Source organism: Streptomyces sp. NPDC001980 (assembly GCF_040296885.1).
Classification (GTDB): Bacteria; Actinomycetota; Actinomycetes; order Streptomycetales; family Streptomycetaceae; genus Streptomyces.
Genome location: NZ_JBEOYD010000005.1, coordinates 114760 through 172430 on the forward strand (window position 1 = coordinate 114760; position 57671 = coordinate 172430).

Below are 57671 nucleotides of genomic sequence, written 5' to 3' on the forward strand. Positions count from 1 at the left end.
CTGCTCGGCCTGCCCGACCCCGTCGTGGTCCCCGCCCCGAACGGCACCCTCGACCCGGCCGCCCTGCACGCCGCCCTCACCCACCTGCCCCGGCCGCTGCTGGTCGCCGCCACCGCCGGCACCACCGACGCCGGGCTCATCGACCCGCTCCCCGAGATCGCCGGGCTCTGCGCCGCCCACGGCGCCCGGCTGCACGTCGACGCCGCCTACGGGGGCGGCCTCGCCTTCAGCGACCGGCACCGGGACAAGCTGGCCGGCCTGGAGCGCGCCCACAGCGTCACCCTCGACCTGCACAAACTCGGCTGGCAGCCGGTCGCCGCCGGCCTCCTCGCCGTCGCCCGCCCGGGCGAGCTCGGCGTCCTCCACCACCACGCCGACTACCTCAACGCCGACGACGACACCGAGGCCGGCTATCCCGACCTGCTCGGCCGCTCCCTGCGCACCACCCGGCGCCCCGACGTCCTCAAGATCGCGGTCACCCTCAAGACCCTGGGCCGCACCGGACTCGGCGCGCTGGTCGACCAGGTGTGCGCCCGCGCGCGGGAGTTCGCCGCCCTGGTCCGCGAGCACCCCGCCTTCGAGCTCTACGACCGGCCGAACATCAGCACGGTGCTGTTCCGCCCCACCGGAGCCACCGACGACGACGTCGCCGACGTACGGCGCAGGCTGCTGCACGACGGCCGGGCGGTACTCGGCCGGGCCCGGCTCGACGGCCGGCTCTGGCTCAAGGCCACCCTCCTCAACCCCCACACCCGGCCGGACGAACTGGCCCTCCTCCTGAAACTCGTGGAAGGAACCACGCCGCAATGAGCTCGACGCCCAACCCCCCACGCCACGAGCCCGAAGCACCCCGCGACCTGGTCGGCGTCGGCATCGGACCGTTCAACCTCTCCCTCGCCGCACTCGCCCACCCGCTCGCCGAACTCGACGCCGTCTTCTACGAGCAGCGTCCGGGCTTCGACTGGCACGCCGGGCTCCTGATCGACGGCGCCACCATCCAGGTCCCGTTCCTCGCCGACCTGGTGACCCTCGCCGACCCCGCGAACCCCTGGTCGTTCCTCAACTACCTCAAGGCCCGCGACCGGCTCTTCCCCTTCTACTTCGCCGAGCGCTTCCACATCCGGCGCGCCGAGTACGACGCCTACTGCCGCTGGGTCGCCGAGAGCCTGCCCGGACTCTGCTTCTCCCACCAGGTCGACGCCGTCCGCTGGAACTCCGAACGCGACCTGTTCGAGGTCGACTTCACCCGGCTCGACGCCGAGGGCGAGGCCGAGTCGCTCGGCCGTACGTACACGAGGAACGTCGTGCTCGGGGTCGGGACCGTCCCCCATGTGCCCGACCCGCTCAGGCCCCTCGTGGAGTCCCCGGGCGTCCCGGTCGTCCACGCGGCCGACTACCTCGACCACCGCGAGGCCTTCCTCGCCGCCGAGCACGTCACCGTCGTGGGCTCCGGGCAGTCCGGCGCCGAGGTCTTCCTCGACCTGCTGCGCAACCGGCCCGCCGGCCGCGAGAAGCTGCACTGGATCGGGCGCGGCGAGGCGTTCGCGCCCATGGAGTACTCCAAGCTCGGTCTGGAGCACTTCACCCCCGACTACACCCGCTACTTCCACGCCCTCGCGGAGCCCGTCCGGGACCGGCTCGTCGCCGCCCAGTGGCAGCTGCACAAGGGCATCGACGCGGACACCATCGCCGCCATCCACGACGAGCTGTACCGCCGTACGCTGCACGGCGGGTGGCCCGAGGCCGTCCTGACCCCCGGCGTCCAGGTCCGCACCGCCGGACGCGTCGCCACCACCAAGGTCGAGCTCCACCTCGAACACGTCCAGCAGGGCACCCGCTCCCGGCTCACCACCGACGCCGTCGTCCTGGCCACCGGCTACCGCGAGCGCCCCCTCGGCCGCCTGCTCGCCGGACTCGACCCCTACCTGCGCCGGGACAACAGCGAACGCCCGCGCGTGGACGAGCGGTTCCGGCTCGTCCTCGACCCGTCGGTGACCGGAACGGCGTACGTCCAGAACGCCGAACTCCACACCCACGGCGTCGGCGCCCCGGACCTCGGCCTGGCCGCCTGGCGCAGCGCCACCATCCTCAACACCCTGACGGGCAAGGACCCCTACCCGCTGCCCGCGCGCACGGCCTTCACCAGCTTCGGCCTGGAACAGCGTGCGACGTCCGTGCCGCAGGCCCGGCAGACCAAGGTCATCACCCCGCTTGTCGACAGACCATAACCTCCTGAAACTCTGGCATCGGCTATTACCGCCAGGGGCGCGTGCGAATAGTGAATCGCGGGAGGGGGAGCAAAAAAGGCGACCAGAATATGCCTTTCCCCTCCCTCGTGCCTCTGCGCGCTGCTACCTTCGCGGTATGTCGCTGCAACGGGGGCGTCTGGTCTGGGCAATATCTCTTTTCGGGGTTCTATTCCTCGTGATCTATTTCCAGGCCGGCGATCTGTTCTTTCGATTTGTGATCGATTTATTGGCTCTGGCGGCCGCCGGGTTCACCTTTCTGGGGATACGCACGGGGACGAGCGGAACGACCGTGGTTCCCGCACCGGCTCCGAATCCGAATCCGGCACCGACTCCGAATCCGGTGCCGTGGCCAGTCCCGACACCCACGCCCGCGCCTCGGCCCGAGCCGCTCGTGGTGGACGAGGAACCGTCACCCACCACATGCGTTCAGCGGAGTCCGGCCACCGGGCACGTGCCACGCTTCGGAGCGGGCTCGAAGGCACAGCGGCTGCCCTGGCTGCTGCCGACCCGGCCGGGCACGCCCGGCGTCGCGGCCGACGAGGCACACCTCGGCGACCTCGCCGTACGGGCTGCCTCGCTGGTCGGTCCGGGGCACCGCTGCGAAGAACCGGCGACGGCGCGTCAGGACGCCTACCGCATCGCACGGGACACCAGGGGCGACCACCTGCTGCTGGCCCTCGCCGACGGGGTCTCCAGCAGCGCCCACGCGGAACTCGGGGCGGCGGTGGCGGCCGGCACGGCCGTCAACCTCCTCAGGCGCAGACTCGACGAACCCGGCGGCGCGGCACGGCTGCGGGCCACCGAGCTCTTCGAGGAGACCGCGACGGCGATGCGGCACGAGGCGGGACGGCGTGGCCTGGCCCCCTCGGACGTCTGCGCGGTCCTGCTCACCGCGGTGATCCCCACCCGGCCGCTGACCGCGTCCGGCGAGCGCACCCTGTGGGCGGCCTGGCTCGGGGACGCCTCCCTGTGGCAGCTCGCCGGGGACCGCTGGCACTACACCGCGGGCGACCGCAAGGGCGATGCGGGCGGCTACGACTCCAACGCGGTCGCCCACACCCTGCCCGGCGACCCGCTCGCGGTGCGCGAGACCCGGCTCGCCGTACGCCCCGGCGACGTGGTCTCGCTGGTGTCCGACGGCGTCGGCGACGGCCTCGCCACCCTCGGGGAACTCAACTCCTACCTGGCGGACCGCTGGCGGCGGCCGCTGCCCGTCGCCTCGTATCTGAACGACATCGGCTTCGACGCCGAACGCTTCCTGGACGACCGTACGGCCATCACCGTCTGGGTCGATCCCGTGGCCCGCGCCCGGCCGTCCGGGGCCGGGGAGGGGCGGTCGTCGTGACGACGCGTCCGTGGGCGCGGGCGATTCCTCCGGTGACGCCGCTGACCGCGCTCGGCACACTCGGCGAACAGATCGCCACGGACAACGGCCAGAGTTCCGAGGTGACCCGCCTGACCGGAGCCGAGACCGGCCCGGACCTGCTGTTCAAGCGGTACAAGACACCGCTGGCCGACACGGACGCACACCGTCTGGACCGGCTCGTCGCCTTCGGCCGCTCGGACACCGGGGCCGGACGTCCCGCCCGGGAGGTGCTGCTCGCCCGCACCTCATGGCCCGTCGCCCGGGTCACCGGCCGTGCCGACGCGACCATCGGCTGCCTCATCCCGCTGGCGCCGGACGCCTTTCGCTCCCCGAGCGGAGGGTTCCGGGAGATCGACACCCTCGCCCTTCCCGACCTGCGGCTGGCCCGCAACGGCACCCCGCCCACAGCGGAGCAACGGCTCACCGCCTGCCGCTCGCTGGTCGGGATCGCCGCCGCGCTGGAGCAGCGTCGATTCGTCTACTCCGACTGGAACTACGCCAACGCCTTCTGGAGCCCGACCGACCACTCCGTCCACCTCATCGACATCGACGGGTGTGGGGAGGAGACCGCCCCCGACATCCACCAGCCGGGGTGGGAGGACCACCTGGCCCGGCCGGAGGCCGCCGCCGATCTGTGCACCGACCGCTACCGGGTCGCGCTGCTGACCGCCCGCTGCCTGACCGGTGTCCGCAGCCTCCCCGCACTCCTGCACACGCTTGCCGATCCGTCCGCCGGTCTCCCCCGCGACGCGGCGGAGCTGCTGCTCGACATGGTCTGGGCCGCGGACCGTGCGGCCAGGCCCCGGAGCTCGGCACTGCTCGCCGCCCTGTCGGGCGGGCCCCTGGTCCGGTTCCCCGTCGCCCGCGCCCCGCTGCCGCCCCGGCCGTCCGTCACCCGCAGCGTGACGGCACAACCTCTGCAATCGGTCATCACCAGGCCTCCCGACCGGACCACGCCGACCCACCCGACCACGCCGGCCCATCCGACCACGTCGACCGGCCGGCCCGTGCCGCCCCGGCCCACGCGGCGGCCCCGGCAGCCCCAGGACGACCGGACCGGGGCGTGGATCGGCCTGGCCGTGCTCTTCACGGTCGTGGTGGCCGCGCTCGTCGTCCTCGCGCTCCGCTGAAAGGGAGCCGGGGCACGGGCGGGCACGCCACATGAATTCGAACAAAGAAGAGGAACGCACATGAACATCCCTGACGACGCGGCGCCGGGCCGTGACGCCACCGTCTACCACCTACTGCAGAAATGCCTGCCGACGTATCTGGTGATCGACGCGTCGAGTTCGATGCGGCCGCACCAGAACACGCTCAACCAGACCCTCGCTCAACTCCACGCGAAGATATCCGAAAGTCCGCGCGTATCGGAATTCGCACACATGTCCCTCATCGCGTTTTCCACGGAGGCACATCTGATCATCGAGATGACCGACCTGGACCGCATCGAGGCGATGCCGGAAGTCGTGTGCAACGGCCTGACGAATTACTCCGCGGCATTCGATCTCGTCCGCAGCCGCATCGAGACGGACGTCGACGACCTCCGCGGCATGGGCATGGCCGTGCTGCGCCCCGTGATGTTCCTCCTGACCGACGGCGCCCCGACCGACGAGGGCTGGCACGACGCGTTCCGGCGGCTGGTGGACCGCTCCTGGCCCCGCTATCCGCACGTCATCACCTACGGCTTCGGTGCCGCCAACCCGGACGTGCTGGGCAGGGTGGCCACGAAGGCAGCCTTCCTCGCCGACGCCGGCGTCGACCAGGACCGGGCACTGCTGGCGGCGCTGGGCAGTCTTCTCAACTCCCTGGTCGCCTCCTCACGAGCCGGCGAGATGCAGATTCCCCGCTCCGCCCCCGGCTTCACCGAGCAACCGGTGAGCGCGGAGTACCTGACCGTGTCGGCGGAGTACATGGACTGATGGCCGTGTCCCCGCCGACGCACCGGGAGCCGGACCGCGCGCGCCCCCGGCTCCTGCTCACCGCCACCGTGCTGGTGGCGGCCGCCGCCCTGCTGCGTGTGATGTCCCCGGAGAGCGGGACCGACGCGGGATCCGGCCCGGCACCGGCACCCTCGCGACTCACGCCCCACACCACGTGCGCGCAGCCGTCCACACCCGGCGCGTCCGGCTCGCGGCCCGCCTCCCGGTGGCCCCACCACCCCACGCCGCCGGTGTACTTCCGGCCGGAAAGCTGCGCCTCCGCCCAGAACCCTCCCACCGCGAGTTCCCGCCCGCCGGGCGGAGAAAGACGGCCATGACCCCTCAGAGCCTCCGGTGCCCGCGCTGCGGAGCCGCCAACGACCGCAACTACACCGCCTGCGCCCAGTGCGGCAGCGTCCGCGTCTTCAATCCGCTGGACGCGGGCAAGCCGTCCACCGGCGCACCGCCCGCCGCATCACCCCGGCACGCCCAGCCGCGCCACTACAGCCCGCCCCCGCCCGTCTCCTACCCGGCCCTCTCCACCGTCCCCACGCCGGCCCCGCCCCCGCCCCCGCAGCAGCTTCCGGCGGCCTCCGCTCCTCGCTTCGCGCGCGACATCACCCGGTACCTGTGCGCCGCCGTGCACACCGACACAGCGTTCGCCCGGCATGCCGTCGAGCAGATCCTCGGGGAACCGCGTCGCGCCGTCGCGTCCTCGCCCGGTGTCGACCTCGGCTGCGTACTGCGGCACGCCCTCGCCGCCCGGCGCCGTCAGGTACGACGGGACGTCCTGCTCGCCCTGCTGTTCCTCGTCGTCCTCGTCACGCTTCCGATCACCTTCGGTACGACCCTGATCCTGGGTCTGCTGGCGGCCTGGATCATCGTCGCCGTCGAATCGCTCACCGTGCACTACGGCGTGGTCGCCGCACGTCTCAAACGGGAGAACTTCTCCCCGGACCAGGCCCCCGAGCCGTTCAGCTCCGAGAACCGACGGCGCATCGAGGCCATCGAGAAACGAGACCGGGGCAACGTCGTCGTCCACTCTCCGTACGCGCCCTTCGTCGGCTACGGACAGCCCATGAGCACCTGGTCGTTCGTACTCGACACGGCACGGCCCCAGGAGGGCAGGCAGGTCGTGCCGTTCACCGTCCACGAACTCGACGAACACCTCGCCAGGCGGGTCGGCGACCTGAAGCTGCCCGGTGTCCATGTCGAGGACCTGCTGCTCGTCAACGGCGCGGACCTGCTCTACGGGGTGGACGACCGCACCCGGGCCGAACTGCTGCCCGACACCGCGGGGCCGCCCAGGGAGAAGGTCTCACCCGAGTTGCTGCGCGCGCTGCGCGAGAACGGCCAGGGGCGCGCCCGTCCCTATCTGGCCATCCGGGTCACGGGCTGGAGCGGCGAACTGGCCGCCACCCTCTTCGTGCGCTGCGCCCTGCTGACCGACCGCTCGATGCTCTTCGTCGAGGGCAGCAGTTCCCTGCTCACCCCTGTCCAGGAGCGGTACCGCATCGCGGACCGGCTCCTCGGATCCCCCACCTTCCGTCAGTGGTGGGCTCTGGTGACCGCCGCGGGCGTCCGCGCGCCGAGGCTGCTGGTCGGGGCGCCCTTCTCGGTGGTCGCCGGCCTGTGCTCACCCATGATCGAGGCCCGCAAGCAGCGCAGGCAGGCCCGGGAGATACGGCACCGCTCCTTCAACTACGGAGCCTCCTTCAGCATCAGGGACGCCGCCGGCGACCAGCGATACCACCGCTACTTCCAGGAACTGGACCGGGAGCTGTACGCCAAGACGGTCGAACACCGCGTGCTGGACGCGCTGGTGGAGTTCATGGAGGACCACAACATAGACACCGGCGAACTGGTCCAGCGCCAGACCACCATCAACAACACCGGCCTGTACGTCGGCGGGAACGCGACGCTCAACGGCTCCGCCGTGGGCGTCGGCGGCGGCCTCGCCGCGATCTTCCGACGCGGTGAGACGGCCGGCGGCGCGGGCGCGCCGCCGGCCGTTGCCGCCCCGGCCGTCAACCGAGGGAAGTGACGCCATGCCTGACAACGGCACCGGGGACAACAGCGGTATCCATGTGGGCGGAGACCTGCGCATGGACGGCAGCGCCGTCGCCGTCAACCACTCCACGGCGAGCGTCGGCGTCCCGGCCGGGGCCGACCGGGACGCGGCCATGGCCGAACTGCGGGCCACGGTGCGTCTGCTGCTCGACCGGCTCCGCAGTGACCAGGACCGCTACGAGGACGGAGACCAACTGGTGGCGGCCGCCGAACAGGTGGACGCGGAGCTCGGCCGCGAGCAGCCGCGGCGGGCCACCCTGTTGCGCTGGCTGGGCTTCATCGCCCCCGCCGTCCAGGCCACGGCCGCGATGGCGGGAGACGTCGAGGCGATCCAGAACACCGTGACCAACCTCCTGTGACAGGCGCCGCTCAGAACACCGGCGTGCCGTCGCGAGTCAGCTTCCAGTCCACCGACGCGAAGTCCTTCGGGTCCAGGACGCCCTTGGCGGTCACCCACTCCGCGATCCGGGTGCGGATCTCCGTCGACTCCGACCACAGCTCCTTGGCCGAGGCGACGTGGGGGAACGCGCCGCCGCCGTTGGCGCGGTAGTTGTTCACCGCGAGCACGAACTGCTCGGCGTCGTCCAGGGCGGCGCCGTCGTAGGTCAGGTTCTTGATCCGTGAACCGGCCGCCTGCGCGACGTCGATCTCGTACCGCAGGCCCGAGACGTAGTCGTAGTTGTAGTCCGGGCGGCCGTTCGCGTTGGTCAGCTTCTCCACGTCGACGGTCACGTCCGCCGCCGTCCGGACGTAGTACTCCGCCGAGTACTCCAGGTACGCCCGGATCTGCGCGCCCGTCATCAGCTTGGCGACCAGCGTGTTGTCGTACACGTACAGGCCCGACAGGTCCCGGATGGTCACCTTGCCGGCCGGGATCTCGGAGGTCCGCGAGAACGGCGAGGCCTGCGCGATCACCGGTAGTGCCGCGTACTCCGTGCCCGCCAGGGCCGCCTTGACCACGTCCTCCTGGACCTTGGTGATCAGGTCGATGATCGGGGCGTCCCGGTAGCGGGCCTCGACCGTGGTGAGGGTCTCGGTCGCGGTGCCGACGACCTGGTTGACGTACGCCACGACCTTGGCGTGCTCGTCCTTCAGGAGCCGGGTGATCCTCGGGTCGTCGGCGACCGTGTTGGAGTTCAGCAGCGAGGCCGCGACCGACTCCACCTCCCACCCGCCCTTGCCGAACACCAGCTCGATGTCGAAGAGGGAGAGGCGCTCGGCGTAGCACAGCGGCTCGGAGAGGACGACCGCCTTGCCGGTGGCCTCGTTGACGACCTTCAGCTCCGGGATCTCCACGTGCGCGTGGCCGACCAGGATCGCGTCGATGCCCGGCACCTGCCGGGCGACGTTGGCGGCGGCGTTCTCGACGTACGGCACCTGGTCGCCGTAGGAGGAGGTGCCCGAGGAGCCGGAGTGGGCCGAGACCACGACCACGTCCGCGCCCATCGCCTTCAGCTTCGGCACCCACTTCGCGGCCTGCTCCTCCAGGCCCGGGAAGGCGAGCTTGCCCTGGACGTAGGCCTTGTCCCAGATCGCGATGCCCGGGTTGGTCAGGCCGAGGACGGCGACCTTGACCGGCGGGGCGCCCGGGACGTGGAACTTCTTGATGAAGTAGGGCGGGAAGGCCGGCCTCAGGGTCTTCGCGTCGACCGCGTTGGCGCCGAGCAGCGGGAAGTCCAGCTGGTCCTCGAACCTGCGCAGCGTCTCGATGCCGTAGTTGAACTCGTGGTTGCCGAGCGCGGCCGCGTCGTACCCGATCGCGTTCATGGCCTGCGCCATCGGATGCACCGGGCCGCCCTTGGCGGTGATCGGGTCGACCTTGGCGTAGTAGTACGTCAGCGGGGTGCCCTGGATGGTGTCACCGGCGTCCAGGAGCAGGGTGTTGCGGCGGCCCTTCGCCTTGCGCACCTGGTCGACCAGGGTCGAGATGCGCGCCAGGCCCATCGCGTTGCCGGCCTTGTCGGAGTACTCCGCGTCCTTGAAGTAGTCCCAGTTGAACACGTGCCCGTGCAGGTCGGTGGTGCCCATGACGGTGAGGGAGTACCGCCTGGGGCGCCGGGCGGGTTTGACCGACGCCTGTGCCGGGGCTGCCGCCGCGCCGGCGATCGCCACGCCCGCTCCGGTCGCGGCGGACTTCTCCAGGAACTTCCGACGGTTCAAGGGCATCTTTTGGTCTCCTCGTGATTCGGTCAACGACGCGCGTAGATTCTGTCCTGGACATGGCTGACGGCAACAGGTCCGGGAGGTTGCGATCTGGTGACCTGGACCGTGAACTCCGGTGCGCCCGAGCGGGGATGGCGTGCGGGATCTCGAACTGCCGCAATTGCGCGGGGCGGCTCAGGTCGATGCGCACTTCACGATGGCGCGTTCAACAAATGCGAGATGCTCATAGGAGCGGACTGGCGCACAATTCAACACTTGTCAATAGGCCTTCACGCAAAGGTTGTTGGGTCGTCATGTACGACCAATTCTCTACCCGCCGGTAAGGCCTAGGCTCGAAGCATGCGCCGAGCAAAGATCGTTTGTACTCTGGGGCCCGCCACCGACTCGTACGACCAGATCAAGGCCCTGGTCGAGGCCGGAATGGACGTCGCCCGCTTCAACCTCAGCCACGGCAGCTACGCCGAGCACGAGGAGCGCTACCAGCGTGTCCGCAAGGCCTCCGACGAGACCGGTCGCAGCGTCGGGATGCTCGCGGACCTTCAAGGTCCGAAGATCCGGCTCGGCCGCTTCACCGAAGGCCCCGTACTCCTCGAACGCGGTGACACCTTCGTCATCACGGTGGAGGAGGGCGCCGAGGGCGACCGGCACCAGTGCGGGACGACGTACACGGGTCTGGCGGGTGACGTCACCCCCGGTGAGCGCGTCCTCGTCGACGACGGCAAGGTCTGCCTGGAGGTCACCCACGTCGACGGCCCCCGGGTGCACACCACGGTGGTCGAGGGCGGCATGGTCTCCGACCACAAGGGCCTCAACCTCCCCGGTGTCGCCGTCTCCGTCCCGGCCCTGTCCGAGAAGGACGAGGCCGACCTGCGGTGGGCGCTGCGCACCGGCTTCGACGTGATCGCCCTGTCCTTCGTCCGCAGCGGCCGGGACATCGAGGACGTCCACCGCATCATGGCCGAGGAGGGCCGCCGCCTCCCCGTGATCGCCAAGGTCGAGAAGCCGCAGGCCGTCGAGAACATCGACTCCATCGTGGCCGCCTTCGACGGCATCATGGTCGCCCGCGGCGACCTGGGCGTCGAGATGCCGCTGGAGCAGGTGCCGATCGTCCAGAAGCGCGCCGTCAAGCTGGCCAAGCGCAACGCCAAGCCGGTCATCGTCGCCACCCAGATGCTCGACTCGATGATCGAGAACTCGCGCCCCACCCGCGCCGAGGCCTCCGACGTCGCCAACGCGGTCATCGACGGCACGGACGCGGTGATGCTCTCCGGCGAGACCAGCGTGGGCAAGTACCCGATCGAGACCGTGCGCACCATGGCGAAGATCGTCGAGGCGGCCGAGGAGGACATCCTCGCCAAGGGCCTGCCGCCGCTGACCGAGAGCAACAAGCCCCGTACCCAGGGCGGCGCGGTCGCCCGGGCCGCCGCCGAGATGGGCGACTTCCTGGGCGCGAAGTTCCTGGTCGCGTTCACCCAGTCGGGAGACACCGTCCGCCGGCTCTCCCGCTACCGCTCGCCGATCCCGCTGCTCGCCTTCACCCCGGAACCGGCCACCCGCTCCCAGCTCAACCTCACCTGGGGTGTCGAGACCTTCCTCGGCCCGCACGTCGACTCGACGGACAAGATGGTCGACCAGGTCGACGAGCTGCTGCTGAAGTACGGACGCTGCCAGAAGGGCGACGTCGTCGTCATCACGGCGGGCTCCCCGCCCGGCGTCTCCGGCTCCACCAACATGGTCCGGGTGCACCACATCGGCGAGGACGACAGCCCCAAGTAACGCGCGAAGGGCCTCTCCGCAGTGCGGAGAGGCCCTTCGGCCACGCAATAACGCGACCTTGGAATCCAAGGAAAAGTGCCCCGGGTCGGACTCGAACCGACACTGTACGGGTTTTGAATCCGTTGCCTGCTGCCAATTGGGCTACCGGGGCTCGAAGAATCAAAGGTGATCCCCGACCCTCCGCGCGTCCACCATACCGTAGCTAGGTAGGCTCTTGTCAGCAGTACCCCTGCCCTGAACGAGGAGCCCCCGTGACCGCCGCCGAGTCGCCCCAGCCAGTCGACGCACCCGACGACAAGTCGCATGTGCCTCCGCTGACGACCCGTGTCGTCATCGCCGAGGACGAGGCCCTGATCCGGCTCGACCTGAAGGAGATGCTGGAGGAGGAGGGGTACACGGTCGTCGGTGAGGCCGGCGACGGCGAGCAGGCCGTCGAGCTGGCCCGCGAGCACCGCCCCGACCTGGTCATCCTCGACGTCAAGATGCCCAAGCTGGACGGCATCTCGGCGGCCGAGAAGATCGCCGAGGAGTCCATCGCCCCGGTCCTGATGCTCACCGCCTTCTCGCAGCGCGACCTCGTCGAGCGGGCGCGGGACGCCGGCGCGATGGCATACCTGGTCAAGCCGTTCAGCAAGAGCGACGTCGTCCCGGCGATCGAGATGGCCGTCTCCCGCTTCAACGAGCTGCGGCAGCTGGAGCAGGAGGTCGCCGACCTCACCCTGCGCCTGGAGACCCGCAAGCTCGTCGACCGCGCGAAGTCCGTCCTCCAGACCGAGTACGGCCTGACCGAGCCGGCCGCGTTCCGCTGGATCCAGAAGACGTCGATGGACCGCCGCATGTCGATGCAGCAGGTCGCGGAGGCGGTCATCGCGGACAGCGAGGAGAAGAAGTCCAGCAAGGGCTGACCCGCACACACATACGACAAGGCCCGTGCTCCGGAGAAGGGAGCACGGGCCTTTGTAGCGCCGCTCGGGGGTAGCGCCCCTTCAGGGACGCTGGGGGTACCCCGGCCGAAGGCTGGGGGAGGAACTGCGCGACCAGCCGTCCACCGGCCCGCAGGCGACGGACTACCTAGTCCTCACCCAAGTAGGCCTTCCTGACGGACTCGTCATGGAGCAGATCCTGCCCGCTCCCCGACAGCACGATGTTGCCGACCTCCATCACATGCCCCTGGTCGGCCAGCGACAACGCCGCCTGCGCGTTCTGCTCGACCAGCAGGATCGTCGTCCCCTCGGACTTGAGCTCGACGATCGTCGCCATGATCTTCTGCATCATGATCGGCGACAGCCCCATCGACGGCTCGTCCAGCATCAGCAGCTTCGGCTGGGACATCAGCGCGCGCCCCATCGCCAGCATCTGCTGCTCACCACCCGAGAGGGTGCCCGCGGCCTGCTTGCGCCGCTCGCCCAGGATCGGGAAGAGGTCGTAGGCCCGCTGGATGTCATTCTCGATGCCCGCCTTGTCCTTGCGGAGGAAGGCGCCGAGCTGAAGGTTCTCGGTGATGGTCAGGCGCGGGAAGATGTGCCGGCCCTCGGGGGAGTGGGCGAGCCCGAGTGCGACGATCTTGTGCGCCGGAACTCCGCTGAGCGGCTTGCCGTCGAACAGGACCTTCCCCGAGGCCGGCTTGAGCAGCCCCGACAGGGTCCGCAGGGTCGTCGTCTTGCCGGCCCCGTTGGTGCCGATGAGGGTCACGACCTGACCGGCCTCGACACTGAACGAGATGCCCTTGACGGCCTCGATCTTGCCGTAGGCGACCCTGAGGTCCTCGACCTCCAGCAGTGCGGTCACTGGGCCTCTCCCTTGGTGGTGCTGTCCGCCTCGGTGCTCTCCGCGTCGGCGGTCGGGGCCGCGTCGGAGACCGGGGCCGCGTCGGCGGTCTCCGCCGCCTCCGCGGCGGCCTCCGCGGCCTCGACCTCGGCGGCCTCCGCCGCACCGGGATCGCCCTCGAAGGGCTCGCCCAGATACGCGGCGACGACGCGCTCGTCCGCCTGTACGACGTCGGACGTGCCCTCGACGAGCTTCTCGCCCTGGACGAGGACGGCGACCCGGTCGCACAGGTTGAAGATGAAGCGCATGTCGTGCTCGATGACGAGGACGGCGATGCCCTTGTCCCGGATGGCGAAGACCAGTTCCTCGGTGGCCCGGGTCTCCTGCGGGTTCATGCCGGCCGTCGGCTCGTCGAGCAGCAGCAGGCCCGGCTCGCTGGCCAGCGCGCGGGCGATCTCCAGCTTGCGCTGCTCGCCGTAGGGCAGGTTGCGCGCGAGGTGGTCGCGCTTGGCGGCGAGGCCGATGAACTCCAGGAGTTCCATGGCCTTCGCCTCGGACTCCTTCTCGGCCTTGCGGAAGCCGGGACCGCGCAGCAGCGCGGACCACAGGCCCTCCTTGGTCCGCGTGTGGCGGCCCACGAGGACGTTCTCCAGGACGGTCATGTTGGCGAAGAGCCGGATGTTCTGGAACGTGCGCGCGATGCCCGCCTGCGTCACGAGGTGCGGCTTGGGCGGCAGCACCTTGCCCTGGTAGGAGACCGTGCCCTCGGTGGGCACGTACAGGCCGGTGAGGCAGTTGAAGAAGGTGGTCTTGCCGGCGCCGTTCGGGCCGATCAGGCCGACGATCTCGCCACTGTTGACCGTGAAGTCCACGGACCGGACGGCGGTCAGGCCGCCGAAGCGCATCGTGACGTCACGGGCTTCGAGTACAGGTGTCGTCATGGTTGCTTACGCCCCTGCCTTGGTGACGGCCGGATCGTCGCTCAGCGTCGCCTGTGCCGGCACGTCGAGCTGGCCGGTCTCGTGGAACTCCAGCTGGCGGCGGCGGTTGGCGATGATGCCCTCCGGCCGGAACCGCATCAGCACGATCAGCGCGATGCCGAAGGCGAACAGCTCGTAGTTCTGGAGGAACTGGAGCTTCTCCGGGACCAGGTAGAGCACGCTCGCGCCGAGCAGCGGACCGCTGACGGTGCCCATGCCGCCGAGGACGACGGCGGCCAGCAGGAAGGCCGAGTTGGGCGGGGCGGCGCCGGCGAACTGGTACGGCTGCGGGTTCACGCTGTAGTTGACGTGCGCCATCACGGTGCCGGCGAGGCCGGCGAGGGAGGCGCCGAGGGCGAAGGCGATCAGCTTGACGCGGAAGCCGTTGATGCCCATGGCGGTGGCGGCGGTCTCGTCCTCGCGGATGGCGATCCAGGAGCGGCCGATACGGGAGTCGGCGGCGCGGGTGAAGACGAGCACGACGATCGCCGTGACGATGAGCATCAGGAACAGGTAGTTGGCGAACCGGCCCAGGCTCTGCCCGAAGACGGTGTGCGAATCGCCCAGGTTGAACCCGAAGATGTTCAGGTCCGGGATCTGGGTGATGCCGTTGGGGCCCCGGGTGATGTTCGGTCCGGAGGTGCCGTCGAGGTTGTTGACGGTGATGCGGAAGATCTCACCGAAGCCGAGGGTGACGATGGCCAGGTAGTCGCCGCGCAGCCGCAGGGTCGGCGCGCCGATCAGCACGCCGAAGATCAGCGAGGCGGCCATGCCGGTGAGGGCGGCGGCCCAGAACGGGAAGTGCACACCGGAGAACCGGGAGTACTCCGAGCCGGAGACCAGGGCGGCCGCGTAGGCGCCGACACCGAGGAACGCGACGTAACCGAGGTCGAGCAGACCGGTGAGGCCGACCACGATGTTCAGGCCGAGCGCGACGGTGGCGAAGATCAGGATGTTCACGCCGACGTTGGCGTTGTGGTCGTCGCTCTGGGTGAAGGGGAAGATCACGGCGGCGACGAAGGCGAGCGTCGAGGCGAACCCCTTGTGGTGCGCCGCGGTGGCCGCGAAGCGGTCGACGAGGCCGGTGTGCATCAGGCCCCAGGCGGCGAAGACGAGCAGCAGCAGGTAGCCGATGAAGGTCTCGCTCGCGTCGTTGTCGATGCCGATGCCGTAGGTGAAGGCCACCAGGGCGAGCGCGACGCCGACCGTGATGATGATGCGCTCGGTGAGCGGTGACGCCTTGCCGGGAGCGGGCAGCTGAGGCTTGGTCAGGTAGCCGCGGATGCCGGTGCCCGGGGCCGGGTGGGGCAACGCGAGGGCGCCGACGACGGGCAGCGCGGAGGCCACCATCGCCACGTAGGCGCCGGGGTCGAGGTTGACCAGGCCGCCGAGGTCGACGGTGATGGCGATGCCGGTGAACCAGCAGACGGCGAACGCCGACAGGGCCGTCAGGAAGACCGGGGAGGTGCTGTTCGCCGGGTTCAGCCAGCGCAGCCACTTCACGTCCCACAGGGTGAGCCCGAACAGCAGGGTGAGGGCGCCGCCCACGAGGGCGAGGATCTGAAGGCCGGCCGGGTAGCCGTAGACGGTCAGGTCGCCAGGGAAGTCGGACGTCCAGGTCCAGCTGAGGAAGGCGCTGGCGATGGTGCCCACGGCGCCCACGACGACGAGCAGCCGGGCGACGGACAGCGGCAGCGGGACGGGCCCGCGCTCCGCCGCGGCCGGGGCGTTGGTGGTGGTGTCGGTCATGCTGCTCACGCCCTGTCCGCGACGCGTTCGCCGAGCAGACCCTGTGGTCTGAAGAGGAGCACGAGGATCAGCAGGACGAAGGCCCACACGGAGGCCCAGCCGCCACCGCCGAGCTGCTGCATGCCGGGGACGTTGGAGATGTAGGCGGTCGCCATGGCCTCGGCGATACCGAGGACGAGGCCGCCGAGCATGGCGCCGTAGATGTTGCCGATGCCGCCGAGGACGGCCGCGGTGAACGCCTTCAGACCGGCGATGAAGCCCATGTCGTAGGAGACGGAGCCGTACTTGAGGCCGTAGGAGACACCGGCGACGGCCGCGAAGAAGCCGCCGATCGCGAAGGCGATGACGATGATGCGGTTGGTGTCGATGCCCATCAGCTGGGCGGTGTCCGGGTCCTGGGCGGTGGCCTGCATGGCGCGGCCGGTGCGGGAGAGCCGGACGAACAGGGCGAGGATCGCCATGCACAGCGGCGCGGCGATGATCAGGAAGATGTCACCGCTCTGCACGGTCACGGAGCCGATGTGCACCGGGCCGAACGGCAGTTGCGGGAAGACCCGGGCGGTCTTGGCGTCGCCGTCGACGTGGTACCAGTTGAAGACCGCCTGCTGGAGCGCGAGCGACAGCCCGATCGCGGTGATCAGCGGGGCGAGGCGTGGTGCGCCGCGCAGCGGACGGTAGGCGAAGCGTTCGGCGCCGACGGCGATGAGGACGGAGGCCAGGGCGCCGCCGATGAGCATCGCCGGCAGGGCTACCCACATGGATATGCCGTCCGGCAGGAGAAGGTAGACCGTGAGGGCGCCGAAGCCTCCGGTCATGAAGATCTCGCCATGGGCGAAGTTGATGAGCTGGACGATGCCGTACACCATCGTGTAGCCGATGGCGATCAGACCGTACATCGAGCCGAGGAACAGCCCGTTGGCCAGCTGCTGCGGCAGGGTGTTCACCGCATGGCCTCCATGTGGTGGGGAGAGTCAGGGGGGCGGTAGAGGTCGGGCCGCGCGGTGACGGTTGGTCTGCGCCGCGCGGCCCTGGTGGTGCGATGTGTTGTGGCTGGTTACTTCGGGGTGGCCACGCCGCTCTGGACGGACTTCCACGCACCGCTGACGACCTTGTAGACGGTCAGCTGCTTGTTCGTGGTGTCGCCGTACTGGTCGAACGCGATCTTGCCGGAGATGCCGTCGAAGGAGGTGCTCTGGACGGCGCTGACGATCTGGGAGCGGGCGTCGTCCGGGATCTTGCCGTCCTTCACGACGGTGCCGACGGCCTTGATGATCGCGGTGGTGGCGTCGTAGGAGTACGAGCCGTAGGTGCCGTAGTCACCGGGGTACTTCTTCGCCTTGTAGGTGGCCACGAAGTCCTTGGCGGCGGGCAGGGTGTCGACCGGGACACCGATCGACGTCACCAGGTCGCCCTCGGACGCCTTGCCGGCGGTCTTGATGTAGGTCGGGGTGAACATGCCGTCGCCGCCGAACAGCGGGATGTTGGCGCCCGCGTCCTTGAGCTGCTTGGTCAGCACCTCGGACTCGTCGTACTGGCCGCCGTAGTAGAGGATGTCGGCGCCCGAGCTCTTGATCTTCGTGACCAGGGTCGAGAAGTCGCGGTCACCGGTGTTGACGTGGTCGGTGCCGATGACCTTGCCGCCCTGCTTGGCGAACTGCTCCGAGAAGATCTTCGACAGACCCGCGCCGTAGGTCTGCTTGTCGTCGACGACGAAGGCCTTCTTCTTCTTGGCGACGTTGAAGGCGTAGTCCGCCGCGTAGGCGCCCTGGAGGGCGTCGGTGGTCGCGGTGCGGAAGTACGTCTTGAACGGGCGGGACGGGCTGGTCTGCCAGTTCTTGCCCATGGTGAGCTCGGGGTTGGTGTTGGACGGGGAGATCTCCACCAGGTTGGCGGTGGCGAAGACCTGCTGCATCTGCGTGGCCACACCGGAGTTGAGGGGGCCGACGACGCCGAGCACGGTCTTGTCGGAGACGAGCTGGGTGGCGTTCTGCTGGCCGGTGGCCGGAACCGCCTTGTCGTCCAGCGCCTTGATCTTGAAGGTGACGCCCGGGACGGTCTTGTTCTTGTTGGCGTCGTCGACGGCGATCTGGGCGCCGTACTGGATGCCGAGACCCGTGGCGGAGTTCGCGCCCGTCAGCGGGGCGTCGACGCCGATCGTGACCGTCACGTTGCCGCTGTCGCCGCTCTTGCTGTTGTCGTCGCGGGAGCCGCAGGCGGTGAGTGTCAGGGCTCCGGTGGTCAGAACGGAGGTAAGAATCACCAGAGAACGCTGTCGCACAATCGATCCTTTCCGTGGGCAGTGCGCCCCCTTGCAGGGAACGACGAGTGCCGCGCCGGTACCGAACTCCCCATGGAGCGGTGACTGGCCGTGACTCTAAGCGCGGGCGAGGAACGTGGAGGAGTGCTTGACCAAGGCTGTGACGCTCTTGTTATGACACGAGGTAATGCAGAGCGGTACAGCGTGGGGGGAAAGCAGGAATTGAGCCCGATTCGCCCCGTCCGCATTCTGAGAACCCGCAGGACCCGGCGTGATTGGATCAGGCGTCTCGGCGGTTTTGGACATGACGTGCGACCGTTGCTGTGGGCGACTTTCGGGGCGGGTGGGCGATGCGACGCACCCCGGGAACTGGGGTGAAACAGCGAATGAGGATTACACGCGTATTACGTAGAGTTACGCGGAGGAAAGAAAGTCAAGCCTTCGGAACTTTTTCGCATTTCTCGGTAGGGCGGGCGGGGGTGCTGCGGGGCGGGCGGGGTGCTGCCCGCCGATCTCTTACCGGGTGCTGACCTCGGCACGCTGCGCCGAGGCCCTTCGCCCCGCCGGGGTGCCGGTCAGGCGCCGGTGTCCCGGAGGTGGACCTCGTCGCCCGGGCGCACGTCACGCAGCAGGCAGGTCAGCCGCGCGCTGCACACCCGTCGGCCCTCCTCGTCGCTGATCACGATCTCGTAGGTCGCCGTCGAACGCCCCCGGTGGACGGGCGTTGCCACGCCGGTGACCAGGCCGGAGCGGGCCCCGCGGTGATGCGTGCAGTTCAGGTCGACACCGACCGCGATCTTCGAACTGCCGCCGTGCAGCATCGAACCGACCGAGCCCAGGGTCTCCGCCAGCACCGCGCTGGCGCCGCCGTGGAGCAGCCCGTACGGCTGGGTGTTGCCCTCCACCGGCATGGTGCCGACGACCCGCTCCGCCGACGCCTCCACGATCTGCACGCCCATGCGGTTGCCGAGGTGACCCGCCGAGAACAGGGCCCGCAGGTCGACGCCGAGCGCGGCGTACTCGTCGATGACCTCCTGCGGGAACTTCACGTGCTGCTGCTCGCCCATGGGCCGGCTCCGTTCGTCGTGCGGCTGTCTCTCTCGCCTGAGCAAACGCTCAGTAGGTCGCCGATTCTTCCAGACACACCGAACGGGCGCTCAGACGGCGGCCGTCGGCTGCGGCACACCGGCCTCCAGGCGGATCACCACGGACTTGCTGGCCGGGGTGTTGCTGGTGTCCGCGGTCGCGTCGAGCGGCACCAGCACGTTGGTCTCCGGGTAGTACGCGGCCGCGCAGCCCCGGGAGGTCGGGTAGTACACCACCCGGAAGCCCGGCGCCCGGCGCTCCACACCGTCCTTCCACTCACCGACCAGGTCCACGTACGACCCGTCGGCGACACCCAGCAGCCGCGCGTCCTCCGGGTTCACCAGGACCACCCGACGGCCGTTCTTGATACCCCGGTAGCGGTCGTCCAGGCCGTAGATCGTGGTGTTGTACTGGTCGTGCGAGCGCAGCGTCTGCAACAGCAGCCGCCCCTCGGGCAGTTCCGGGTACTCGACCGGGGCCGCCGTGAAGTTCGCCTTGCCGGTGGCCGTCGGGAAGCGCCGCTCGTCGCGCGGGGCGTGCGGGAGCGCGAAGCCACCCGGGTGCGCCACGCGCGCGTTGAAGTCGTCGAAGCCGGGGATCACGCGCGCGATCCGGTCCCGGACCGTCGCGTAGTCCTTCTCGAACTCCTCCCACGGCGTACGGCTGTTCTCACCGAGCACCCGGCGGGCCAGCCGGCACACGATCGCCGGCTCCGACAGCAGGTGCGGGCTCGCGGGCTCCAGGCGGCCGCGCGAGGCGTGCACCATGCCCATGGAGTCCTCGACGGTGACGAACTGCTCGCCGCCGCCCTGGAGATCGCGCTCGGTCCGGCCGAGCGTCGGCAGGATCAGCGCCCGCGCGCCCGTGACGACGTGCGAGCGGTTGAGCTTCGTCGACACGTGCACGGTCAGCCGCGCCCGCCGCATCGCCGCCTCGGTGACCTCCGTGTCGGGGGTCGCGGAGACGAAGTTGCCGCCCATCGCGAAGAAGACCTTCGCCTCGCCGTCACGCAGCGCGCGGATGGCCCGGACGACGTCGAAGCCGTGCTCGCGCGGGGGCGCGAAGCCGAACTCCTTCTCCAGGGCGTCCAGGAAGGCCGGGGCCGGCCGCTCGAAGATGCCCATCGTGCGGTCGCCCTGCACGTTCGAATGGCCGCGGACCGGGCACACGCCCGCGCCGGTACGGCCGATGTTGCCGCGCAGCAGAAGGAAGTTGACGACCTCCCGGATCGTCGGCACCGAGTGCTTGTGCTGGGTGAGCCCCATGGCCCAGCAGACGATGGTGCGCTCCGAGGCGAGCACCATGCGCAGTGCCTCCTCGATCTCCGCGCGGGTGAGTCCGGTGGCGGTGAGCGTCTCGTGCCAGTCGGCGGCGCGGGCGGCCTCCGCGAACTCCTCGTACCCGTGGGTGTGTTCGCGCACGAACTCCTCGTCGACCACGCCGGAGCCCGCGCCGGAGGCGCTTTCGTGCTCGGCCAGTACGAGCTTGTTGAGAAGCCGGAACAGGGCCTGGTCGCCGCCGATGCGGATCTGCAGGAACAGGTCGGTGAGGGCGGCGCCCTTCACCATGCCCTGGGGGGTCTGCGGGTTCTTGAACCGCTCCAGGCCGGCTTCGGGGAGCGGGTTGACGCTGATGATCTTCGCGCCGTTGGCCTTGGCCTTCTCCAGCGCGGAGAGCATCCGGGGGTGGTTGGTGCCCGGGTTCTGCCCGGCGACGATGATCAGGTCGGCCTTGTACAGGTCCTCCAGCCGGACGCTGCCCTTGCCGATGCCGATCGTCTCGCTCAGCGCCGAGCCCGAGGACTCGTGGCACATGTTGGAGCAGTCCGGCAGGTTGTTGGTGCCCAGCTCGCGCGCGAACAGCTGGTACAGGAACGCGGCCTCGTTGCTGGTCCGCCCCGAGGTGTAGAAGACCGCCTCGTCGGGGGAGGAGAGGGCCGCGATCTCCTCACCGATGATGTCGAAGGCACGCTCCCAGTCGACCGGCACGTAGTGGTCGGCGCCCTCGGCGAGATACATGGGGTGGGTGAGCCGCCCCTGCTGGCCGAGCCAGTAACCGCTGCGGTGGTGCAGGTCGGCGACCGAGTGCGCGGCGAAGAACTCGGGCGTCACCCGCCGCAGGGTGGCCTCCTCGGCCACCGCCTTGGCGCCGTTCTCGCAGAACTCGGCCGTGTGCCGGTGATCGGGCTCCGGCCAGGCGCAGCCGGGGCAGTCGAAGCCGTCCTTCTGGTTCACGCGCAGCAGCGTCAGCGCGGTGCGCTTCACGCCCATCTGCTGCTGGGCGATGCGCAGCGTGTGGCCGATGGCGGGCAGCCCCGCGGCCGCGTGCTTCGGCTCCGCGACCTGCGGCGCGTCCTGGACCGGATCCTCCTTGGGCGGCTTCGTCGCCATCGCACGCTCTCCCTCTACGCCGGCGCAACTGTGCCCCCGATCCTCGCACGCGGCACCGACAACCATCGAGCACGGGCGGCCGAGGAGACGGGGAGAGCGGAACCAGTGTGTGACGAGACCGATGCTCAAGAGGGCCGAGCTCACCGCAACCCGAACCGTCGGCGCTCACTGTCAGTGCGGCGTGGCAGGATCGGGGGCGTGGCAGAGACAGCAGCGAAGCAGACCGACAAGACCCCCGGCGGCCCCCGTCCCCGGCTGATGCTCATGGACGGGCACTCGCTGGCGTACCGCGCGTTCTTCGCGCTGCCCGCGGAGAACTTCACGACCGCGACGGGCCAGCCGACGAACGCGATCTACGGCTTCGCGTCGATGCTGGCCAACACCCTGCGTGACGAGGCGCCCACGCACTTCGCGGTGGCGTTCGACGTCTCGCGCAAGACCTGGCGCTCCGAGGAGTTCACCGAGTACAAGGCGAACCGCTCCAAGACCCCGGACGAGTTCAAGGGGCAGGTCGAGCTGATCGGCGAGCTGCTGGACGCCATGCACGCGCAGCGCTTCGCCGTCGAGGGCTTCGAGGCCGACGACATCATCGCCACCCTCGCCACCCAGGCCGAGGCCGAGGGCTTCGAGGTCCTGATCGTCACCGGCGACCGCGACTCCTTCCAGCTGGTCACCGAGCACACCACGGTCCTCTACCCGACCAAGGGCGTCTCCGAGCTGACCCGGTTCACCCCGGAGAAGGTTCTCGAGAAGTACGGCTTGACGCCCGCCCAGTACCCCGACTTCGCCGCCCTGCGCGGCGACCCGTCCGACAACCTCCCCGGCATCCCGGGCGTCGGCGAGAAGACCGCCGCGAAGTGGATCAACCAGTTCGGCTCCTTCGCCGAGCTGGTGGAGCGCGTCGACGAGGTCAAGGGCAAGGCCGGCCAGAACCTCCGCGACCACCTGGAGTCCGTCAAGCTCAACCGCCGGCTCACCGAGCTGGAGCGCGGTGTGGAGCTGCCGAAGACGGTCGCCGACCTGGAGCGCGCGCCGTACGACCGCAAGAACGTCGCGATGATCCTGGACACCCTGGAGATCCGCAATCCGTCGCTGCGCGAGCGGCTCTACGCCGTCGACCCGGGCGCCGAGGAGGCCGAGTCCACGCCGGTCGCCGAGGCGGGTGTGGAGGTCGACGGTTCCGTCCTCGGCACCGGCGAGCTGGCTGGCTGGCTCGCCGAGCACGGCACCGGACCGCTGGGCGTCGCCACCGTCGGCACCTGGGCGCTCGGCACCGGCTCGGTCGCCGAGGTCGCGCTGGCCGCGGCCCAGGGAGCGGCGGCCTGGTTCGACCCGGCGGAACTGGACGAGGCCGACGAGAACGCGTGGGCGGCCTGGCTGGCCGACGCCGCCCGGCCCAAGGTCTTCCACAACGCGAAGGGCGCCATGCGGGTCTTCGCCGAGCACGGCTGGACCATCGAGGGCGTCACCATGGACACCGCGCTCGCCGCGTACCTGGTCAAGCCCGGCCGCCGCTCCTTCGACCTGGACGCGCTGTCCCTGGAGTACCTGCACCGCGAGCTGGCCCCGGCCGCCGCGGCCGACGGGCAGCTGGCGTTCGGTGCGGACGACGGCGCCGAGGCCGAGGCCCTGATGATCCAGGCCCGCGCGATCCTCGACCTCGGCGAGGCCTTCGAGGCCCGGCTCCCGGAGGTCGGCGCCGCGGACCTCCTCCGTGACATGGAGCTGCCCACCTCCGCCCTGCTCGCCCGGATGGAGCGGCACGGCATCGCCGCCGACCGCGCGCATTTGGAAGCGATGGAGCAGATGTTCGCGGGCGCGGTGCAGCAGGCCGTGAAGGAGGCGCACGCGGCGGCCGGTCACGAGTTCAACCTGGGCTCGCCCAAGCAGCTCCAGGAGGTTCTCTTCGGCGAACTGGCGCTCCCGAAGACGAAGAAGACCAAGACCGGCTACACCACCGACGCCGACGCGCTCGCCTGGCTCGCCGGCCAGACGGACAACGAGCTGCCGGTGATCATGCTCCGGCACCGCGAGCAGGCCAAGCTGCGGGTCACGGTCGAGGGCCTGATCAAGACCGTCGCCGCCGACGGCCGCATCCACACCACGTTCAACCAGACCGTCGCCGCGACCGGCCGCCTCTCCTCCACCGACCCGAACCTCCAGAACATCCCGGTCCGCACCGACGAGGGCCGGGCCATCCGCCGGGGCTTCGTCGTCGGCGAGGGCTTCGAGTCGCTCATGACCGCCGACTACAGCCAGATCGAGCTGCGCGTCATGGCCCACCTCTCCGAGGACGAGGGCCTGATCGAGGCGTTCACCTCCGGAGAGGACCTGCACAACACGGTCGCCTCCCAGGTGTTCGACGTCGACCGCTCGGCCGTCGACGCGGAGATGCGCCGCAAGATCAAGGCGATGTCGTACGGCCTCGCGTACGGTCTGTCCGCCTTCGGTCTCTCCGGACAGTTGAACATCGACGCGGGCGAGGCCCGGGCCCTGATGGACACGTACTTCGAGCGCTTCGGCGGGGTCCGCGACTACCTGCACCGCGTCGTCGACGAGGCCCGCGCCACCGGCTACACGGCGACACTCTTCGGCCGCCGCCGCTACCTCCCCGACCTCAACAGCGACAACCGGCAGCGCCGGGAGGCGGCCGAGCGGATGGCGCTCAACGCGCCCATCCAGGGCACGGCGGCGGACATCGTCAAGATCGCCATGCTCCGGGTGGACGGCGCGCTGCGCGAGGCGGACCTGAAGTCCCGCATGCTCCTCCAGGTCCACGACGAAATCGTCCTGGAGATCGCCCCCGGCGAGCGGGACCGCGTCGAATCCGTCCTCCGCGACCAGATGTCCAACGCGGTCCACCTCCGGGCTCCCCTGGACGTCTCGGTGGGCGTGGGCCCGGACTGGGAGTCGGCAGCGCACTGACGCCTCCGGCGAGCGCCGACAGGGGGCGCGCTGCCAAGGCGTCCGACAGAGGACGCCGCTCCCGCCCCCTTCTCCGTCGCCCCCTTTCTCCGTCGCCCCCTTCTCTGTCGCCCCCTTATTTCTCCGCCGCAACGGTGCTCAGTCACGCCGGTGGCTTTCGGCGGTGCCGAACCCACGGGATGCGCCCGGTTCGGCACCGCCGGAAAGCGCCGCTGCGGCTGCGCGCCGTTGCAGCGGTGAAAAATGGAGGGGCGACGGAGCAAAAAGGGGGTGCCGCCCGTCACTCGCGTGGACCCCGCCAGAACGCCCCGGCCCCCGCCACCGGCAAGGATGCGGCCATGGGTATACGTATGGTTCACCGCCGGACGCCCCAGAGCAGGCCCCCGGCCAAAGGCCGTTTCGCCGCTGCCTCCTCCCAGGTCACGGCGCCTGTGCCGGCCCCGGCCCTGGCGGCCGGCGCCAGCTCCGCCCGCATCCCCGCCGACCTCGCCGTCACCGTGCGCCGAGCCGTCACCCGTCTCCGGCGCAAGCTCCGCGCCCGTCCCGACCTGCGCCAGTGGCTCGACCTCGCCCGCAGCTACCTCGCGCTGCTCCTCACCGCGCTCCCCGGCCCCCGCCGCCCCCGCACCATGACCGTGTTCGTCGCGAGCCTCACCGAACGGCCGACGGACTCCGCCGTACGCCGTCGGCCACCGGAGCCGGACGCCACACCCTGATCGCCAGGGCGTACCCCAGCACCCCGAGCAGCAGCCCCGCGCCCGTTCCGAAGAGCACCGTGGGCAGCAGTTCCCAGGGCTTCGCCGCAGTCCCCCAGTACTCCCACCACCGCACCGCCCGCTGCACCGCCGCGAGCAGGGCGCAGCCGGTGATTCCGGCGCCGGCCCACCACCGGTCCCGCACCGACAGCAGCGGCACCCCCACCGGCTCCCCGGCCGGCGCCCGCCGTACCGCGCGGACCGCGAACACGGCGACCACGGCCGCGCCGACCGCCGAACTGCCGTACTGGAGCAGGGTGTACAGCGGCATGCCCGCGAGGTTGTGGCCGATGGCCGGGAACAGCCGCGTCCCCCAGCGGTCGTGGTGCGTGAACGCGTCCCAGACGACGTGCGTGAGCCCGCCGAGCACGGCGGAGACGTACCACCACGCGGCCACCGAGAACCCCGCACGCGCGCGTGGCGCCCCGCAGCGCAGCAGTGCGGCCACCCGCCCCTGCCGGGCGCGGGGCGCGAGGGCCACGAGGGGTTCCCGGACCAGCAGCCACAGCGCCACCAGCGCCCAGGCGAACAGCACGTCGACGGTGAGGACGCCGGCGAAGGAGTGCGTGAACCCGCCGAACTCCATCGCGTCCGGCACCGCGCTCGCCGCGTAGTAGGTGAGGTCGGGTGCGAAGGACCCCGCGACCAGCACCGCCGGCACCAGCCGCCCGCGCCCGGTCCCGTCGCCCCGCACGGCGGGCAGCACGGCGGCGGCATGGCTGAGAGTGAACGGCACCGGGGCCCCCTGGAGCAGTCGTCGGCCGGAGCGCCGAACAAGTGATCGCGTACGGCAAGTATCCGCGACACCACCATCGTTCAACGGGGAATGGCCAACTGGTGAAAATCGGGCACCGCCGGGTGTCCGTGGAAAGGAAGTTGTCGTAGGGTCGCCTGGGTCGCCGCCCCGGCGTGCACGGCCGGATGCGCTACCTCACCACGCGAAAGAGGTAACAGGGGGCAACCACAGACCGGGTCGACCGTCACACCAGAGGCGAGCGGACAGACGGAGACGGGCGCTCAGAAGGCGTCCATGGGAGGGGTTCACCTTATGGCGGCGCAATTCGGCAGGCGGCTGCGCAAGGGAGCGGCGACGACCGCCGCGGCCGCGTTGGCGGTAGCGGCTCTGTCCGCGTCCCAGGCACCGGGCGCCACCACTGGAGACACGGGCAGACAGGCCAACGCCGGCGCCAGCACCTCCGCGCCCGACGGAGCCGGGGCCGCCGACGGCGCCACCGGCAACTCGCCGTACTACACGGACCTGCCGCCGCTCAACAGCCCGAACCCCAGTGCGAGCCCCACGGCCTCCTCGTCGAGCATCGGCACCGCCGTCTCCCGGGGCGAGGCCGAGGCCGGCATCCCCGCCACCGTCCTCGACGCCTACAAGAAGGCCGAGGCGGAGCTGCGCAGCTCCAAGCCCGGCTGCAACCTGCCCTGGCAGCTGCTGGCCGCCATCGGCAAGGTCGAGTCCGGCCAGGCCCGCGGTGGTGACGTGGACGCCGAGGGCAACACCCTGCACCGGATCCTCGGCCCGCAGCTCGACGGCAACGGCTTCGCGCTCATCCCGGACACCGACGGCGGCAAGTACGACGGCAACAGCGAGTACGACCAGGCCGTCGGCCCCATGCAGTTCATCCCCTCGACCTGGGCGTGGGCGGGTCGCGACGGCAACGGCGACGGCGTCAAGGACCCCAACAACGTCTACGACGCGGCGCTCGCCGCCGGCCACTACCTGTGCCGCAACGGCTGGGACCTGTCCGTCCAGGCCGACATGAACAGCGCGATCCTCAGCTACAACAACTCGCAGGACTACCTCAACCTGGTCCTGTCCTGGTACGAGTTCTACCGCAAGGGCACCCACTCGGTCCCGAACGGCACGGGAACGCTGCCCTCGCACCGCAGCGACGGCTCGACCGGCTCCGACTCGGGTTCCGGCTCCGGTTCCGACGGCTCCACGACGAAGCCGGCCAAGACCACGCCCAAGCCCGACGAGCCCACGCCGAGCGCCCCGAGCACGACGCCCACCCTGCCGCCCACGGCCACCGACACCGTGGACCACCTGGAGGACGCGGGCACCGCCACGCTCACGGCGATGGCCGGCGACGCGTTCGGCAAGCAGATCAGCACGCGCGCGGAGACCAAGGCCGGCCGGACCGTCGCCAAGGTCCGGGTCCGCTTCACCATCGTCGGGGACACGGACGCGACCTTCAGCGGCGGCGAGGACACCGCCACGGTCGTCACCGACAGCAAGGGCCTCGCCGTTGCGCCGGCACTCCAGGCGGGCGAGAAGACCGGCGACTTCACGGTCCACGCGAGCGTGGTCGGCCGCACGGTCAAGGGCGTCGACTACGACGCGACCGTCACCGCGCGCGCCGCCGACACCCTCGCCCTCGTCAACACCACCGCGCTGACCTGCACCCCGGGCGGCGAGTTCGCCGACCAGGTGCAGGCGAAGGCCACCTACCAGGGCGCCGTCGCCGACAAGGTCGCCGCCACCGCCACGCTGATCAAGTCGGCGGACGACACGAGCGAGAACGACAAGGGCCCGTACTTCAAGGACGCGAACGGTAACGCCGTCCGCACCCTCACGGACCTCCAGACGGACGCGAACGGCCTGCTCACGCTGCCCAAGCTGTACGCGGACGACACCACCGGCACGTTCCTGCTCCGCATCACCACCACCGGCGGCGCCACGCTCACCGTCGAGCTGACGGTCGCCGCGGCCGCCCCCTCGTCGAGCCCGTCGCCGAGCGCGTCCGCTTCCGCGTCGGCCTCCGCCTCCGCCTCCCCGAGCGCTTCCGCCTCCTCCTGATCCACCGTCGTACGACCACCAGGGCGCCCTCCCGCCGACGCGGGACGGCGCCCTCGTCGTCGTACGACCTGTTCTCATCTCACCCTCCCGTTGCTACGGTGCCCGGACCTGACGATCCATCAGGAAGCCGTCGGCCGTAGGGAGGCCCCGCATGCGTGCCCTGATCGCCGCCACGACCGGTCTCGCCCTCGCGCTCGTCCTGGTGGTGACGATCAGCGCCCTCGGGTCGCCGGACGGCAGGACGTCCCCGAAGCCGCTGCTCACGACGGTGCCCTCACACCCGTAACCGCCGCCCCGGGAGGCCGAGATGCGCCGCAAGGCCAGTCTGGTCCTGCTCGCCTGTGCCGTGTTCTTCGCCGCGCTGTCCCCGCTGCTGCGCTGGTACGCCTTCCCCCGGCTCGCCAAGATCCCGGCGAACCAGTACCAGGACATGGTCCTGGTGGCGAAGAACGCCACGCTCCTCGACTACGGCACCATGAAGGCGAAGAAGGTCCCCCAGGTCACCATCGTGCAGACCCTCAAGGGCGACGTGGCGGCCGCGAAGAAGATCGAGAAGACGGCTGGCCGGGACGTCGTCGTCTGGGACGGCCTGTCCTACGTCCAGGGACCCGACGGCAAGATGGTCTCCGAGATTCCCGAGCGCTACATCTTCGACGCCCACAGCCAGGAACCCGTCCACGCCACCGGCGAGATGGTCGACGGCGACCCGGTGACCCGGGACGGCATCGAGTTCAAGTTCCCGTTCCTGACCGAGAAACGGGACTACGAGTACTTCGACGCGCAGACCCGCACCACCAACCCCATCCACTACAAGGGGACGCAGACCTTCCGGGGCGTCAAGGTCTACTACTTCGAGCAGACCATCCCCTGGACCAAGGTCCCCATGCCCAAGAAGCTGCCGGTGCAGGGCATCACCGCCGAGTCCGTCGCCAAGACCGGCACCACCCGCTGGTACACCACGGTCCGCAGGTTCTGGGTCGAGCCGGCCACCGGGGCACCCGTCTACGGCGAGGAGATCCACAAGGAGGAGCTGCGCGGCGGCACCCTGCTGGGCGGCCGTGCCAAGGTGACGGCCTTCGCCGGCGACGTGAAGATGCGCGAGGACTACATCGAGAGCACCGTCGCCCTGGTCAAGCACAACCGCACCCTCGTCCTGATGCTGACCTCCTACCTCCCCTGGGGGTTCCTGTCCCTCGGCATCGCGCTGCTCGCCCTCTCCCTCTGCCTGGAGGCCCGCAGCCGCCGCCCGGCCGATCCGGAGCCGGTCGACTCCTCGGTCCCGGAGCCGGTCAGCGTCTGAGCCGCGCGTTGGTGTGCCGGGTCGGCTCGGCCGTGGCGGGATCCTCGGGCCAGGGATGCTTCGGATACCGGCCGCGCAGCTCGGCCCGTACGCCCTTGTAGCCGTCCTTCCAGAACGAGGCGAGGTCGGCGGTGACGGCGGCGGGCCGCCCGGCGGGGGACAGCAGATGCACGAGCACCGGCACCCCGGCCACGGCGGGCGACTCCTGCAACCCGAACATCTCCTGCAACTTGACCGCGAGCACGGGCTGTTCGGGATTCCCGTAGTCGACCCGGATCCGCGACCCACTGGGTACGGCGATCCGCTCCGGCGCCAGCTCGTCCAGCCGCCCGGCCTCCCCACCCGCCCAGGGCAGCAGTCGACGCAGCGCCTCCCCGGCGTCGATCCGGCCGAGATCGGCCCGCCGCCGGGCCCGGCCGAGCTCCGGCTCCAGCCATGCGTCCACGCGCGCGTGCAGCGCGTCGTCGGACACGTCGGGCCAGGGCTCCCCGAGGTGCAGGTGCAGAAAGACGAGCCGCTGCCGCAGCAGGGCGGCGTCGGGCGTCCACCGCAACAGGCCGAGCCCTTCGCGCCGCAGCCCGTCGAGCAGCGCATCGCGTACGAGAGCCGGGTCGGCGTCCCGCAACGGCCGCACCGCGAGCTCGATCGCCCCGAGCCGCTCCACCCGCCGCGCGACGACGTCGCCGTCGGCCCAGCGGACCTCCCGGTCGTCCGCGTACAGCGAGGCCGCAGCCGACCTGGCCGTGTCCTCGTCCACCACCGCGGCGAGCCGCACGCGCGCGTGGCCACTGCCGACCGGACGGTCCGCCACGGCCACGGCGATCCACGGCGCGCCGCGCAGCGGGCTGCCGTCACCGAGCTCGGCCCGGGTGCCGGAGGCCATGAGGTACGACCCTCCGTCGGCCCTGGCGACCCGCTCGGGGAAGGCGAGGGCGGCGACGCGACCCACGGTGCGGTCGTCCACGCCGGACACCGAAGCTCCCTCGTCGTCCGCCTGCAGCCGCCGTACCTCCGCGAGCCAGCGCCCGGCATAGGCGTCACCGCCCCGCCGGGCGGCGCGCAGCGCGGCCGCCATGTCGTCCCCGTACTCCCGCGGCGGCTCCTCGCTCAGCAGCGCGACCGCCTCCGCGCCCCCGCCCGGGGTGTCCAGCAGCGCCCGTCCCAGCCGCGGATGCACCCCCAGCCGGGCCAGCCGTACCCCCCGTTCCGTCGCCCGTCCGGCGGAGTCGACCGCACCGATCGCCGTCAGCACCTCCCGCGCCGCCGCCATCGCCCCGGCCGGCGGCGGGTCCAGCAACGCCAGTCCCGAGGCCCCCGGATCGCCCCAGCAGGCCGTCTGGAGGGCGAACGCGGTCAGGTCGGCCACCTTGATCTCCGGGGCCGGAAAGGCCGTCAGACGGGCGTCCTCGGCCTCGGACCAGCACCGGTAGACCGCCCCCGGAGCCTCCCGCCCGGCCCGCCCCGCCCGCTGCCGCCCGGCCGCGCGGGACGCCCGTACCGTCGCCAGCGCGCTCAGCCCGCGCGCGTGGTCCACCCGCGGCTCCCGCGCGAGCCCCGAATCGACGACCACCCGTACGCCGGGGACGGTGAGCGAGGACTCGGCGACCGCCGTGGCCAGCACCACCCGGCGCCGCGCCCCGGGCGCCAGCACCGCGTCCTGCACGGAGGCCGGCGCCCTGCCGTGCACCTGAAGCACCTCCATGTCCCCCAGGTCACCCAGCCGGCCCGCCACACGCGCGATCTCGCCCACGCCGGGCAGGAAGCACAGCACGTCCCCGTCCCGCTCGGCCAGGGCCCGCCGCACCACCGACACCACATGCGCGAGCAGCGCCGGGTCGACCCGCATCCCGTGCGGCGGCCGCACCGGACGGGCCGGCGGCGCCCACACCGTCTCCACGGGGTACGCGACACCGGCCGCCTCGACCACCGGCGCCCCGCCCAGCAGCCGCGCCCACCCCTGCGCGTCCGTCGTCGCCGACGCGGCCACCAGGCGCAGCTCCGGCCGCAGGGTCTCCCGTACGTCCCAGAGGAAGGCCGCCACCGTGTCGGCGTCCAGGTGGCGTTCGTGGCACTCGTCGAGGACCACGACGTCGACGCCGGACAGTTCCTGGTCGCGTTGCAGACGCTGCAACAGCACACCGGTCGTGACGACCTCCACGCGCGCGTGCCGTCCCACGACCCGCTCGCCGCGCACGGTGTAGCCGACGCTCCGCCCGACCTGCTCGCCGAGCAGCCAGGCCATCCGGCGGGCCGCCGCGCGGGCGGCGATCCGGCGCGGCTCGGCCACCACCACCCGCTGGGCCGGCCCCTCGCCCAGCAGCCCGGCCAGCGCCAGCGGCACCAGCGTCGTCTTGCCGGTGCCGGGCGGTGCCACCAGGACGGCGGTGCCGTGCCCGTCCAGGGCGTCGTGCAGACCGGGCAGGGCCTGCCGCACGGGCAGCGCGTCCAGGGCGTCGTAACGGATCACGCCCCTAGTGTCGTACGCGACCGGAAGCGCCCCGCACGCGCGCGTGCGCTTTCCACACGCGTACGCGCGCGGGCGCTCTTCTTATGACGCGTACGCGCGCGTGGGCTTTTGCGCGTGGGCTTACCGAGGCGGTCAGTCCGTCCCTCAGCCTTCGGCCGGGGGGACCCCCATCTCGCTTCGCTCGCACACGAAGATCGCCGTCCCGGGGATCAGATGGCCCCGCAGCGGGGACCAGCCACCCCATTCGGAGGTGTTCCAGGCCGGCCACTCCGGCTCCACGAGGTCGACGAGCCGGAAACCCGATGAGGCGATGTCCCGGACCCGGTCGCCCAGCGTCCGATGGTGCTCGACGTACACGGCGTGGCCGTCCTCGTCCTGTTCGACGTACGGCGTCCGGTCGAAGTAGGAGGCCGAGACCGAGAGCCCTTCGGGGCCGGGCTCGTCCGGGAACGCCCAGCGGATCGGGTGCGTCACCGAGAAGACGAACCGGCCGCCCGGCCGCAGCACGCGGCGCACCTCGCGCAGCACCAGACGCGGATCGGCGACGAAGGGAAGCGCGCCGTACGCCGAGCACACCAGGTCGAAGGAGGCGTCCGCGAAGGGCAGCGCGCCCGCGTCCGCACAGACCAGGGGAAACGATCCGCCGATGCGCAGCGCGTGCTGGAGCTGGCGGTGCGAGAGGTCCAGGGCGACCGGCCGGGCTCCCTGGGCGGCCAGCCAGCGTGCGCACTGGGCCGCGCCGGCGCCGATCTCCAGGACGTCCTTGCCCTTCAGCTCCTCCGGCGGGCCGAGCAGCTCCGCCTCCACCTCGTCGAGGCCCTCGGGACCCCACACGAAACGGTCGTCGCCGAGGAACGTGCCGTGCTCGACCTGGTACTCGTCGGCGTTGCGGTCCCACCAGCCCCGGTTGGCCAGACTGCTCTCCGCGACCCCGGCGACACGCCGGGTGGCTTCCGGTTCGGCCTCGGCGCCGGTCGTCGCACCGGCCTCTTCCAGGTCGAACGAATCGGGCTCTTGGATGATCGGCTCCCTCGTCGTACTCTTCCGTGCAACCCGCCAGCGGTGTGTCACGGAGGGGGTCTCTCAGGCGTGCGTGGCCTGGTGGGACGTTTCTTGTGCCGGGTATGCGGTGTTCCGCCCCGGGTGTGCGCCTTCGCGCATTGACCCTGCCCGGCTGCCCCCGTATGCTACAAGTTGCGCTGCGGGCCTGCGCACCTCAGACGTAGCAGGCTGCGCTCGCATCTGTTGTATGTCCCCTCGGTTGTCGAGGCGTCACCAGTGGTAAAGGTGGCGCTTCCTAGGCTGTCCGGCTTCTACAGAGCGAAACAGGCTCCCGGCGTAAGCAGTACCTACGACTTCAATGTCCGTACCGGAGCCCTTTCTCACATGACGAGCAGCACCGAGACCACCGCCACCACCCCGCAGGTAGCGGTCAACGACATCGGTAACGAGGAAGCCTTCCTCGCCGCGATCGACGAGACGATCAAGTACTTCAACGACGGCGACATCGTCGACGGCGTCATCGTGAAGGTCGACCGGGACGAGGTCCTGCTCGACATCGGTTACAAGACCGAAGGTGTCATCCCGAGCCGCGAACTCTCGATCAAGCACGACGTCGACCCCAACGAGGTCGTCGCCGTCGGTGACGAGATCGAGGCCCTTGTTCTCCAGAAGGAGGACAAGGAAGGCCGCCTGATCCTCTCGAAGAAGCGCGCCCAGTACGAGCGTGCCTGGGGCACCATCGAGAAGATCAAGGAAGAGGACGGGATCGTCACCGGTACCGTCATCGAGGTCGTCAAGGGTGGTCTCATCCTCGACATCGGCCTCCGCGGCTTCCTCCCGGCCTCCCTGGTCGAGATGCGCCGCGTCCGCGACCTCCAGCCCTACGTGGGCAAGGAGCTCGAGGCCAAGATCATCGAGCTGGACAAGAACCGCAACAACGTGGTCCTGTCCCGCCGTGCCTGGCTGGAGCAGACCCAGTCCGAGGTCCGCCAGACGTTCCTCACGACCCTCCAGAAGGGTCAGGTCCGCTCCGGTGTCGTCTCCTCGATCGTCAACTTCGGTGCCTTCGTGGACCTGGGTGGCGTCGACGGTCTGGTCCACGTCTCCGAGCTGTCCTGGAAGCACATCGACCACCCGTCCGAGGTTGTCGAGGTCGGCCAGGAGGTCACCGTCGAGGTCCTCGACGTCGACATGGACCGCGAGCGTGTCTCCCTGTCGCTGAAGGCGACCCAGGAAGACCCGTGGCAGCAGTTCGCCCGGACCCACCAGATCGGTCAGGTCGTCCCGGGTAAGGTCACCAAGCTGGTTCCGTTCGGTGCGTTCGTCCGCGTGGACGAGGGCATCGAGGGTCTGGTCCACATCTCCGAGCTGGCCGAGCGCCACGTGGAGATCCCGGAGCAGGTCGTCCAGGTCAACGACGAGATCTTCGTCAAGGTCATCGACATCGACCTCGAGCGCCGCCGCATCAGCCTCTCGCTGAAGCAGGCCAACGAGTCCTTCGGTGCCGACCCGGCCTCGGTCGAGTTCGACCCGACCCTGTACGGCATGGCCGCGTCCTACGACGACCAGGGCAACTACATCTACCCCGAGGGCTTCGACCCCGAGACCAACGACTGGCTCGAGGGCTACGAGACCCAGCGCGAGGCGTGGGAGCACCAGTACGCCGAGGCGCAGCAGCGCTTCGAGCAGCACCAGCAGCAGGTCATCAAGAGCCGCGAGGCCGACGCCGCTGCCGCTGCCGAGGGTGGCGACGCCGCGGGTGCGGCTCCGGCCGCCGGTGGCGGTTCGTACTCCTCCGAGGGCGCCGACACCTCCGGCGCGCTGGCCTCGGACGAGGCGCTGGCCGCGCTGCGCGAGAAGCTCGCGGGTGGCCAGAGCTGAACGCTCACTGAGCAGTAGCTCCTGACCGAGGGGCCGCACCTTTCGAGGTGCGGCCCCTTGGTGTTGTCCGGTTGTTCTTCGGCTGGCGGCCGGTGGGGGTTGGTCGCGCCCACGCGGCGGAGCCGCACATCGACACAGCCCCGCGCCCCTAAGGGAGTTGGCGTGGCCGCCCGTCGCGCTCCTGGGGGAGTCGGCGTGGTCGCCGGTCGAAACGTGTGGGATACACGAATAGCCGCTGGGCCGTAACGCGGCGCTGGGACGCTTCCCCGGTCTTCGTTCAAGATCGGAAGGGGAGTCGCGTCATGACACAGCCTCAGTACGGGTCGGGGACGAGTCGGCGGTCGTTTCTGAGAAACGTCGGTCTCACCGGTGGCGCCGGCGCCATGTTCGCCACCATGGGAGCGCTCGGACTCGCCCCCACCGCCCAAGCCGCCCAGCGCGAACAGCCCTTCCGGGCGCTCAGCGCGAGCGACTTCACCCTCACCGGGCGCGCCGCGGCCAGAGTCGTCGTCCTCGGCGGCGGCATCGCCGGCCTCGCGACCGCCTACGAACTCGGCAAAGCAGGCTACGACTGTACGATCCTGGAGGCCAGGGACCGCACCGGCGGGCGCAACTTCACGGTGCGCGGCGGCGACTCCACCACCGACCTCTACGGCAACACGCAGACCGCGCGCTTCGCCGACGGCCACTACATGAACGCCGGGCCGGCCCGGATCCCGCAGTGGATGATCACCCTCGACTACTGTCGCGAGCTCGGCGTCCCCATCCAGGTGTTCACGAACGTCAACGCCGACGCCTACATCTACAACGAGTCCGCCGGCATGACGAAGCCGGAGCGATACCGCACCGCCAAGGCCGACGTGTACGGCTATGTCTCGGAGTTGCTCGCCAAAGCGACGAACAAGGGTGCGCTGGACAAGGAGTTGACGGCCACCGACCAGGAGCGGCTCGTCGAGTTCCTCAAGGACTGGGGCGAACTCGGCGACAAACTGACGTACGAAGGCGGTGAGCGGCGCGGATACACGACCGTACCGGCCGCCGCCGGCACCCCCGGTGTGCTCCTCGGCGATGTCCCGACCGCCTCCGCGGTGCTTGCGAGCGGAGTCGGGCGCTACTTCTCGTTCGAGTTCGGCTTCGACCAGGCGATGCTGATGTTCCAGCCGGTCGGCGGCATGGACCAGATACCGAAGGCGCTCACCCGGGCGATCGGCGACCGGCACATACGTACCGGAGCCGTCGTCTCCAGGATCACCGACACCGGCCACGGCGTCACCGTGACGTACATCCAGGGCGGCCGTACCAAGGTCGTCGAGGCCGACTACTGCGTGGCCGCCATGCCGCCCAACATCCTCGCCAAGGTGCCGCACAACCTGGGCTCCGGAGTGCAGAGCGCCCTGGCGGCCGTCACCCCGTCGTCGGCCGCCAAGATCGGCCTCGAATACCGTTCCCGCTGGTGGGAGCTGGACCACCACATCTACGGCGGCATCACCGAGACCGACCAGGACGTCACCCACATCTGGCACCCCTCGTACGGCTTCCACGGCGAACGGGGCGTTCTCATCGGCTACTACAACTACGACGACGACGCCGACTCCTACGCCAGGCTCACCCCGGCCCAGCGCGAACAGCGGGCGGTCGCCGCCGGCGTGAAGATCTACGGCGACAAGTACCGCACCGAACTCGCCTCCTCCTTCTCCCACCACTGGCGCCAGACGCCCCACCTGGAGGCCGCCTGGCACGACACCCCCGGCGGCCCCGACGACGCGCGCTACAAGCCCCTGAACGAGCCCGCCGGCCGGGTCTGGTTCGCCGGCGACTGGCTCAGCTACACGGACGCCTGGCAGCACGGCGCGTTCAGCTCGGCACGCAAGGCGGTGACGGCGCTCCACGCGCGCGTGATGGCCGCCTGACCCCGGCACGCGCGCGTGACCGGTCCGGTGCGGACGCACGCACGCGCGCGTGCACCCGCTTCTGTCATGAGAAGGCTTCTGTCATGAGAAGGCGGTGAAAGGCGCCTGTTCGGGGTTCCGGCGGGAATGCCTGTGGTCAGTGCCGCGTTGACCCGTACGAACACGAGGAGGAGCGGTCACAGTGCTTGATCCGCAGGGTTTGTACGCATGGGAGCCGAAGGGGCTGGCGGTCGTCGACATGGCGCTGGCCCAGGAATCGGCCGGTCTTGTCATGCTCTACCACTTCGACGGATACATCGACGCGGGCGAGACCGGCGACCAGATCGTCGACCGGCTCCTCGACTCGCTGCCCCACCAGGTCGTCGCCCGCTTCGACCACGACCGGCTCGTGGACTACCGGGCCCGCCGCCCGCTGCTGACCTTCAAGCGGGACCGCTGGACCGAGTACGAGGAACCCAGCATCGAGGTCCGGCTGGTCCAGGACGCCACCGGCGCCCCCTTCCTGCTGCTGTCCGGCCCCGAGCCCGACGTCGAGTGGGAGCGCTTCGCCGCCGCCGTACGGCAGATCGTGGAGCGGCTCGGCGTCCGCCTGTCCGTGAACTTCCACGGGATCCCCATGGGCGTCCCGCACACCCGCCCTGTCGGCCTCACCCCGCACGGCAACCGCACCGACCTGGTCCCCGGACACCGCAGCCCCTTCGACGAGGCCCAGGTGCCCGGCAGTGCCGAGTCGCTGCTCGAATTCCGCCTCATGGAAGCCGGACACGACGTCCTGGGCGTCGCCGCGCACGTGCCGCACTACATCGCCCGCTCGCCCTACCCGGACGCCGCCCTGACCGTCCTGGAGGCCGTCACGGCCGCCACCGGCCTGGTCCTCCCGGGCATCGCGCACGCCCTGCGCACGGACGCGCACCGCACCCAGACGGAGATCGACAGCCAGATCCAGGAGGGCGACGAGGAGCTGACCGCCCTCGTGCAGGGTCTCGAGCACCAGTACGACGCGGCGGCGGGCGCCGAGACCCGGGGCAACATGCTCGCCGAGCCGGTGGAGATCCCCTCGGCGGACGAGATCGGCCTCGAGTTCGAGCGCTTCCTCGCGGAGCGGGAGGGCGACAACTGAGGCCCGCCCGCACACGATCACGCACCGGCCGGGCGGCGAGCCCGGCCGGTGCGACGTCGACCGAACCCTGTCACGGCCGGTGTCGGTGGCAGGGCCTAAGCTTCGGGGCATGCTGAAAGTTGGCCTCACCGGCGGGATCGGCGCCGGCAAGAGCGAGGTGTCGCGGCTGCTCGTCGGGCACGGCGCGGTGCTGATCGACGCGGACCGCATCGCGCGTGAGGTCGTCGCGCCCGGGACCCCCGGTCTGGCCGCCGTGGCCGAGGCCTTCGGCCCCGAGGTGCTGACCGCCGACGGCAGCCTGGACCGGCCCAGGCTCGGCTCGATCGTCTTCGCCGACCCCGCGAGACTCGCCGTACTGAACTCGATCGTGCACCCCCTTGTCGGGGCCCGCTCCCGCGAGCTGGAGAGCGCGGCCGCCGACGACGCCGTGGTGGTCCACGACGTCCCGCTCCTCGCGGAGAACGGCCTCGCACAGCTCTACGACGTCGTGGTCGTCGTGGACGCGGCCCCCGAGACCCAGCTGGACCGGCTGACACGGCTGCGGGGGATGACCGAAGAGGACGCCCGCGCCCGCATGGCCGCGCAGGCGACGCGCGAGAAGCGCCTGGAGATCGCGGACATCGTGATCGACAACGACGTCCCCCTGGACGTGCTCCGGCAGCGCGTCCAGGAGGTGTGGGCCGACCTCCTGCGCCGCGCGCGGACGCCGGGTTCGAGCGAGCGGAATGCGTCTTCGAAATAGCGGGCACCCGTCCGGGCGTTGAACCGCTTCAGTGAGGGAAGGACTGTGCCGTGCCCGAGACCAGCGGTTCGACCGGACGTACTCCGGAGACGCATGTCATCGACTTCCGTGCCGCCGAGCAACTGCTCAACGCACGGGACCCGCGGGGCGCGGTGAAGCTGCTCGACGGAGTGATCGGCGCGCACCCCGAGAACACCGCCGCTCGGCTGCTGCGCGCACGTGCCTTCTTCGCCGCCGCGCAACTGCGCCCCGCGGAGCTGGAGTTCACCATCGTCCTGGAGCGCGAACCGGACAACGCGTTCGCCCATTTCGCGCTCGCCCGCACCTACCAGCGCCAGGGCCGCGCCGACCTCGCGATACGCCACTTCCGGCTGGCGGCCGCCCTCGACCCGAACCCGGAGTACCTGAAAGCGGCCCGTTTCGAAGGCGGGGCGTGAGCCGACGGAGCGTGGGCCCGCGTCGCATGAGCCGACGGAGCGTGTCCGGATGCTCCCTCACGGGTGACGGTGCTGCGGCGGGCGCCGGAACGGCGGCGGGCGGGTGTCCGCGGGCCGGTACGGCGGTACATCGCGGCCCGGCTGATAGTGCGGGCCCTGCCGGATGTGCCTGAGGATCACGGCCATGTCCACGGTGGCCACCAGCCACAGCACCCCGCAGGCAGCAGCCCAGCCGGGGCGCCCGACCAGCGCGAACGCCGCCGTGCCGAAGATGGCCCAGGCCACCCCCCACACGCTCAGCCACAACCGCGCCCGCAGCGCACTGCGGGCGGTCACCGGTTCACTGCCCGTACGCATCCCGGATCACCACTCCTGTCTGCAACGTACTCCTCGACCGGACGTTCACCAAGGGGGACCCCGCCGTGCTGCCGGACGCCGCCGACCTGCCCGACCTGCTCCTCGACCTCGCCGTGCCGCACGAGGACATCAACGAGGTGGTGGCGCTGCGGCGGGCCGTGACCGCCGACCCCGGGGTGCGGCGGCTGCTGGAGGAGGGCGCCGAGGACGTGACCGGTGCCGTCCGGGAGGTGGACGACCCGTTCGGGCTCGGTGACCGGGCCGCCCAGGCCCCGGCCGCCCTGGGCGAGTACTTCCTCGTCTACGTCTTCCTCGCGGCGGTACCGCACGTCCGCGCGGTGCACCGGGCGCGCGGCATTCCCGACGACGTCTCCCGCCACACGCTCGCCGACCTCGGCCGCGGCATGGCACTGCATCGCCGGCGGTACGGCAGAGGAGGGCTGGGAGCGCGCCAGGCGCACTGGCTCACCCGGCACTTCTGCGGGCGGCTCTACCAGCTGGGACGGCTGCAGTACGAGCGGACGGGACTCGGCGAACGCACGGCGCAGGCGATCGGGTCGGCCGGTACCGAGGTGACCGGCGGTGAGCCCTCCCTGGACCTGCACATCCCCGACTTCCTCGGGCCGCTCACCCCGGTCGCCTGCGACCGCTCCCTGGACCATGCCCGTGAGTTCTTCGCGCGGCACTTCCCTGAGGAGCCCCACGCCGTCGCGACCTGCCACTCCTGGCTGCTCGACCCGCAGTTGCGCCGGTACCTCCCCGCGGACTCCAACATCATCCGTTTCCAGGAGCGGTTCCGCCCCGGGTGGCAGGACCGGGAGCCGGCCGACACCACACCGGTCGCCTTCGTCTTCGGCGACCCGGACCTGCCGGTGGCGGACCTGCCCCGGCGGACGTCGGTGGAGCGGGTGGTCGGCGACCATCTGCGGGCGGGCGGCCACTGGTACGTCGGGCACGGATGGTTCCCGTGGGACCAGTGACGGCCGTCAACTGCGCCTGGATGCAGGAAAGTTCCCGTCGAGCTTTCGAACTGCCCGAACGAGTGAACCGTCGGGGTTCGGGAACGGCGGCGCGGAGACCGGCCGTTGTTCGGGCATGACGATTGAAATGCGTGAGGGGTACGAGGGAACGGGTCCGGGAGCGATCACCCCGGACGGCTGCGCGGTCGAGCTCTACTCGCGCCTGACCGTCGGCGCCGAGCCGGACATCATCGAGGCGGCGGTCCCGGCCGGTGCCCGCATCCTGGAGCTGGGCAGCGGTGTGGGGCGCATGACACACCCGCTCCTGGAGCGCGGGTTCACGGTCACGGCGGTGGACGAGTCGGCGGAGATGCTGGCGCGCGTGCGCGGGGCGCGCACCATACGCAGCACCATCGAAGGGCTCGACCTGGGCGAGAAGTTCGACGTGGTGATGCTCGCGTCGTTCCTGGTGCACACCGGGGACGCGGAGGTGCGCCGGGGCATGCTGCGCACCTGCGTGGCGCACCTGGCGGCCGACGGCTGCGTGCTCATCCAGCGGGAGGGCGCGGACTACCACGCCAAGGTGCCGAGGGAGCGGGTCGACCCCGGCGGCTACACCGTCCGGATCGTGTCGGCCGAGCCGGTCGGGGACGGGGTGAACTCGGTGCGCGCGGAGTACGAGTTCCCGGACGCGACCTGGACCCAGACCTTCCTGACCCGGCCGCTCACCCAGGAACAGTTCGAGGAGGCGCTCGCGGAGGCGGGACTGGAGGTGGCCGAGTATCTGACCGAGGACGGGACGTGGGTGAGGGCGGTTCCGGCGGCATAGCGTGGGTGGACCCGCGGAGCGTACATGGAGCCGGGTCCTCCGGCCGGGCCGGGCCGAACTCCGCGGGGCCGGCCCGGCGGATCACCGTCCGCCGGGGCGTCCACCGCTCGGTCGGCCTGCCGAGCCCATCCCACCCGTGCCGGCCCCACCCGCGCTGCCCGTGCCGCCCGTCCCACCCATGCCACCGAGGCCGCGCAGTCGTTCCAGCTCGCGGCGGTCGCGCTTGGTGGGGCGGCCGGCGCCGCGGTCGCGCATGCCGATGGGGGCGAAGGCCTCGCGGGGCGGGGGCGGCGGTGAGTTGTCGATGTAGCACACGGCGGCCACCGGGGCGCCGACCCGCTTGCGGATCAGCCGCTTCACGATGACGACCCGCTCCCGCCCCTCGTGGCGCAGCCGCACCTCGTCGCCCACGCGTACGGAGTGGGCGGGCTTGACCCGCTCGCCGTTCACCTGGACATGTCCGCCACGGCAGGCGGTGGCTCCCATGGACCGCGTCTTGATCAGGCGGACGGCCCAGACCCAGCTGTCGATCCGCACGTTCTCACCGGCAGCGGGACCCGCGGCCTCGGCGGCGGCTACGGCCGCGGCGATTGCGGCGGGGTCGGGGGTCGGGTTGGCGGAGGCCTCGGCTCCCTCGTCGGTCCCGGCCGCGGTGGTGGGTGCCTCGGTCCCACCGCTCACCCGCTCCCTGCCGTCGTCCGCATCCTCAGAAGCCATGCCTCGACTTTAGCTCCCCGAGCCGACACGGCCGGAACCGTTTTGCCGACGCCCACCATCGCGCCCCACAGGGGCGCTGGGGGTACCCCCCGGCCGAAGGCTGGGGGAGGAACTGCGCGATCAGCCACCCACAACCCGCGGCCGCCACCTCGCACTGACCGACATGGTGCTCCCGCGCACCCCCGCCACTCCACCCGAGCCGCTCCGGCACACCTCGTCCTCGCCCCCCGCCGACCCTTCCTCCGCCTCCGCCCGCCGGACCGGCCCTACCGTTGAAACGTGAACCGCACCCCCCGCACCCAGCTCGCCCACCTCGACCAGCGCGTCAGTGGCTGCCGGGCCTGTCCCCGCCTGGTCGCCTGGCGGGAGGACGTGGCGCGTACCAAGCGGGCCGCGTTCGCCGACTGGACGTACTGGGGCCGGCCCGTCCCCGGCTTCGGGCCCGCCGACGCCCGGCTGCTGATCATCGGCCTCGCCCCGGCCGCGCACGGCGGCAACCGCACCGGCCGGATGTTCACCGGCGACCGTTCCGGCGACGTGCTGTACCAGGCGCTGTACGACGTCGGGCTCGCCTCGCAGCCGACCTCGGTGAGCGCCGACGACGGCCTGGAGCTGTACGGAGTGCGGGTCACCGCGCCCGTGCACTGCGCCCCGCCCGCCAACAAGCCGACCCCCGAGGAGCGTGACGCCTGCCGCCACTGGCTGACCGAGGAGCTGACGCTGCTGCGGCCGACGCTGCGCGCAGCCGTCGTACTCGGCGCCTTCGGCTGGCAGGCCGCGCTGCCGGCGTTCACGGAGGCGGGCTGGACCGTGCCGCGGCCCCGCCCGGCCTTCGCCCACGGCGCCCGGGTCGGTCTCGGCGGGCTGGACCTCTTCGGCTGCTTCCACGTCAGCCAGCGCAACACCTTCACCGGTCGCCTCACCCCCGAGATGCTCCGCGACGTACTGCGGACGGCGGCGGAGGCGGCCGGACTGGGGTGAGGGCCGACGTGAGGGCCGGACTGACGAGCGGGGCTCAGACGATCCGGGCCGCCGCCACCGGGCGGTCGTCCACCGTGTGGGTGCCGGTGGACGCGGAGGAGTTGACGCTCCAGCGGTAGCGGGAGAACTCGCCGGTGGCGTCGGAGGCGTAGAACATCATGTGGCCGATGCCGACGCCCTGGAAGCTCTCGCCGTCCACGTTGCTGACCATGCGGGTGTCCGGGTAGCGCGGGTAGTTGGTGAGGCCGTAGACGCCGTGCGGGTCGGAGGTGCAGTCGACGATCTCGACGGCGTACTGGGTCTCGCCGGTGAAGTCGGCGACCCCGCTGAAGACGCCCTTGACCTCGCGGACCAGGACGATGTGCCCGGTGTTCTCCGCGTCCTGCCCGTTGTAGTCGACGGCGATCAGATCGCCCGGCCGCAGGTCGGCGACCTTGCGGATACGGCGGAAGCGCGGGCCGGCGGTGTTGTTCCGGAACGCCGAGCAGTAGTCGGCGGCCTCCGGGCCCTTCTCCTGGAAGTACTGGAGGAAGTAGGCGTCGGTGGCCCAGCCGTAGGTGTGCTTGAGCAGCGCCGTGACGAAGGACGAGCAGCGGGCCCGGGCCACCCAGTCGGCGAGGTCGTCCGGGCGGCCCCAGGTCACGGTCGCCGACGTGTCCATCAGATAGACGTTGTTCGCGCGCGCCGTACGCCCGCTGACCAGGGCGATCTCATCGGCATCGAGCACACGGCCGTAAGCGCGGACGTCGTCGACCGCGCCCTTGAAGCGGTTGACGTAACCTCCGTCCCAGCGGGCCCGGCCGATGCTGAGGCCCTGGGGCGCGGTCCAGGACAGGGTGGTGTCGGCACTGCCTTCCAGGACGCCGTTCACGTAGAGCTGGACGCGGGTGCCGTCCCAGACGCCTGCCAGGTGGGTCCAGACCCCCGTCTTCGTCACCGGGGCGGCGGCGAGCGCCGAGACCTTGGTGCTCTGGTCCTCGCTGCGTACCTTGAACGCCCAGGTGCCGGCCGTGTCGTCGTACTGCAGCAGGAAGCGGCTGACGCTGCCGCCGTCCTGGCTCACGGCCGTGTACATGTTCGTGAGCACGGCGTCGTCGGCCAGCCGGACCCAGGCCGTGACCGTGAACGGGGCCGTGGTGTCCAGGACGGAGGCGGTGGCGGCGTAGGCACCGGCGGTGCCGTCGAAGCTCAGCTCGCCGCCCGCCCGCAGACTGGTCCAGCTCGCTCCCGGGCCCAGGGCGACCGGGTGGTCCAGGCCGGAGCGGTCGGCGCCGGAGCCGTCCAGCGGCCAGTGCCCGGCCAGTCCGGTCGGCAGATAGCCGGCCGCCAGCAGCCGCTGGTACCGCACCAGCTGTTCGGCCTCGGCCAGATGCGGTGCGGCGACCGGGGTGAACGGCGTGTCCAGCGGCTCGTCGGCGGCGGCGGACCCCGTACCCGCCGTCATGCCGGCCACCGCGCCCATCCCCACCAGCGCGGCTCCGCTCAACAGCCCCCGTCTGCTCACCATGGTCATGCCCTCCACGTCCGGTCCGTTCGGATCCGTCTCCGGTCCGTGCGGATCCCTTTCGATCTTCACTGGTGAGGAGAGCTCTAGGAGATCTCTGTGCGAACTGGTGTTCCCGTGGATGGCTACTGGTCGGCTGCCGGGCAGCCGGATTCCGCCGCTAGTCGCCGGCGTCCTCGTCGAACAGGTGCCGGACGGTCGACCGGTAGTTGGCCTGGACGTGGCCGAGCGCGCGGGCGCGGGCGCGGTCCGGGTCGCCCGAGGCGATCGCGTCGTACAACTCGCGGTGTTCGGTGAGGAGTTGGGGCCACTCCTCGTTCCGTCGGGTGAGCCAGCGCAACCGGCCGTCGACCGGTTCCATGACCGAGATGAGCAGGCTGTTGCCGGCCAGGGCCAGGATCCGGTCGTGGAAACGGGTGTTGATGTCGGTGATCGTCTCGGCGTCGCCCGCCTCGGTCGCCGCGGCCGCCCGGCCGAGCAGCTCCCGCAGCTCGGCCAGCGCCTCCGGGGTCGCCCGCGCCGCCGCCAGCCCGGCCGCGTACACCTCCAACGCCTCGCGCAGTTCGAAGAGTTCCTTGACGTCGGTCGGGGTCAGCCGGCGGACGACCGTGCGGCGGGCCGACTCGAAGAGGACGAAGCCCTCGGCGACCAGGGCCCGGATCGCCTCCCGGACCGGCACCCGGGAGACCCCGAACCGCTCGGCGAGCTCCCGTTCCACCAGCCGGTCGCCCGGGCCCAGACGTCCCGCGATGATGTCCTGCCGCAGGGTCGCGAGGACACGTTCGCGCACCGCGCCCAGGGGTTCGATCTTCGTGGTGGGGGAGCCCATGAGGTCATTTTCGCCGACCCGAGGGGCTTTTACGGAGCCGTAACGGGACGGACATCGGTCGGAACGCTTGACGGGAGCACCATGACGGCAGTTTGGTATACCAAAAGCTGGTACACCGGTTGGTTCCCTGGAGGCCCCGTGTCCCTCGCCGACCGCGCCGAAGCCACCGGCGCCACCGTGTTCGTCCCCGACCCCCGGCTCACCAACGAAGACCTCGCCCCCGCCGAGCGGCGGAACTGGAAGGTCTTCGACCTCTTCGCCATGTGGATGTCCGACGTCCACAACCTCGGCAACTACACCTTCGCCGCCGGCCTGCTGGTCCTCGGCATGAACGTCTGGCAGGTCTTCACCTCCCTCCTCGCCGGCTTCGTGCTGATCTACGTCGGCATGAACTGGATGGGGAGGATCGGCCAGCGCCACGGCGTGCCGTTCCCGGTGGTCAGCCGCATCAGCTTCGGTGTCTGGGGCGCCAACATCCCGGCGCTCATCCGGGCCGTGATCGCCATCATGTGGTACGGCATCCAGACCTACCTGGCGTCCGTTGCCGTCAACGTGATGCTGCTGGCCGCCTGGCCGGGCCTGAAGTCCCTGACGGAGAGCTCCTTCCTCGGCCTGGACACGCTCGGCTGGATCTCCTTCGTCTCGCTCTGGCTGATCCAGGCGGCGATCATCAGCCGGGGCATGGAGACGATCCGCAAGTTCCAGGACTTCTGCGGCCCGGCGATCTGGCTGGTGATGATCGCGCTGGCCGTCTGGATCCTGGCCAAGGCGCACTGGACCATCTCGCTCACCTCCACCCCGCACCCGGTCTCCACCGGCGAGCAGTGGCGGCAGTGGTTCGGTGCGATCGGCCTGATCCTCGCCACCTACGGCACCCTGATGCTCAACTTCTGCGACTTCTCCCGCTTCGCGCCCGACTACCGCACCGTCCGCCGCGGCAACTTCTGGGGCCTGCCGATCAACTCCACGGCCTTCGTGGTCGTCTCCGTGATCGTCACCGCCGGCTCCCTGGAGGTCTTCGGCGAGGCCATCACCGACCCGGCCGAACTGGTCGCCAAGGTCGGCAACACCTGGGTCCTGGTCGTGGCCGCGCTGACCTTCGCGGTCGCCACCATGGGCGTCAACATCGTCGCCAACTTCGTCTCACCGGCGTACGACCTGGCCAACGTCTGGCCGCAGAAGATCAGCTTCAAGGTCGGCGGCATGATCAGCACGGTGGCAGCCCTGGTCGTCACGCCCTGGAACCTCTTCTCCAACCCCACCGTCGTCAACTACTTCCTCGGCGGACTCGGCGCCTTCCTGGGCCCGCTGTTCGGCGTGATCATGGTCGACTACTACGTGATCAAGCGCGGCAGGGTGGACGTCCAGCAGCTCTTCGACGCGGCCCCCGGCTCCCCGTACCACTACCGCAAGGGCGTCAACCCCAAGGCCCTGTGGGCGTTCCTGCCCTCGGCGGCGGTCGCGGCCGTGCTCGCGCTGGTGAAGACGTTCAGCGACGTGGCGCCGTACTCCTGGTTCATCGGCACCGCCCTGGCCGCGGGCCTGTACCTGGCACTGTGCCGCCGCGACCGCGCGCTCGCCCCCGCCCCCACCCCCGTCACCGTGGCCGAGGAGGTCTGAAGGACGTGCGGATCGTCGTCACCAACTGCAACACCACGCAGGAGATGACCGAGGAGATCGTGCGAGGTGCCCGGGCCGCCGCAGGCCCGGGCACCGCCGTGACCGGGCTGACCCCGCACTGGGGGCCCGAGTCGGCGGAGGGCTGGCTGGACAGCTACCTGTCGGCGGCGGCGGTCCTGGACGCGCTGCGGACGTACGCAGGTCCGTCGTACGACGCGGTGGTCCTGGCCGGTTTCGGCGAGCACGGGCGGGAAGGCGTCCGGGAGTTGGTGGACGTGCCGGTCGTCGACATCACCGAGGCCGCCGCCCACCTCGCCTGTCTGCTGGGCCGCCGCTACGGCGTCGTCACCACGCTGGACCGGTCGCGCGGGCAGATCGAGGACAGCCTGGAGACCGCCGGGGTGGCCCGCAACTGCGTCGCCGTCGCCGGCACCGGACTCGGCGTCCTGGACCTCGCCGGTGACCCCGGGCGCACGGAGGCCGCGTTCCTCGCGGCGGCCGAGCGGGTCCGGGACGCAGGCGCCGAGGTCCTGGTCCTCGGCTGTGCCGGGATGACGGGGCTGCAGCGGGTGGTGGGGGAGAAGCTCGGCGTTCCGGTGGTCGACGGGGTCGGCGCGGCGGTGAAGCTGGCCGAGTCGCTGGTGACGCTGGGACTCACGACCAGCCGGGCGGGCAGTTACCGGAAGCCGTTGGCGAAGAGCCGGGTGTGGGGGGCCGCACCCGCATAGGGGGCGCGGCTCCGGGGCCGGCTCAGGGCCGCCACACGTACCGCACGTCCGGCTCCCGCTCCTCGTTCCCGCTCCCGTCCGTGTGCTCGACGGCGACGAAGCCGTGCCGCTCGTAGAACCGGTGCGCGGGCTTGTTGACCTGGAAGGTCCAGAGCGTCAGCCCCGACGGGAAGCGCTCCTTGGCCAGTGCCACGAACCGGTCGCCGATGCCGTGCCCCCGCCACTCCGGGGCCAGGTACAGCTGGGACAGCAGGGCCCCCGCGAGCACCATCATGCCCACGACGCGACCGTCCGCCTCCGCGACCCAGGTCTCGCGCGCCGGCACCACGACGTCCCGGATGTACGCGCGCACCTCGTCGTCCGAACGCGGCCGGACGACACTCGGCAGCGCGGCGCGGTACGACCGCAGGTAGACGTCGGCGACCCCGGCGGCGTCCGGCCCGCCGGCGCGGCGCAGTACGACCTCGGCGTTCACCCCCGCGCCCCCTCGGGCACGACGGCCGTGGCCGTGATCTCCACCAGCTGCCCGGTGTAGCCCAGACAGGCGACCCCGACCAGCGTCGACGAGTGCGGCCCGGAACTGAGCCCGGAGGCCTCGACGACCTCCCACACGCTGGACAGCACCGCGGGCTCACTGCTCACGACGTACACATCCGTCGCCAGCACATGCTCCAGGTCGCTGCCGACCGAGCGGAGTTGCTCCCGCAGGTTGGCGATCACCCGCTCGGCCTGCCGCGGCGGATCCCCCTCGCCGACGAGCTTCCCCTCCTCGTCCAGCGGAACGGAACCGGCGAGGAACGCGAGCTTCGTGCCGGCCTCGACGACGGAGACGTGTGAGTAGCCCGGCGGCGGGAAGAGAGCCGGGGCGGTGACGCGCTGGATCACGGGGGCTCCTGGAGGGAAAGGCGGGCAACCGGTCGATCATCCGCGCTCACGCCGGGCGGCCGCACCTGAATTTCCCTGAGCGGCTGTCACAGGGCGGGAAGGCCGCCGCACGGACTCTCCACCCGCCAGCCCTCGCCCCGCACCAACGGCCGCCCGCACACGGCCAGATGCAGCGCCAGCGTCGAGAGCGCGTACAGCCGTACGGCATCACATCGGTCCGCTGCCCGCCCGTACCGCCCGGTCTCCCGAAGGCTCAGCCGGCCGCCGTCGCTCCCGGCGACGAGCAGCGGCACCGGCTCCCCGTCCGGGCCGGCCGCGAGGAACGTGAACTCGCCCCCGCCCCCGCCTCCGTAACCGTCATCGATGCTCTCCCGGACCTCGTACTGGGGCAGGTACGACAGCTGAGCGAACCCCAGCGCTGGGAGGGCCAGGTCTCCGAGGTCGGGGGTGGGGCGGCGGTGTCTTCAACGGCGGGGCCTGGCTCACCATCGACGGCGGTCACGCTGTGCTCGCGGCCAGGGGGGAGTGGGTGACGAACGAGAAGCGGCTGCTGGAGCGAGCCGGGTTGCGGGGAGTCGATGACATCCTCGGCGGATTGCAAGCGGAATCCGGGGAGTTGGCCCGGGCCGTGGGTGAGGCCGAGTTGCTATTCGGCTTCGCTGGCGTAGTCGGGCTGCTCGAAAATTGCATGGGAATACGCCAGTTACCGCTGCTACCGTCCCTCACGTGGCGAAACTCAATCAGATCATCGCGGTCGAGAAGGGCATCAAGTCCAAGGCTCATCAGGACCTGACGTCGGCGCATCACGGGTTGCAGAAGCCCGCGTTGCTGGCCGGTATCTCGCGGACGTATCAGCCGAAGGACGAGGAGGGCGAGCAGCTGCCGCCCGAGTCCACGCGGGTTCAGGTCAAGGCCGAGGACGTGCTGCGGGAGACCTCGGCCACGCTGACGCGGCTCTTCGACGTGACCGCCACCAAGGACTGGGCCAACTGCGAGGCCAGGGCCGATGTGAAGGTGGACGGGCGGGTGCTGGTCGCCGCCGTGCCCGTCGCCTACCTGCTGTTCCTGGAGAAGCAGCTCGTCGATCTCAATACCTTTGTGCGGAAGCTGCCGGTGCTCGACGCCTCCGAGTCGTGGGTGCAGGACCCCTCCACCGACGCCTGGAAGACCGAGCCGGTGCGGACCCTGCGCACCAGGAAGGTGCCCCGCAACCACGTGAAGGCCGAGGCCACCGAGAAGCATCCGGCGCAGGTCGAGGTGTACTACGAGGACGTGCCGGTGGGGTACTGGACCACTGTGAAGTTCTCGGGCGCCCTGCCCGCACGGCGGGTCAACGAACTCCTCGACCGGGTCGAGAAGTTGCAGCAGGCCGTCAAGTTCGCCCGTGAGGAGGCGAACGGCGCCGACGTCGTCGACCAGCGGGTCGGGGACGCCGTGTTCGGCTATCTCTTCGGATAGCCTTCCCAGACTCCCCGGCCCCTGCGGCCGGGGTGCGCGAGGAGCGCAAAGCTGAAGCTGAGCCTTGTCGTGAAGAGCGGTCGTACCCACAGTGCGCACAGTGCGTACCACGCACGCCGTGCACACCGGGCGGACCGCGTTGAATCTCAGACTCTCGCTCCAGACTCAGCATTCGCCGCCGATCGCCGGATCGACCGGGCCCGGGCCCCAGACGTCGAAATGCAGGTTCAAGTCCTGCCCGCGCAGCTCGATGCGTGGTGGTCCAAAGGAAGGACGCGACGACCTTACGACTGACCCGGGTTCTCAAGCGTGCCGGCGTGTGACGATGGGTGGCATTCCGGGGCCCGGGGGCAGGCTACGCCCCCGGGCCCGCTCGCGTTCCGCCCCGAACCGGACCCGCACGGAATTGCGTTCATAAAGAACGCGGCTCTCCGGGGCACTTGTCACACCCATGAAATGCGAACGCACCTTTTCGTACGGGAACGCGATCTACCGTGGGACGTACAAGCCAACAGCCCGGCCACCGTCGCCCGAAGGCACACCCCGCCCTCGTCCGGTCAGGAGCCCCGTGTCCCGTCGTATCGCCCTGCCGCCCTGGCTCGCCCACGCCCTGCGCGCCCAGCGCGGGCCCGTGTCCTGGAGCGCCGTGACGAGAGGGGCGCTGGCCGCCGGGCCGCTGCTGCTCACCGCGGTCCTGCTGCACCGCACCTCCCTCGGCGTCGTCGCCGCCATCGCCGCCATGCTCGCCGGGATCAACGACCGGCCGGGCAGCCGTCGGTCCGCCGTCCGGCGGCTCGGGGTGCCCGCGGCGGCCGGGGCGCTCGGGCTGCTCGTCGGGACGTACGGCGGGGAGCACCTGACCGCCGTCCCCCTGACCCTGCTGCTCACCGCGCTCGGGCTGGTCGCCGGCGGCATGAGTGCCGTCGGACCCGTCGCCTCCGGGGCCGGGACCCAGTTGCTGGTCGCCGCCGCCATCGGCGCCGGGATGCCGGTCGCCGAGGCGGGCTGGCAGCGGGCCCTCGCCTTTCTCGTGGGCGCCGGGTGGCTGGTCGTGCTCCGCCTCGCCCTGCCCACCCCCGGCGCGATCGCCGGTGACTTCCGCTTCGACGGGGAGCGGGACGCCGTCGCCGCCGTGTACGACGCCGTCGCCGACCTGCTCGACGCGGTGGGCGACGAGGCCGCGGGCCGAAAGCGCGTCGCCCTCACCGCCGCGCTCGACCACGCCCAGGACGCGCTCACCGGGCCCCGGCTGCGGCGGTACGCCAGTTCCGCCGCCGAACGCCGGCTGCACGCGCAGTACGCCGCTGCCCTGCCCCTCGCCGAGGCGGCCACCGCCCTCGCCTGGGCCGGGGAACCGATATCCGCGCGGGCGGCCGAGGGGCCCCGGCGGCTCGCCGTGGCCGTCCGGGAGAACGGCGGCACCGGGCCGTTGCCCGCACCCTCGCGGTCCGCGCCCGCACTGCGCGCCCTCGACGACGCCCTGCTGCGTGCCGCGGAGGCCTTCGACCGGGCCGAACCCGAGGGCGGCGAGCAGCGGCCGCCCGCTCGGCGCCGTACCGCCGTCGACATCGCGCGGGCCGCGCTCGGCGGCGGCGGGCGGGAGTACGGGCTGCGGGTCGCCCTCTGCTTCGGGGCCAGCGCCGCCATCGCCCAGGCCCTGCACCACGCCCGCTGGTACGGCGAGCACCAGCACTGGTACTGGCTGCCCGCCACCGCCGTCTTCCTCGTCAAGCCCGACCTCGGGCCGCTCGCCTCCCGGGTGCTGTGCCGGGCCGCGGGGACCGTGCTCGGCGCCCTCGTCTTCGCGGGTCTCGCCGCCGTACTGCCCCGGCCCGAGGGACTCATCGCGCTGGTCGCCGTCTGCGGGGCGGTGATCCCGGTGTCCACCCGGCACTTCGGCGCCCAGACCGCCGTCGTCACCGTCCTGGTGCTCGCCCTGGTCATGGTCGGCGGCGAACCGCAGGCCTCCGTCAGCCGGATCGGCGAGACGCTGCTGGCCTGCGCGCTCGTGCTGATCGTCGGACATCTGCCGATGCCGGGGCGGCGGGGCGGCGCGGTACGCGCCCGGCTCGCGTCGGCCGGGCGGGCCGCGCACGCCTATCTCGACCACGTCCTGAGCGGGTCCGGCGACCGCGGCGAACGCTGGGCCCTGCGCCGCGAGGCCTACCGCACCCTCGCCGAGGCCCGGGCCGCCATCGCCCTCGGCGCCGCCGAACTCCCCGCCCTCGCCCGGCACACCGAGGGCACGGACGCGGTGGCCGCCGTACTCGAACGGCTCGTGGACACGACCACCGCGTGTGCCGTGCACCTCGACGAGACGGGGCGGCTGACCGACCGGCACACCCGGCAACTCAAGGATCTGGCAGGGGAGCTGGAGCGTGGTGGGCAGCGGCTCGGGGTCGCGGTGCCGCGGATGCCGGTCGCCGCGTAGTCAGCGCGCCAAGGTGCCCTCCAGCACCGTCACGGGGATGGGCGGGCGGCTCCAGAGGGCGAGGATCTCGTTGGCCAGGGCCACGACCGGCAGCGGCGGCCGGTCGCCGTGCACCTCGATGGCCGCCGCCGAGAGGCTGCGCGGCACCGCCGACGCGTCCAGCAGGCCCCGCCAGTCCTCCGGGCTCAGCTCCAGGAACTCCAGACCGGTGAGCTTCGCGATCTCCAGCGGGTCGGCGAGCGTACCGGGGTAGGCGCGGAGGGTGCGCAGCCGGGGCAGCCCGACAACCGGGGCGAGGCCGAACCGCCGGCCCTCGTCCAGCACACCGATGCTCAGCACCTCCAGGCCGGGATGGGCGGCCTCCTCGACACTCCCGATGCCCGCGTGGTTGACGTACGCCACGGCCGGCGGCCGGCGCCCGGCAGCGCCACCGCGCCGTTCGTCCTCGGGCAGGTTCGCCACCAGATCGGTGAGGGAGCCGGCGAGCAGGCCGGCTCCGGTGTGGTCCTCGTGGCCGATCACGATGATCTGCCCGGAGTGGCCGGCCGGGCCCGGCGTGAGGTCGACCGCGATCCGGTCGCCGCCGCCGTTGTCGCCGAAGACGATCCAGCCCGGTGAGCCGACCAGCCCCTGCACCGTCGCGTCCGGCGGGGTGACGACCGCGTCCATCGCCGCGAACCGCCAGTCGGCCGGGCGGGTCGAGGCGTCCGCGAGGTACACCTCGTCCAGCGGGAAGAGTTCGCAGCCGACCGCCTCGACGACGGCGTACGGGTCCGGCCAGTCCTCCCAGCGCGCCCGCGCCACCCGGTACAGCGTCCTGAGCTCCGCGGGCAGCGGGACGCCGAGCCGGGCCTCCGCCGCCGCGATCTCCGCCTCGGTCGCGCCGACGGCGTCGGGGAGCCGCTCGCGCAGCGTCCGCTCCAGCAGCCCCGGGTCCGCCGAGGGGTGCGGCACCGCGCCCGGCGTCGGCTCGGGCAGCCGGCGCCAGGGCTCGGGGACGGCGTCCTCGACCAGGATCAGCGAACCCGGGTGCGCGCCCCCGATCCCGGGTGTCACGGCGGGGCTGCCGCCGATGAGATGGAGCACGGTCCGCCCGTCAGTGCGGATCTCCGCGGCGAAGGCCATGTCGTCGGTTCCGGCCTCGGCCAGCGCCTCCTGTACCCGCTGTACGGCGTCGAACTCGTCCTGCACGTCCTCCACCAGAGCGGCTCGTCCGGGCGGCGGAGTCGGGCGGGGCAGGTCCAGACTCCAGCCGAACAGGCCGATACGGCCCACCACCTGGCCGCCCGGTGCGGCGAGACGCTCCGCATGGGCGGCACGCAGCAGCCGCAGTACCGGCTCCCAGGTGGCGAAGTCGTGCAGTGCGGGCAAGGGGGGCTCCAGTCGTCCGGGGAGAGCGGTGATGTGACGGGCGATGTGACGGGCGACGTGATTATCGCGGAGGCCGTTGTCGCCCAGTGTCAGCCCGAGGCCGCCCCCCGGGTCCCGGTCCGCCCGAGGCCGTCACGCGTCCCGGAGGAGTGGGCAGCGTCTGGCCTCAGTCCGCGAACCGCGCCCACACCGGCGCGTGGTCCGACCCCGCGACTCCGCGCCGCTTCGCCGGATCCTCGCCCACCGACGGCAGGTCCGGCGGTGTGCTGGTGCCCGGCAGGCCCGTGCCCGCCTCCGTCAGCCGGTGCACCAGGTGGTGGCTGAGGAGTATGTGGTCGATCAGTTCGTGCCGCCCGGAGTCGACGCGGGAGTAGCGCTGTTCCGCCGGTATGCGCGGGGCGATGTCCCACAGCCGTACGGCGTCGCCCTTGTCCGGGTGGTCGTAGCCGGAGGTGCCGAGTTCGGAGCCGGGCGGGCCGAGGAGGATCTGGGTGGTGGCCGCCAGTATCTCGTCGTTGAGGTCGCCGAGGACCGCGACGTCGCGGGACGTGCCCTGCCCGGCGAGCAGTTCGTCCGCCAGCGCCCGCAGCGCCGTCGCCTCGGCGGCGCGCCGGTAGAGCGCGTACGCCCCGTAGCGCGCCCGTTCGCCCTCGTCGTGCGGGTAGAAGCGGTCGCCGGGATAGGTCAGGAGCTTGGACTTGAGGTGGGCCACGGCCACCGTGAGCGGTCCGGCCGGGGCCTGCACCGTGACCGCCAGGAAGCCGCGCCCGGCCTGGGCGGCGGTCGCGCCCGAGTCGTCCGTCTGCACCGGGCGCAGTCCGGCCGGGAACGCGGCGGTGTCGACGGCCACCGTCAGCTCGGTACGGGCCAGGAAGCCGACCCGGATGCCCCGGCCGTCGGGGTGCGAGGAGAGGGTGAACCGCCAGCTCTGGCCGAGCAGTTCGGCCAGGTCCGCCAGGGCGTCGGGGTCGCCGACCTCCTGGACGCCGAGCAGGGTCGGGTCGAGCGCGCCGATCACGGAGGCGAGGGCGGCGAGCTTCGCCTCGTAGGCGGACTTGTCCTTGGGGCCGTAGGGGCTGCCGGGCCGGTAGAGGTTTTCGAGGTTCCAGGTGCCCAGGAGCATGCCGGGCTCCTTCCAGGAGGTGGTGCGGCCAGCGTGCTCGTCCGCGCCGCCCTGCGACAGTGCCGGGACCGGATGCGCGGTTCGGCTCACTCGGGCCGAGGACCGTGCCCTACGTTGGGGGGATGAGCTCCGCTCCCGCAGATCGCGGCGCCGGTTCCGCCGGCCGTGGCTCCGCTGCCGCAGGCCTCGTCATCACCGGTTGCACCGCGCTCGTCCACGACGACCAGGAGCGGATCGGCTTCCTGGAGGACGCCACGATCGTCGTGCGGGACGGGATCATCGAGGCCGTCGGCGCACGGGGAGACGTCGACGTGCGGGCGGACGCCGACGCAGCAGCGGAAGCCGACGCCGCCGTCGTCGAGCGGATCGACGGGCGAGGGCAGGTCGCCGTGCCGGGGCTGATCAACTGCCATACGCACGCGCCCATGGTCGCGTTGCGCGGACTCGCCGAGGACCTGCCCACCGAGGCGTGGTTCAACGACGTCGTCTGGCCCGTCGAGTCCAACCTCACCGAACGGGACGTGGAGCTGGGGGCGCGGCTCGCCTGTGCCGAGCTGATCCGGGGCGGGGTCACCTGCTTCGCCGACCACTACTTCCACATGGACGCGGTGGCCGCCGTCGTCGCCGAGTGCGGGCTGCGGGCCCATCTGGGGGAGGCGTACTTCTCCTCGCAGGGGGACGCGGGCCGGGAGCGGTCGGCGGAGTTCGCGCTACGGCACCGGGGGCGGGCCGGCGGCCGTATCACCACCGCCCTCGCCCCGCACGCGCCGTACACCGTCACCGACGCCGACCTCGCCGCCACCGCCGAACTCGCCCGCGCCCACGGCCTGCCCGTGCACCTGCACGCCGCCGAGAACCGCGACCAGACCGAGACCAGCCTCGCCCGCCACGGCGCCACCCCCGTCGAGATCCTGGACCGCGCAGGTCTCCTCGACACGGACCTGCTCATCGCCCACGGCACCGGCATCCTCGACCGCGACCTGCCCCTGCTGGCCCGCACCGGCGGCCGTACGGCCGTGGCGACCGCGCCCCGCACCTACCTCAAGTTCGGATGGCCCACCACCACACCGGTCCGCGCCCTGCGCGCCGCGGGCGTCCCGGTCGGCCTCGCCACCGACGGCGCCGCCTCCAACAACTCCCTCGACGTGTGGGAGTCGATGGCGCTGACCTCGCTGATGCAGAAGTCCAGCGAGGGCGATCCACGCTGGCTGACCTCCCGCCAGGCCCTGCACCACGCCACGCTGCAGAGCGCGCGGGCCGTCGGGCTCGGCGCGAGCATCGGCAGCCTGGCCGCCGGGCGCCGCGCCGACATCGTCCTCGTCGACATCTCCGGGCCGCACACCCAGCCCGTCCACGACCTGGCCGCCACCCTGGTGCACAGCGCCCGCTCCGCCGACGTCCGCACGACGATCGTCGACGGCCGTGTCCTGATGCGCGACCGCGAGCTGCTCACCCTCGATGTGCCCGCGGTCGTCCAGGAGTTGGCGGACCGGCTGCCCGGGCTCGTCGACCGCGGACACGGACGGCGCATCCAGGAGTACGACACCTGACGGGCGCGGGCCTGGGCCCACAAGGGTGTCGGGGCACGGGCACGCAAGGGTGCCGAGGCACGGGCACGCAAGGGTGCCGGGGCACGGATTAAAAATCCTCGGCGGCGCCGATGAGTTCTCTCCCCTCCCGCGGTCACCACCCGGAACCGACCGTTGTACAGGAGGGCCCATGTCGCTTCCGGAGATCGTCTCGCGTGAGCGGTGGCGTGCCGCGCGTGCGGAGTTACTGCGCAAGGAGGAGGCGCTCACGCGGGCGCGGGACGCGCTGAGCGCCGAGCGGCGCCGGCTGCCCATGGTCGAGGTGGACCCCGAGTACGTCTTCGAGGGCGGTGACGGCAAGGCGACTCTGCTGGACCTCTTCGAGGGGCGGCCCCAACTCGTCGTCCACCACTTCATGTTCGCCCCGGAGTGGGAGGCCGGCTGCCCCTGCTGCGCCACCTTCCTGGACCAGATCGGCCACCTCGCCCATCTGCGGGCGCGTGGCACCGCGTTCGCGGTGGTCTCGCGGGCGCCGTTCACCAGGATCCTGCCGTTCAAGGCGCGGATGGGCTGGACGCTGCCCTGGTACTCGTCCTGCCACACCGACTTCGACCGTGACTTCAACCGCGACTTCGAGGCGACCATCGTCGTGGACGACGAACCGGTCGAACGGCCCGGCATCAGCTGCTTCCTGCGGGAGCACGACCGGGTCTTCCACACCTACTCGGTGTACGACCGCGGACTCGACGGACTCGGCCCGACGACCTCCCTGCTCGACCTGACGGCCCTCGGCCGGCTGCCGGAGGGCGGTGACCGCGTCCTCTATCACGACGAGTACGAAGACTGACACAGCCGGTCACGGAAGTGGCCGAAAGTCAGCCGAAAGTCAACGGACCCTCACCGTCCGCGCCGACGGTGTGTCGGGTATGTCTCAGTAGCGTCACCGGGCGAGCCATTCGCGTTCTCCAGAGCGTTAACTCCTACAGGTACGACGCATTTCTGGAGGTGCAGGATGGTGAACGGGCGAACCGTGCTCGAGCGCTTTCCCGCAGGCGGACCGCGAGGATCATGGCCTGCGGAGGAGTTCGCGCAGGCCCGGCGGCTGGAAGGGATGCCCGCCGAGGTCGTGATGGATCTGGCCACGGACACGTTCCTGGTGATCGTGCGCGGCGCCGGCGGTGTCGAGAGCTGACCGGCCTCTCACGACTGACCGGCCTCTCACGACCGACC

49 protein-coding genes, 1 tRNA gene and 1 pseudogene (1 of these 51 running past the window's edge) are annotated in these 57671 nt (G+C 71.3%); 30 read left to right on the forward strand and 21 right to left on the reverse strand.

Annotation, left to right across the window (positions count from 1 at the left end):
- From ABT137_RS09445 to ABT137_RS09475, 7 genes are all read left to right on the forward strand, one after another.
- Window positions 1-810, forward strand: partial view of a pyridoxal phosphate-dependent decarboxylase family protein gene (locus ABT137_RS09445; RefSeq protein ID WP_351705034.1) — the 3' portion only. The gene continues 549 nt to the left of window position 1, outside the view; 810 of the gene's 1359 nt are visible here — the last part of the coding sequence; its start codon lies off the left edge, out of view; it ends in the stop codon at window positions 808-810.
- Window positions 807-2228: a lysine N(6)-hydroxylase/L-ornithine N(5)-oxygenase family protein gene (locus ABT137_RS09450; RefSeq protein WP_351705037.1), complete on the forward strand. Its 1422-nt coding sequence runs from the start codon at window positions 807-809 to the stop codon at window positions 2226-2228. The genes ABT137_RS09445 and ABT137_RS09450 overlap by 4 nt, the downstream gene beginning before the upstream one ends.
- A gap of 472 nt (window positions 2229-2700) precedes the next feature.
- A complete protein-coding gene (locus ABT137_RS09455) occupies window positions 2701-3594 on the forward strand; it encodes a protein phosphatase 2C domain-containing protein (RefSeq protein ID WP_351705040.1) in 894 nt (297 codons plus the stop codon).
- Entirely contained in the window at window positions 3591-4745 is a 1155-nt protein-coding gene (locus ABT137_RS09460; protein WP_351705043.1) for a hypothetical protein, read from the forward strand. The genes ABT137_RS09455 and ABT137_RS09460 overlap by 4 nt, the downstream gene beginning before the upstream one ends.
- A gap of 60 nt (window positions 4746-4805) precedes the next feature.
- On the forward strand, window positions 4806-5534 hold the full coding sequence (locus ABT137_RS09465) for a vWA domain-containing protein (protein WP_351705046.1): 729 nt from the start codon (window positions 4806-4808) through the stop codon (window positions 5532-5534).
- 334 nt (window positions 5535-5868) lie between these two features.
- Window positions 5869-7578 carry an AbeC-like domain-containing protein gene (locus ABT137_RS09470; RefSeq protein WP_351705049.1) on the forward strand — a complete coding sequence of 570 codons (1710 nt, stop codon included), beginning with the start codon at window positions 5869-5871 and terminating at the stop codon, window positions 7576-7578.
- A 4-nt stretch (window positions 7579-7582) separates the two neighbouring features.
- Complete coding sequence (locus tag ABT137_RS09475; RefSeq protein ID WP_351705052.1) at window positions 7583-7963, forward strand: hypothetical protein; 381 nt, start codon at window positions 7583-7585, stop codon at window positions 7961-7963.
- Between the two features lie 10 nt (window positions 7964-7973).
- Here the strand turns inward: ABT137_RS09475 and ABT137_RS09480 are convergent, their stop codons facing one another.
- Complete coding sequence (locus ABT137_RS09480; protein ID WP_351705055.1) at window positions 7974-9770, reverse strand: bifunctional metallophosphatase/5'-nucleotidase; 1797 nt, start codon at window positions 9768-9770, stop codon at window positions 7974-7976.
- A gap of 336 nt (window positions 9771-10106) precedes the next feature.
- Between ABT137_RS09480 and pyk the strand changes: the two genes are divergently transcribed.
- A complete protein-coding gene (gene pyk / locus ABT137_RS09485) occupies window positions 10107-11543 on the forward strand; it encodes a pyruvate kinase (protein WP_351705058.1) in 1437 nt (478 codons plus the stop codon).
- Between the two features lie 76 nt (window positions 11544-11619).
- Here the strand turns inward: pyk and ABT137_RS09490 are convergent.
- Window positions 11620-11694: transfer RNA gene (locus tag ABT137_RS09490), tRNA-Leu, on the reverse strand.
- A 100-nt stretch (window positions 11695-11794) separates the two neighbouring features.
- Here ABT137_RS09490 and ABT137_RS09495 point away from each other — a divergent pair.
- On the forward strand, window positions 11795-12448 hold the full coding sequence (locus ABT137_RS09495) for an ANTAR domain-containing response regulator (RefSeq protein ID WP_351705061.1): 654 nt from the start codon (window positions 11795-11797) through the stop codon (window positions 12446-12448).
- Between the two features lie 166 nt (window positions 12449-12614).
- Here the strand turns inward: ABT137_RS09495 and ABT137_RS09500 are convergent, their stop codons facing one another.
- The 7 genes from ABT137_RS09500 to ABT137_RS09530 all read right to left on the reverse strand — a co-directional run bounded on the left by ABT137_RS09500 (window position 12615) and on the right by ABT137_RS09530 (window position 21772).
- Window positions 12615-13331: an ABC transporter ATP-binding protein gene (locus ABT137_RS09500; RefSeq protein WP_351705064.1), complete on the reverse strand. Its 717-nt coding sequence runs from the start codon at window positions 13329-13331 to the stop codon at window positions 12615-12617.
- A complete protein-coding gene (locus tag ABT137_RS09505) occupies window positions 13328-14251 on the reverse strand; it encodes an ABC transporter ATP-binding protein (RefSeq protein ID WP_351705067.1) in 924 nt (307 codons plus the stop codon). The genes ABT137_RS09500 and ABT137_RS09505 overlap by 4 nt, the downstream gene beginning before the upstream one ends.
- A gap of 6 nt (window positions 14252-14257) precedes the next feature.
- A complete protein-coding gene (locus ABT137_RS09510; RefSeq protein ID WP_351705798.1) occupies window positions 14258-16039 on the reverse strand; it encodes a branched-chain amino acid ABC transporter permease in 1782 nt (593 codons plus the stop codon).
- Between the two features lie 5 nt (window positions 16040-16044).
- Entirely contained in the window at window positions 16045-16983 is a 939-nt protein-coding gene (locus ABT137_RS09515; protein WP_351705070.1) for a branched-chain amino acid ABC transporter permease, read from the reverse strand.
- Window positions 16984-17093: 110 nt separating this feature from the next.
- Window positions 17094-18302: a branched-chain amino acid ABC transporter substrate-binding protein gene (locus tag ABT137_RS09520; protein WP_351705801.1), complete on the reverse strand. Its 1209-nt coding sequence runs from the start codon at window positions 18300-18302 to the stop codon at window positions 17094-17096.
- A 569-nt stretch (window positions 18303-18871) separates the two neighbouring features.
- A complete protein-coding gene (locus ABT137_RS09525; RefSeq protein WP_351705073.1) occupies window positions 18872-19363 on the reverse strand; it encodes a PaaI family thioesterase in 492 nt (163 codons plus the stop codon).
- A gap of 90 nt (window positions 19364-19453) precedes the next feature.
- Window positions 19454-21772: an FdhF/YdeP family oxidoreductase gene (locus ABT137_RS09530; protein ID WP_351705076.1), complete on the reverse strand. Its 2319-nt coding sequence runs from the start codon at window positions 21770-21772 to the stop codon at window positions 19454-19456.
- A gap of 198 nt (window positions 21773-21970) precedes the next feature.
- Between ABT137_RS09530 and polA the strand changes: the two genes are divergently transcribed.
- Complete coding sequence (gene polA / locus ABT137_RS09535; RefSeq protein WP_351705079.1) at window positions 21971-24697, forward strand: DNA polymerase I; 2727 nt, start codon at window positions 21971-21973, stop codon at window positions 24695-24697.
- Window positions 24698-25035: 338 nt separating this feature from the next.
- Complete coding sequence (locus ABT137_RS09540; RefSeq protein WP_351705082.1) at window positions 25036-25413, forward strand: hypothetical protein; 378 nt, start codon at window positions 25036-25038, stop codon at window positions 25411-25413.
- On the opposite strand, the gene ABT137_RS09545 is transcribed toward ABT137_RS09540, so the two are convergent.
- Window positions 25349-26188, reverse strand: coding sequence for a DUF4184 family protein (locus ABT137_RS09545; protein WP_351705085.1), 840 nt, complete (start codon window positions 26186-26188; stop codon window positions 25349-25351). The genes ABT137_RS09540 and ABT137_RS09545 overlap by 65 nt on opposite strands.
- Before the next feature lie 312 nt (window positions 26189-26500).
- Here ABT137_RS09545 and ABT137_RS09550 point away from each other — a divergent pair, with 312 nt between their 5' ends.
- The 3 genes from ABT137_RS09550 (at window position 26501) to pgfA (ending at window position 29561) form a co-directional block, all read left to right on the forward strand.
- Window positions 26501-28261, forward strand: coding sequence for a lytic transglycosylase domain-containing protein (locus tag ABT137_RS09550; RefSeq protein ID WP_351705088.1), 1761 nt, complete (start codon window positions 26501-26503; stop codon window positions 28259-28261).
- A gap of 151 nt (window positions 28262-28412) precedes the next feature.
- Entirely contained in the window at window positions 28413-28547 is a 135-nt protein-coding gene (locus tag ABT137_RS09555) for an SPW_0924 family protein (RefSeq protein WP_351705091.1), read from the forward strand.
- Window positions 28548-28568: 21 nt separating this feature from the next.
- Window positions 28569-29561 (forward strand): cell envelope lipid trafficking protein PgfA, encoded by a 993-nt coding sequence (gene pgfA, locus ABT137_RS09560; protein WP_351705094.1) that lies wholly within the window; start codon window positions 28569-28571, stop codon window positions 29559-29561.
- Here the strand turns inward: pgfA and hrpB are convergent.
- Together hrpB and ABT137_RS09570 are read right to left on the reverse strand one after the other, a co-directional pair.
- On the reverse strand, window positions 29551-32028 hold the full coding sequence (hrpB, locus tag ABT137_RS09565; protein ID WP_351705097.1) for an ATP-dependent helicase HrpB: 2478 nt from the start codon (window positions 32026-32028) through the stop codon (window positions 29551-29553). The genes pgfA and hrpB overlap by 11 nt on opposite strands.
- A 144-nt stretch (window positions 32029-32172) precedes the next feature.
- On the reverse strand, window positions 32173-33048 hold the full coding sequence (locus ABT137_RS09570) for a class I SAM-dependent methyltransferase (protein ID WP_351705804.1): 876 nt from the start codon (window positions 33046-33048) through the stop codon (window positions 32173-32175).
- Window positions 33049-33414: 366 nt separating this feature from the next.
- Here ABT137_RS09570 and rpsA point away from each other — a divergent pair, with 366 nt between their 5' ends.
- The 5 genes from rpsA (at window position 33415) to ABT137_RS09595 (ending at window position 39120) form a co-directional block, all read left to right on the forward strand.
- Entirely contained in the window at window positions 33415-34911 is a 1497-nt protein-coding gene (rpsA, locus tag ABT137_RS09575) for a 30S ribosomal protein S1 (RefSeq protein ID WP_351705100.1), read from the forward strand.
- Between the two features lie 383 nt (window positions 34912-35294).
- Window positions 35295-36821, forward strand: coding sequence for a flavin monoamine oxidase family protein (locus ABT137_RS09580; protein ID WP_351705807.1), 1527 nt, complete (start codon window positions 35295-35297; stop codon window positions 36819-36821).
- Window positions 36822-37002: 181 nt separating this feature from the next.
- Entirely contained in the window at window positions 37003-37941 is a 939-nt protein-coding gene (locus tag ABT137_RS09585; protein WP_351485635.1) for a PAC2 family protein, read from the forward strand.
- Between the two features lie 109 nt (window positions 37942-38050).
- Window positions 38051-38683: a dephospho-CoA kinase gene (coaE, locus tag ABT137_RS09590; RefSeq protein WP_351705103.1), complete on the forward strand. Its 633-nt coding sequence runs from the start codon at window positions 38051-38053 to the stop codon at window positions 38681-38683.
- 50 nt (window positions 38684-38733) lie between these two features.
- Entirely contained in the window at window positions 38734-39120 is a 387-nt protein-coding gene (locus tag ABT137_RS09595) for a tetratricopeptide repeat protein (protein WP_351705106.1), read from the forward strand.
- A gap of 57 nt (window positions 39121-39177) precedes the next feature.
- Here ABT137_RS09595 and ABT137_RS09600 read toward each other — a convergent pair whose 3' ends face one another.
- On the reverse strand, window positions 39178-39477 hold the full coding sequence (locus ABT137_RS09600; RefSeq protein ID WP_351705109.1) for a DUF6343 family protein: 300 nt from the start codon (window positions 39475-39477) through the stop codon (window positions 39178-39180).
- Window positions 39478-39542: 65 nt separating this feature from the next.
- Here ABT137_RS09600 and ABT137_RS09605 point away from each other — a divergent pair, with 65 nt between their 5' ends.
- Both ABT137_RS09605 and ABT137_RS09610 read left to right on the forward strand, forming a co-directional pair.
- On the forward strand, window positions 39543-40457 hold the full coding sequence (locus ABT137_RS09605) for an acyltransferase domain-containing protein (RefSeq protein WP_351705112.1): 915 nt from the start codon (window positions 39543-39545) through the stop codon (window positions 40455-40457).
- A gap of 127 nt (window positions 40458-40584) precedes the next feature.
- Window positions 40585-41265: a class I SAM-dependent methyltransferase gene (locus tag ABT137_RS09610; RefSeq protein ID WP_351705810.1), complete on the forward strand. Its 681-nt coding sequence runs from the start codon at window positions 40585-40587 to the stop codon at window positions 41263-41265.
- An 81-nt stretch (window positions 41266-41346) separates the two neighbouring features.
- On the opposite strand, the gene ABT137_RS09615 is transcribed toward ABT137_RS09610, so the two are convergent.
- A complete protein-coding gene (locus ABT137_RS09615; RefSeq protein WP_351705115.1) occupies window positions 41347-41982 on the reverse strand; it encodes an RNA-binding S4 domain-containing protein in 636 nt (211 codons plus the stop codon).
- 279 nt (window positions 41983-42261) lie between these two features.
- Between ABT137_RS09615 and ABT137_RS09620 the strand changes: the two genes are divergently transcribed.
- A complete protein-coding gene (locus ABT137_RS09620) occupies window positions 42262-42963 on the forward strand; it encodes a uracil-DNA glycosylase (RefSeq protein WP_351705117.1) in 702 nt (233 codons plus the stop codon).
- 34 nt (window positions 42964-42997) lie between these two features.
- Here the strand turns inward: ABT137_RS09620 and ABT137_RS09625 are convergent, their stop codons facing one another.
- Complete coding sequence (locus ABT137_RS09625; protein ID WP_351705120.1) at window positions 42998-44470, reverse strand: LamG domain-containing protein; 1473 nt, start codon at window positions 44468-44470, stop codon at window positions 42998-43000.
- A gap of 157 nt (window positions 44471-44627) precedes the next feature.
- The gene (locus ABT137_RS09630) at window positions 44628-45296 is read right to left on the reverse strand and encodes a GntR family transcriptional regulator (RefSeq protein ID WP_351705123.1); all 669 of its coding nucleotides are present in this window, start codon (window positions 45294-45296) and stop codon (window positions 44628-44630) included.
- Window positions 45297-45434: 138 nt separating this feature from the next.
- Between ABT137_RS09630 and ABT137_RS09635 the strand changes: the two genes are divergently transcribed.
- Window positions 45435-46916: an NCS1 family nucleobase:cation symporter-1 gene (locus tag ABT137_RS09635; protein WP_351705126.1), complete on the forward strand. Its 1482-nt coding sequence runs from the start codon at window positions 45435-45437 to the stop codon at window positions 46914-46916.
- A 5-nt stretch (window positions 46917-46921) separates the two neighbouring features.
- Complete coding sequence (locus ABT137_RS09640; protein ID WP_351705129.1) at window positions 46922-47644, forward strand: aspartate/glutamate racemase family protein; 723 nt, start codon at window positions 46922-46924, stop codon at window positions 47642-47644.
- A 22-nt stretch (window positions 47645-47666) separates the two neighbouring features.
- Here ABT137_RS09640 and ABT137_RS09645 read toward each other — a convergent pair whose 3' ends face one another.
- The 3 genes from ABT137_RS09645 to ABT137_RS09655 all read right to left on the reverse strand — a co-directional run bounded on the left by ABT137_RS09645 (window position 47667) and on the right by ABT137_RS09655 (window position 48822).
- Window positions 47667-48119 carry a GNAT family N-acetyltransferase gene (locus tag ABT137_RS09645; protein ID WP_351705132.1) on the reverse strand — a complete coding sequence of 151 codons (453 nt, stop codon included), beginning with the start codon at window positions 48117-48119 and terminating at the stop codon, window positions 47667-47669.
- The gene (locus ABT137_RS09650; protein ID WP_351705135.1) at window positions 48116-48529 is read right to left on the reverse strand and encodes a RidA family protein; all 414 of its coding nucleotides are present in this window, start codon (window positions 48527-48529) and stop codon (window positions 48116-48118) included. The genes ABT137_RS09645 and ABT137_RS09650 overlap by 4 nt, the downstream gene beginning before the upstream one ends.
- 86 nt (window positions 48530-48615) lie before the next feature.
- Window positions 48616-48822, reverse strand: coding sequence for a hypothetical protein (locus ABT137_RS09655; RefSeq protein WP_351705137.1), 207 nt, complete (start codon window positions 48820-48822; stop codon window positions 48616-48618).
- 126 nt (window positions 48823-48948) lie between these two features.
- On the opposite strand from ABT137_RS09655, the pseudogene ABT137_RS51015 reads away from it, so the two are divergent.
- From ABT137_RS51015 to ABT137_RS09670, 3 genes and pseudogenes are all read left to right on the forward strand, one after another.
- Window positions 48949-49181, forward strand: a pseudogene (locus ABT137_RS51015) (hypothetical protein); the annotation flags it as partial.
- A gap of 74 nt (window positions 49182-49255) precedes the next feature.
- A complete protein-coding gene (locus ABT137_RS09665) occupies window positions 49256-49987 on the forward strand; it encodes a DUF7873 family protein (protein ID WP_351705140.1) in 732 nt (243 codons plus the stop codon).
- A 568-nt stretch (window positions 49988-50555) separates the two neighbouring features.
- The gene (locus ABT137_RS09670) at window positions 50556-52418 is read left to right on the forward strand and encodes an FUSC family protein (protein WP_351705142.1); all 1863 of its coding nucleotides are present in this window, start codon (window positions 50556-50558) and stop codon (window positions 52416-52418) included.
- Here ABT137_RS09670 and ABT137_RS09675 read toward each other — a convergent pair whose 3' ends face one another.
- Together ABT137_RS09675 and ABT137_RS09680 are read right to left on the reverse strand one after the other, a co-directional pair.
- The gene (locus ABT137_RS09675; protein WP_351705145.1) at window positions 52419-53789 is read right to left on the reverse strand and encodes an SMI1/KNR4 family protein; all 1371 of its coding nucleotides are present in this window, start codon (window positions 53787-53789) and stop codon (window positions 52419-52421) included. It abuts the gene before it with no gap.
- A 166-nt stretch (window positions 53790-53955) separates the two neighbouring features.
- Entirely contained in the window at window positions 53956-54912 is a 957-nt protein-coding gene (locus tag ABT137_RS09680; protein ID WP_351705148.1) for an endonuclease/exonuclease/phosphatase family protein, read from the reverse strand.
- Between the two features lie 122 nt (window positions 54913-55034).
- Between ABT137_RS09680 and ABT137_RS09685 the strand changes: the two genes are divergently transcribed.
- The 3 genes from ABT137_RS09685 (at window position 55035) to ABT137_RS09695 (ending at window position 57633) form a co-directional block, all read left to right on the forward strand.
- The gene (locus ABT137_RS09685) at window positions 55035-56462 is read left to right on the forward strand and encodes an amidohydrolase (protein ID WP_351705151.1); all 1428 of its coding nucleotides are present in this window, start codon (window positions 55035-55037) and stop codon (window positions 56460-56462) included.
- A 169-nt stretch (window positions 56463-56631) separates the two neighbouring features.
- Complete coding sequence (locus tag ABT137_RS09690) at window positions 56632-57288, forward strand: DUF899 domain-containing protein (RefSeq protein ID WP_351705154.1); 657 nt, start codon at window positions 56632-56634, stop codon at window positions 57286-57288.
- Window positions 57289-57453: 165 nt separating this feature from the next.
- Window positions 57454-57633: a DUF8839 family protein gene (locus tag ABT137_RS09695; RefSeq protein WP_351705157.1), complete on the forward strand. Its 180-nt coding sequence runs from the start codon at window positions 57454-57456 to the stop codon at window positions 57631-57633.
- Window positions 57634-57671 lie beyond the last annotated feature (38 nt).

Excerpts from the sequence above, each read along its gene's own strand:
- ABT137_RS09470 (WP_351705049.1), top strand. The coding sequence starts at position 5,869 with ATGACCCCTCAGAGCCTCCGGTGCCCGCGCTGCGGAGCCGCCAACGAC.
- ABT137_RS09525 (WP_351705073.1), bottom strand. The coding sequence starts at position 19,363 with ATGGGCGAGCAGCAGCACGTGAAGTTCCCGCAGGAGGTCATCGACGAG.
- ABT137_RS09580 (WP_351705807.1), top strand. The coding sequence starts at position 35,295 with ATGTTCGCCACCATGGGAGCGCTCGGACTCGCCCCCACCGCCCAAGCC.
- ABT137_RS09510 (WP_351705798.1), bottom strand. The coding sequence starts at position 16,039 with ATGACCGACACCACCACCAACGCCCCGGCCGCGGCGGAGCGCGGGCCC.
- ABT137_RS09555 (WP_351705091.1), top strand. The coding sequence starts at position 28,413 with ATGCGTGCCCTGATCGCCGCCACGACCGGTCTCGCCCTCGCGCTCGTC.
- ABT137_RS09550 (WP_351705088.1), top strand. The coding sequence starts at position 26,501 with ATGGCGGCGCAATTCGGCAGGCGGCTGCGCAAGGGAGCGGCGACGACC.
- ABT137_RS09630 (WP_351705123.1), bottom strand. The coding sequence starts at position 45,296 with ATGGGCTCCCCCACCACGAAGATCGAACCCCTGGGCGCGGTGCGCGAA.
- ABT137_RS09600 (WP_351705109.1), bottom strand. The coding sequence starts at position 39,477 with ATGCGTACGGGCAGTGAACCGGTGACCGCCCGCAGTGCGCTGCGGGCG.
- ABT137_RS09505 (WP_351705067.1), bottom strand. The coding sequence starts at position 14,251 with ATGACGACACCTGTACTCGAAGCCCGTGACGTCACGATGCGCTTCGGC.
- ABT137_RS09615 (WP_351705115.1), bottom strand. The coding sequence starts at position 41,982 with ATGGCTTCTGAGGATGCGGACGACGGCAGGGAGCGGGTGAGCGGTGGG.
- ABT137_RS09540 (WP_351705082.1), top strand. The coding sequence starts at position 25,036 with ATGGGTATACGTATGGTTCACCGCCGGACGCCCCAGAGCAGGCCCCCG.
- rpsA (WP_351705100.1), top strand. The coding sequence starts at position 33,415 with ATGACGAGCAGCACCGAGACCACCGCCACCACCCCGCAGGTAGCGGTC.
- ABT137_RS09465 (WP_351705046.1), top strand. The coding sequence starts at position 4,806 with ATGAACATCCCTGACGACGCGGCGCCGGGCCGTGACGCCACCGTCTAC.
- ABT137_RS09685 (WP_351705151.1), top strand. The coding sequence starts at position 55,035 with ATGAGCTCCGCTCCCGCAGATCGCGGCGCCGGTTCCGCCGGCCGTGGC.
- ABT137_RS09680 (WP_351705148.1), bottom strand. The coding sequence starts at position 54,912 with ATGCTCCTGGGCACCTGGAACCTCGAAAACCTCTACCGGCCCGGCAGC.
- ABT137_RS09475 (WP_351705052.1), top strand. The coding sequence starts at position 7,583 with ATGCCTGACAACGGCACCGGGGACAACAGCGGTATCCATGTGGGCGGA.
- pyk (WP_351705058.1), top strand. The coding sequence starts at position 10,107 with ATGCGCCGAGCAAAGATCGTTTGTACTCTGGGGCCCGCCACCGACTCG.
- ABT137_RS09610 (WP_351705810.1), top strand. The coding sequence starts at position 40,585 with ATGCGTGAGGGGTACGAGGGAACGGGTCCGGGAGCGATCACCCCGGAC.
- ABT137_RS09530 (WP_351705076.1), bottom strand. The coding sequence starts at position 21,772 with ATGGCGACGAAGCCGCCCAAGGAGGATCCGGTCCAGGACGCGCCGCAG.
- ABT137_RS09625 (WP_351705120.1), bottom strand. The coding sequence starts at position 44,470 with ATGGTGAGCAGACGGGGGCTGTTGAGCGGAGCCGCGCTGGTGGGGATG.
- pgfA (WP_351705094.1), top strand. The coding sequence starts at position 28,569 with ATGCGCCGCAAGGCCAGTCTGGTCCTGCTCGCCTGTGCCGTGTTCTTC.
- ABT137_RS09695 (WP_351705157.1), top strand. The coding sequence starts at position 57,454 with ATGGTGAACGGGCGAACCGTGCTCGAGCGCTTTCCCGCAGGCGGACCG.
- ABT137_RS09690 (WP_351705154.1), top strand. The coding sequence starts at position 56,632 with ATGTCGCTTCCGGAGATCGTCTCGCGTGAGCGGTGGCGTGCCGCGCGT.
- ABT137_RS09480 (WP_351705055.1), bottom strand. The coding sequence starts at position 9,770 with ATGCCCTTGAACCGTCGGAAGTTCCTGGAGAAGTCCGCCGCGACCGGA.
- ABT137_RS09450 (WP_351705037.1), top strand. The coding sequence starts at position 807 with ATGAGCTCGACGCCCAACCCCCCACGCCACGAGCCCGAAGCACCCCGC.
- coaE (WP_351705103.1), top strand. The coding sequence starts at position 38,051 with ATGCTGAAAGTTGGCCTCACCGGCGGGATCGGCGCCGGCAAGAGCGAG.